This window comes from Mesorhizobium sp. M8A.F.Ca.ET.165.01.1.1 (assembly GCF_004792065.1).
Lineage (GTDB): Bacteria > Pseudomonadota > Alphaproteobacteria > Rhizobiales > Rhizobiaceae > Mesorhizobium.
The window spans coordinates 110,702-164,378 of sequence record NZ_SRTH01000012.1; the positions used below are offsets into that span (position 1 = coordinate 110,702).

Sequence of the window (53,677 nt, forward strand, 5' to 3'; positions counted from 1 at the left end):
CTTCATGGCGCGCGCGACGCCGCGATTCTGAAGATAGGCGGCCCGTATCAGATCCTTGCGGCCGGTGACGATTCCGCTGGTCGGTCCGCTCAGAAATTTGTGGCCGCTGTAGATGACGACGTCGGCGCCGCGCGCCAGAAAACCGCGCAGATCGTATTCGGACGCGGCATCGACAATCACCGGTACGCCCTTGGCGTGGCAGATCTCCGAGAACTCTTCCAGCGACAGCATGCCGTACTGCACCGTGTGGTGGGCGACGACATAGAGGCCCGCCGCCGTGCGTTCGTTGATCGCTTCGCGCACATGATAGTCTTGGGTGACGCTGACCGTGCCGGCGGGCACCACCTTGGCGCCGGCGACGCGGACCGACTGGTCGATCGGCGCGCCGTAATTGACGATATGGCCGAGCTGGATGACGACTTCCGACTTCAGCCCTTCGGTATCATCGGGCAGGCGCTCGATGGCGAGCAGGTTGGTCCCCGTCATCGCACCGGCGATCGCCATGGTGATGCCGCTGGCGCAGCAGGCGGTGATGAAGCCGGCCTCGCCGCCGGTGAGGCGCGCGACAATGGTGCTCGCGGCGCGCTGCAGATCGTCCATCTCCACCCATTGCGAGGCCATTTCGGCCATGGCGCTGATCGCCTCGGGAACGATGATCGAGGCGCCGAGCGCGGTCATGGTGCCGGAGACGTTGATGATCGGCCGCAAGCCCAGCCGTTCGCGAATGGTGGTGTTGGAGCCGGTGTCGGAATAGGTTTTCATGTGAGCAAATCCCGTTGGTGGCAGGTCAGGCGGCGATCTCGACGACCGCTTCGATTTCGACGGTGATATTTCCAGGCAGCGAGCCGACGCCGATCGCCGAACGGGCATGGCCGCCGATTTTGTCGAAGACATCGGCGAACAGGTCCGAACAGCCATTGACCACGCGTGGGTGGTCGCTGAAGGTCGGCGTCGCGTTGACGAAGCCGAGCAGCTTGACGACGCGCACGATGCGGCCGAGATCGCCGGCTGCCGCATGCATGACGGCAAGCAGATTGAGCCCGGTCAGGCGCGCATGCTCATAGGCCTGTTCGACCGTCACATCCTCCCCCACCTTGCCGGTGCAAAGCGTGCCGTCGGCGCGCAGCGGCCCCTGGCCGGAGAGGAAGATCAATCGCCCGCTCTCGGCATGGGTGACGAAGTTGGCGATGGGCGTCGGCGGCTCGGGCAGCGTCAGGCCGAGTTGGGCGAGCCTGGTATAAGGCGTCATTGATGAAGGCTCCTTGGGGCAGCTTTGGCCGCCTGATGTCAGAAATGCGAGGCGCGGAAGCGCGCCAGGAAGGTGCGGAGGCGTTCGTTGGTGGTCTCCGCCGCGAGGATCTCCTTCGGCGGCCCGACGGCGCTGACGCCGCCATCGGCCATGAAGACGATGCGGCTCGAAGCGTCACGGGCAAAGGCCATTTCGTGGGTGACCATCAGCATGGTCATGCCGTCCTCGGCGAGGCTGCGCACGACGGCCAGCACCTCGCCGACCAGTTCGGGATCGAGGGCGGAGGTGATCTCGTCGAGCAGCAGGATCTTCGGCTCCATGGCCACGGCGCGGGCGATGCCGACGCGCTGCTGCTGGCCGCCGGAGAGCTCGGCGGGCAGGCTGTCGGCCTTGTGGGCAAGGCCGACGCGGCCGAGCCAGTGCTCGGCGATCGAGCGTGCCTCGGCCTCGTTCTTACCCCGCACCTTGGTCAAGCCCAGCATGATGTTGCCGGCTGCCGTCAGGTGCGGGAACAGGTTGAAGCTCTGGAACACCATGCCGGTCTCGGCGCGCATGCTGGCCAAATCGCGTTCGCTGCGGCGCTGGCGCGTTCCGGCCTCGCGATAGCCGACCTCCTTGCCGTCGATGCGGATCGAGCCGCTGTCGTAGCTCTCCAGGAAGTTGACGCAGCGCAGCAGCGTGGTCTTGCCGCTGCCGGAAGGGCCGATGACGGTCACCACCTCGCCGCGCTTCACCTGAAGGCTGACGGAGCGCAACACCTCGACGGCGCCGAAGGCCTTGGAGACATCGCGTACGTCGAGCAATGCGGGATTGGCGTTCGAGGCTTCGGACATCGTGCTATTCCCGGATGAAGGAGAAACGCCGCTCCAGCCGCCGGCTGGCGAGCGAGAGCGCGTAGTTGACCGCGAAATAGATGAGCGCGCCCAGTATATAGAGCGGCATCGCCTCATAGGTGCGGCCGATGACCTGGTTGATGGCCTGCATCAAATCGGTGATGCCAAGCAGCGACACCAGCGCGCTGCCCTTGACCGCGTCGGTGACGCCATTGATCCAGGGCGGCAGGAAGCGCCTGAAGGCCTGCGGAAAGATGACGTAGGTGAGCCGTTGGCGAAAGGTCAGCCCGATCGCCATCGCGGCTTCGGACTGTCCCTTCGGGATGGAGCCGACCGCGCCCCTGAGATACTCGATGACCTGTGCCGTCTTGAACAGGGTCAGCGCCGACACCGCGGCCCAGAACGACGGCAGATGCAGCCCGATCGCCGGCAGGCCGTAATAGACGAAGAACATCAGCACCAGGATCGGAATGCCGCGAATGGTGTCCGAGAAGATGCGCACCGCCCAGCGCAGCGGCGCCGGTCCATAGACCAGGCCGACGCCCAGCAGGACGCCGGCGATGAGCGACAGCACCACGACCAGCAGCGATACCCACAAGGTCACGGCGAAGCCTTGGGCGAGGAACGGCAGCGCGTAGAGGATCTGGCCAAGCATGTCAGCGTGCCGCCCTGAACCGGCGCTCGATGAGCCGCAGCCCAAAAAGCATGATGTAGCCCGTCACCAGATACATCGCGGTGGTGACCAGGTAGACCTCGACGATGCGGAAGGTGTTGAAGTTGATCCACTGGGCGCCGAAGGTGAGTTCGGGCACCGAGATGACGGAGGCGATCGAGGTGTCCTTGAACAGCGAGATGAAGGTGTTGGACAGCGCCGGCAGTGTGATGCGCAGCATGGTCGGCAGGCGCACGTGGAGCAGCCTTTGCCAGGGCGTGAGGCCGATCGCCTTGCCGGCGTCGAGCTGGCCGCGCGGGACAGCCTCGAGGCCTGAGCGAAACACTTCGACCAGATAGGCGCCGCTATAGACCGACAGGGTCAGGACAAACGAGGTCGGTGCGCTGTAGGCCAGGTCGACCACGGTCGGCAGGCCGTAGAAGACGAGATAGACGAGCAGGATCAGCGGCACGTTGCGGATGAACTCGACATAGGCGGCGATCAGCGCCCGCACCACGCGTCCTGCGGAGACGTACCAGACCGCGAGCACCAGCCCGATGACGACGCCGATGGCGATCGAGATCACGGCAAGCTCGAGGCTGAGCAGCAGGCCGCCCCACAGCTTGTCGAAATGCCGCCAGATCAGATTGAAATTGAGGGCATAGCCCATGCGTCCGCCTCGGTGTGAAGGGCGTCGAGTCGATTACGGAAGGGCTGGAATGCCGCCCTTCCGTAATCCGGGATCAGATGACCGGGAAGCCGGGATGACGCGCCGGCGGTTCCTGGCCGAAATAGTCCTTGAAGGCAGCGTCGTAGAGCGCCGATTCATGGCCGAACATGGCGATGGTGAAGGTCTGGTCGACGAAGGTCAGCCAGTCGAGATCGCCCTGCCGAAGTGCCGCGCCATAAAGCATCGAATACCAGCTCTTGCCGGCATCGAAATATTTGTCGGGATTGCGCGAGGCGAGCCAGCGCACGGTGGACAGATCGACCGCGGCGGCGTCGGCGCGTTTCGATTCCAGCGCCTGCAGCACGTTGGCCTGGGTATCGATCTGCAGCACCTGGGCCTGCGGCAAAGCGTAGTGGACCGAGCTTTCGGCGTCGACATTCTGCAGGATCGAAATGCGGGTTGCCGAACCACCGGCGAGCAGTTTGTCGAAGGTCTTGTTCTCGGCGGTCGGCAGCGTCAGCAAGGCAACGCCTTCGACATAGTAAGGCCGGGAGAAATTGATCAGCTGCGAGCGTTGCGCCGTCATCGTCATGAACTGGATCGTGATGTCGACCTTGTTGGTGGTCACGTTGGGAATGCGCTGCGCAGGGTCCTGCATGACGAACTCGACCTTGGTCGGGTCGTCGAAAAGGCCCTTGGCGAGGATGCGGCCCATGGTGATGTCCATGCCCACCAGTTCGCCGGCATCGTTCTCGAAGTGCCAGGGCGCGTTGGTGCTGCCGGTGCCGACAATCAGCTTGCCTCTGTCGAGCACGGTGCGCAGAAGACTGTCGGATGCGGCTTGCGCGGCGGCCTTCTGGGCATCGACGGTTGCCAGCACCCCGGCGGTGGCCAGTCCCGCCATTCCCAATTTCAGAAAATCACGTCTTCCGGATGTGTCGTTCACGGCGACCTCCTTTCGTGTTGTGTTCCCCTATGCACAGGTCATACACGCGATGGCGATTATCAAAATTGTCTCTTACAAGAGACGCATGTATCCTGTACAAGACAGATACTAACACCGGGAATCGACAATGCAAGATGGCAATGCCCCAGCAATTTCGGCGGACGAGAAGACGACCGCCTCCCGCGAGAAAGGCCTCAACCGGGTCTTGGAGATCCTGGAGTTTCTTCACACCACGCAGCGGGCGATCGGCATTGGCGATCTTGCCAAGGGGGTGAACGCGCCGCGTTCGACCACCTACACGCTGGTGCGGTCGCTGGTCGATGCCGGCCTGCTGGAAATGGCCGGCGACGGCAACCGCGTCTATTTCGGCAAGAAACTCTATCTCTACGGAATGGACTATGTGCGGGGCAACGATTTGTTGCGGCGCGGGCGCCAGGAGGTCGATCATCTGTCGCGCGAGACCGGCGAGACCTCGGAACTGTGCATGCTGCAGAGCGGCCGCTACACGATCGTCCATTCCAGCCCTGGCACCAGGCCGTTCCGCATCAGCTCCGCCACAGGCCTGCAGATACCGCTGCCCTGGACTGCCTCGGGACGGCTGCTTCTTGCGGGGCTGGATAGAGCCGCGATCGAGGCCATGGTGTCCGACGACGACCTCGTGCTGCCCGATGGCCGCAAGCTGCGGCTCGACGATTTCATCGCCGACATCGCAAAGGCCGGGGTGACCGGTTACTGCGTCACTTCGGGCCTGGTCGACGCCTATACGAAATGCCTCGCCGTGCCGGTCTTTTCAGCGCCAGGCAAGGTCGAGGCGACGATGTGCCTGGTGGTTCCGATCGACACGTCGGAGGAGCGGACCGCGGATCTCATCGGCCTGCTGCGCGGCCGCGCCGCCGGGCTCTCGATTGGCGGATAGGCGGAAAAGCGTTCGCGTCTCAGGCGATGATGTCTGGAATGATCTTGTCTTCCAGCTTCATCAGCCGGTCCTTGAGGACAAGCTTCTTCTTCTTCATGCGCTGGATCTGCAGCGGGTCGCAATTCATGGCGATCATCGCGTTGATCGCGGCATCGAAATCGGCGTGTTCCTGCTTCAGCCGGGAAAATTCGAGGCGAGTATCGGCCTGTTCCTGATCGGACATTCTCTACCGTCTGCACGTCTGCGGCGCCCAAAACTGGGCCTGGTTGGGCGGGGGCGGCAATTTCTGCCACCGGCGCGCAGCCCATATCACATTTCATGTTGTCGTGGAATGCTACCACGCAGCATTCGACATCGCCGTCTGATGGTGGCACACTGTCATTGTGCCGTCACAGATACGACCTGCGGTGGACGTGCCTTGGCGGCTGCAATCGAGGAAACCATGAAAGGGAGAACCAATCATGTCTCTTGCATCCCATCTTGATGAGTTGCAGCGGAAACACGGCGACATTGAACGCGAAATCGATGACGCGATGAACCACCCGTCGGTGGACGACCTCGAAATCGTGAATCTCAAGCGACGCAAGCTGGCACTCAAGGATGCGATTGAGAAATTGAGGGCGCAACCAACCACGCATTGATCCTCACGTGATATAGCCGCTCACCACTGGCGGTTTTCCTTGCCGGCGGCGCCAGCCGCCGGTGCAGTGGTTTTAATTTCAGCGATTCCACAAGCCGAAGCTAATATTCGTCAGGGCCGTTTATGCCGGGCCGCCGTAAGGTCGTGCGCTGTTTCAGGGTCCTGGCCGGCACCAATTGCTGCCAGTGGCGACCTGTCGCCATTGACAAGCCATCTTTGCTCCTCCACCTCATGCCCGGACTTCAGCGCATCGGACCCGGCTTGTGCGTCCAAGCGGACGCACGGGCTTCAGAGAGACGCATAGCGCTCCAGAGAGACGCATGGCGCTCCAGAGACAAAAGGCTGCCGGCATGACCGGGTATTTTTCCTTTCCCTTCCCCCGCCGCACCTCGGTCGGCGTCGATGTCGGCGGCGTGGTCGTCGGCGGCGGCGCGCCCGTGGTCGTGCAATCGATGACCAATACCGATACCGCCGATGTCGATCAGACGGTCGCGCAAGTCGCGGCGCTGCACCGCGCCGGCTCCGAGATCGTGCGCATCACCGTTGACCGCGACGAGAGTGCCGCCGCCGTGCCGCGCATCCACGAGCGACTGTTGCGGCTCGGCATCAACGTGCCGCTGGTCGGCGATTTCCACTATATCGGCCACAAGCTGCTGGCCGATCACCCGGACTGCGCCGAGGCGCTTGCCAAGTACCGCATCAATCCCGGCAATGTCGGCTTCAAGGACAAGAAGGACCGGCAGTTCACCGACATCGTCGAGATGGCGATCAAGCACGACAAGCCGGTGCGCATCGGCGTCAACTGGGGCTCGCTCGACCAGGAGCTGTTGACGCGGCTGATGGACGACAACCAGGACAAGGGTTTTCCCCTGACCGCGCAGGAAGTCACGCGCGAAGCGATCGTGCAGTCGGCGATCCTGTCGGCCGAGATGGCCGAAGAGATCGGTCTTGGCCGCGAAAAAATCATCCTATCGGCCAAGGTCAGCGGCGTGCAGGATCTGATCGCCGTCTACACCGAACTCGCCACCCGTTCCAACCACGCGCTGCATCTCGGCCTCACTGAAGCCGGCATGGGGTCGAAAGGCATCGTTGCTTCTTCCGCCGCCATGGGCATCCTCTTGCAGCAAGGCATCGGCGACACCATCCGAATCTCGCTGACGCCGGAGCCGAATGGCGACCGCACCCGCGAGGTGCAGGTGTCGCAGGAACTGCTGCAGACCATGGGTTTCCGGCAGTTCGTGCCGATCGTCGCGGCCTGCCCCGGCTGCGGCCGCACCACCTCCACCGTGTTTCAGGAACTGGCGCAGAACATCCAGGCGGACCTGCGCAAGAACATGCCGGTGTGGCGTGAGAAATACCCAGGCGTCGAGAACCTCAAGGTCGCGGTGATGGGTTGCATCGTCAACGGTCCGGGGGAGTCCAAGCACGCCGATATCGGCATTTCGCTGCCCGGCACTGGCGAGACGCCAACAGCGCCCGTCTTCGTCGACGGCAAGAAAGCAGCGACCCTGCGCGGGCCGTCGATCGCGGCGGATTTCGAGAAGATGGTCGCCGACTATATCGAACAGAGGTTCGGTCAGGGCGGCAAGGCCGCGGCAGAGTAGGTCAAATGCGGCGTTTCCTGTGGGCGACGCTGATTTTCCTGTGCGGCATGGCCTGGTCGACGCTTGCCCAGGCCGATCCGCCGCAATCGGCCAAGCAGCGGCTGATCGACAAGGTCTGCAACCTGATCCAGGCGCATGCCGACCAGAACGCTCTGCCCCGGGACTTCTTCGCCCGCCTTATCTGGAAGGAAAGCCGTTTCGATCCTAATGCCGTGAGCCCCGTCGGCGCCGAGGGCATTGCCCAGTTCATGCCGGGCACCGCCAAGATGCGGGGGCTTGCCGATTCCTTCGACATCAACCAGGCGATCCCGGCGTCGGCTAGATATCTCGCCGAAATGAAGACCAGTTATGGCAATCTTGGCCTAGCGGCGGCCGCCTACAATGCCGGCGAGAGCCGGGTGTCGCGCTGGCTGAATTCCGGCGGCTTCCTGCCGATGGAGACGGAAAGCTATGTGTTCGACGTCATGGGCGAGCCGGTCGACAAGTTCACGGACCCGGCCTATGCCGGCAAAGTCGAGCCGCTCGATGCCAAGCTGGATTTCGCCGTCGCCTGCCGCAAGCTGCCGGTGATCATGTCGCGGACGGTCGCAATGGCCTCGATCAACATCAAGCCATGGGGCATCCAGGTGGCGGGCAATTTTCGCCGCAGCGCGGCGATCGGCCAGTGGCTCAGGGTGCGGGGCCGCTTTCCGGCCCTGCTTGCCGGGCATGATCCTGTGGTGAGCCGGGTGCGCACGCCGATCGGCCGGCGCGGCATCTACGCCGTCAGGATCGGGATCGACGACCGCGCCGCCGCGAATGTCATCTGCCAGAAGCTGCAAAGCGTCGGCGGCGCCTGCGTGGTGGTGCGCAACCGGTAAGGGCCGAGGGCGCGAAGCGCTGCGCCGACAGGTTGGCGGGGCTGGCGCGCTGGCAATATGAGCGTCCACAACCGGATACGCTACGATCTCGAAGTCGAGACGAACGCCCAAACGCCGCTGCAATGTGCCCGTCGCATCCAGCAACGGTTTCAGCTATAGCGCGGCCACCATCTCTCCTTGGGCAGCAGCCCTGTCATGCGAGCGCCCATGTTCGACGGATACATCATCTGCGGCACGCCCAGAACCGGCAGCACCTTGCTGTGCAAGCTGTTGGCGGCCACCGGAACGACCGGTGATCCCCACTCATTCTACCGGCGGCAGGATGTGTCGGAGTGGGCGCAGGATTGGGGATTGCCCGATCGCGACACGATGGGCGAGCGTGAATTCCAGCTTGCCTATCTCAATGCGGCGATCGGTGCCGGCAAGGGCGATACTGAAATTTTCGGCTTGCGCCTGATGCGGGAGAACCTGGATGAGCTGTCGGCGATCCTCGATCAGGTCTATCCCGGGCTTGCGTCAGACACAGCGCGTTTCGAAAGAGCCTTTGGCCGAGTCCTCTACATACACCTGTCGCGCGAAAACAAGCTCGCGCAGGCTGTGTCCCTGATCAAAGCCCGGCAAACCGGCCTTTGGCATATCGCCCCCGACGGAACCGAAATCGAAAGGGTGGGACCTGCCAGGGAACCTCACTATGATTTCGAGCGCATCAAGGGCGAGGTCGAAGAACTGGAAGCCTATGATACGGCCTGGAACATCTGGTTCGCACAACAGGGCATAGCACCATTGCGGATCGGCTATGAGCACCTTGCCGCCGAGCCGGCCGTGGCATTGCTGCGCATCTGCGAAGCCCTCGGCGTCCCGGCGCCGGATGCCGGGCATGTCAGGCCCGGCGTCGCGAAGCTCGCCGACGAGACAAGCCTGGACTGGATGCGCCGGTTTCATCTGGACGCGGCCGTCTGAGGCGTTGGTGGTGGTCAGGCGGTCTTGGCCACCACCGTCTCGCTGAGCCAGGTGCCGATCTTGGCGCCCAGGCGATCGGGCGAAACGGGCTTGGGCAGATAGTCGTCCATGCCGGCCTCGATGCATTTGTCGCGGTCGCCCTTCAGCGCATGCGCGGTGACGCCGATGATCGGGATGTGGCCGCCCGACGACGCTTCGATCGCCCGGATGGCGCGTGTCGCCTCGTAGCCGTTCATTTCCGGCATCGAGACGTCCATCAGAACCAGCCTGGGATGCAGCGACCGGTACATCTCGACCGCGGTGCGGCCATTGCCGGCGATGCGGTAGCTCAGGCCGAGTCCATTGAGGATCTGGCCGAACACCATCTGGTTCACGTCATTGTCCTCGGCGATGAGGATGTCGATCGGGCTGTTCGGCGCGGCATTCAATTCCGGCACTGTCGCGACCGGTACCGCGGGGCCACGGATAACCGTGAAGGCCGGAGGTGCCTGCATCGGTTGGACCGGTTCGCGAATGAACTGCGCCTTGCCGACCTGCGAGCGCGCCTTCTGGATGACCGAGATGACGGTGCCGAGCAGGACCGCCGACCGCGCCGGCTTGGTCAGGTGCGCCGATATCCCGAAGTCGATGATCATCTTGCCGAAATCGACCTGGTCGACGGAGGTCAGGATCACGACCGGGATGGCGGACAGCCGGCTGTCGGCGGCGATAGCCCGGGCGACATCGGCGCCGTTCATGCCGGGCATCTGATAGTCGAGGATGATGCAGTCGACGCTGGCACCGAGTTGGCAGGCGCGATCGAGGAAGGCGAGGCCCATTGCGCCGCTTTCGGCGGCGGCGCAGTCGAAGCTCCAGCTTCTGAGCTGTTCGAGCAGGATCTCGCGGTTGACCGGATTGTCGTCGATGACCAGCACGCGCGCGCCGGTGACGTCCACCGGGACGACAGCGTCGCGCGCCTCGGCACGGTGGACCGGCAGCGGCACGGCGAACCAGAAGACGGAACCGCGGCCGATCTCGCTCTCGACGCCGATCTTGCCGGCCATCAGGTCGACGAGACGGGCGGCGATGGCAAGCCCGAGGCCGGTGCCTTCATGACGGCGGGTCGAAGACCCGTCGACCTGGGCGAACTTCTCGAACACGTTTTGCAATTTCTCGGCCGGGATGCCGATGCCGGTGTCCTCGACGCGCAGCTTCAGCTGGACGACGTCGTTGATGGTTTCGCCGCCGACATCGATCAGCACATGGCCCTTCTCGGTGAATTTCACCGCATTGCCGACCAGGTTGGTGACGATCTGCCGAAAGCGACCGGCGTCGCCGACGACATAGGCCGGCAGCCGAGGATCGACACGCACGATGAGTTCCAGGTTCTTCTCGGCAACGCGTGCCGAGACCAGTGTCGCCACATCCTCCACCGCTTCCGAGAGACGGAAGGGGGCAGGATCGAGCGTCAGCTGCCCGGCATTGATCTTCGAGAAATCGAGGATGTCGTTGATGATGGTGAGAAGCGCGTTGCCCGATTTGACGATGACGTCGGTGAAGGTCTTCTGACGCGGGTTCAGTTCGGTCTTGGCCAGCAATTCGGCCATGCCGAGCACGCCGTTCATCGGGGTGCGGATCTCGTGGCTCATATTGGCGAGGAATTCCGACTTGGCACGGTCGGCCGCCTCGGCCTTGAACAAGGATTCGGCCGACTGGGCAAAGGCGCGGCGGATCGCCTGTTCCATCGGCCGGAAGATCCAGAAGGCAACGATGGCGAGCACGGCAAACAACAGGCCGCTCGCCCACAAAAGCAGCCGGTCGCCGGAGGCGTCCGCGAGATGGCGTTCGTCGTCCATCGCGGTGCGGACACGCACCAGCATGGGCTGAACGAACAGGTCGTTCTGGTTGCGGATTTCGCGAGAACTCCATTCATCGGTCTTTTGCGCCACCGACATCAGGTTGAAGTTGCGAACCATGTCACGCGGCGACCAGAACAGATCGCCATTGACGGAAGCGGCCGCCAGCTCGTTGACGGTCTTGACCGACAGGCGCGGGCGGATCGCGGCGAGCTGGGCGCTCAGCGTCTCGATCTCGCCGGTCAGGCGCTCGGAATGGTCGCGCGCCGAAGCCGTTAGCGCATCGCGCGTCTCGATCCGCCAGGCGGAACTGGTTGTCTCGGCGAAGCTGGTGGCGTTGCGCAGGTCGCGGGTGAAAACGACGAGATTGCTGCTCAGCGCATCGATTTCATGGCGCAAGGAATTGACGCGATTGAGCGCAACCATGATGGCGGCCGAAGCCAGCGCGAAAACCAACAGTCCCGAAAGATAACGTATCCGGACGGACCGGATGAAGGAAGAATATTCCGGCATGCGCAACCCCAACACATACGCATTATTTTAATGGTCGGGATTACGCTTCATTTACATTAAGATTTCGTTGGCGCACCGCAGGTCAATGCATGCGCTGCGGGGACGCGGCGGATCGGATCGATGCGGTGACGCCGAGCCGTCGACCATGCGCAACCCGATATGGGGCCTGCCGTCAGCTGTTGCGGGTTGCCACGAAAGTCGCGGCGGCCTTGAGCAGGGCCGCCTTTTCGCCATAGGGTTCGAGCAACGCGTGCGCCTGGCCGACGAGACCGTCGAGCTGCTTGCGAGCCCAATCCGCGCCGTGCAAGGCCACCAGCGTACCCTTGCCCGCGGCGGCATCCTTGCCGGTCGCCTTGCCCATCTGCCTGGCGTCGGCCGTCAAATCCAGCAGGTCGTCGGCGAGCTGGAAGGCAAGGCCGATCGCCGAACCGAACTCGGCCAGCCTTTCCATGTCATCCGATCGTGCACCGGCCAAGATTGCACCCGCCTCGCAGGCGAAACGGATCAGCGCACCGGTCTTCATCGCCTGCAGCCGGATGATGCCGGCCTCGTCCGGTCGCACCTGCTCGGCTTCGAGATCGAGCTTCTGGCCGCCGACCATCCCGCCGGCCCCGGCGGCGCGGGCGAGCGCCAGCACAAGGGCTGCGCGCCGCTCGGCCGGCAGCGCGGTCGCCTCGCCGGCGAGGATGTCGAAGGCGAGCGTCAGCAGTGCGTCGCCGGCAAGTATCGCGGTTGCCTCGTCGAAGGCCTTGTGCACGGTCGGCTGGCCGCGGCGCAGGTCGTCGTCGTCCATCGCCGGCAAGTCATCATGGATCAGCGAATAGCAATGCACGCATTCAAGTGCGGCCGCGACGCGCAGCGCCGCTTCGCCATCGGCGGAAAACAAGGCAGCACTTTCCATGACCAGGAAGGGGCGCAGGCGTTTGCCGCCGTTCAGCACGCCATGGCGCATCGCCGCCATCAGGCGATCGGGCCTCGCGATCTCGCCCGAAAGCGGGCGGTCGTCGAGCAACCGACGCAGCATCACCTCGACGGCGGCCGCGCGTCTGATGATCGCCATTTCGAACGCTATTTCGTCGTCATTCGTCATGGCCGGGACCGGTAGCCGACACTCAGACGTTGCGCAAGAAGGCAAGCGCCATTATGCCGGAGCGGTAAGAGCCCGTTTGGAAACTCACCTCCTGCGGTCATCTGAAGGCATTTTCCGCGCTTCCGGTGCTCACGTACTCGAATGTACGCTCCGCTCCGGTGCTCGAAAACACCGTCTTATGACCCTCGGGAGCGCGTTTCGAGACGAGCTTCGTGGCACGGGTTGGGCGGCTTGGCGGAACCGATCGTCGATCATGAGACCGAAAAGCTGGACATGGCGACGAGATCGCGAGGCGTGAACCGCCGCAATCTCAGGCGCTGGGTCCGGCGCGGCATCGTCGTGGCCGCGGTGCTGGCGCTTGTCCCGGTGGTGCTGACCTTTCTCTACCTGCCGTCCTTCGTGCATCCGGTGTCGACACTGATGCTGAAGGACCTGGCGACCTTCTCCGGCTACGACCGGCGCTGGGTGTCCATCGATGACGTGGCGCCCGTGCTCGCCCATTCGGTCATCATGTCGGAAGATGGGCAGTTCTGTTTCCACCGCGGCGTCGATCTCGGCGAGCTCAGGGGCGTCGTCGACGATGCGCTGGCCGGCGAGGCGACGCGCGGTGCATCGACCATCACCATGCAGACGGTGAAGAACCTCTTCCTCTGGTCGCGGCCGCTGGGCTCGGTGCGCAAGGTCGTAGAGCTGCCGCTGGCCGTCTATTTCGACGCGGTGATGTCGAAACGACGCATCATGGAAATCTATCTCAACATTGCCGAATGGGGGCCGGGCATCTATGGCATCGAGGCGGCGGCGCAGCACCATTTCGGCATTCCGGCAAAACAATTGTCCAGACGGCAGGCGGCCCTTCTCGCCGTCACGCTGCCCAATCCGATCGCCCGCAATCCCGCAAAGCCCGGGCCGGGCCTCAGGCGGCTGGCCAACCTGATCGAGCGGCGCGCCGGCCGCTCGGGCGCCTATGTCGGCTGCCTGGACTAGCCGGCACAAAAAAGATTCACCGCAGCGCTGGCCAAAACGGTGTCAGGCGTGTATAGGCACCCGACTTTCTCAGATTTAGGCCCCGACATGGCCCTTTCACGAGGGCGGGCGGGGCTTTTGACCATGTAGTGGAGCATATCCATGGCCGTTCCGAAACGCAAAACCTCTCCGTCCAAGCGCGGCATGCGCCGCTCGGCCGACGCCCTCAAGGCCCCGACCTATGTCGAGGACAAGAATTCCGGCGAAATGCGCCGCCCGCACCACATCGACCTGAAGACCGGCATGTATCGCGGTCGCCAGGTGCTGACTCCCAAGGAAAGCTGAGCCCAGCTTTTCCCTGGGTTTGAGTAACAAAGGACCGGCCTCTGGCCGGTCTTTTTGCGTTTGGCGGCCCATGCTCCGACCGCCGAGCCTCGAGCGGCGCAGTTCATCTCGTTGCCTGCTCCCGTTCCACGTGACTTCGGCGTGCATCCTCAGGGGATGGTCGGCCCCTGCGTGAACGCACCGTGACCCAGTACCGGCCACTGCCAAGTTCCCAAAATCGAACAAACGCTCGCCGAGGCAGCCGAGGCAGGTGGCCACCGCCCCCCTGCTGCTCGATGTTTTTCGATCGATATGGGATTGCTCTGTACGGTTTCTTATGCAATTTTCTGAATAATAGTCGGAAATCGACACAAATGGGGAAATGAATGTGGGATTTCGTCAGCACGAGTGACCTCGACGACACCGAACAGGCGGTGCTTTCCCAGCTCAAGGTCGACGGGCGGATGTCGAGTGTCGATATCGCCAAGCGCATCGGCGTCACTGAAGCGACCGTGCGGCGCAAGATGGCCCGCGTGCTCGAGGATCCGGATATCTCGATCCAGGCGGTCGTCCGGCCTTTGCGCAGCGATGTCGGCATCGCGGCCATCGTCGGGCTCGACGTCGACCGCGAGCACATCATCAGCGTTGCCCGCAAACTGTCGGAATACTCGTTCGTCGACAGCGTCTACGCCATGACCGGGCCGTTCGACATCATCATCCAGCTTACATTGCCGTCGACGACCAGCCTGCACGACTTCCTGGTCAGCGAACTGGCGAACGTTCCCGGGATCAAGGATTCCGAGAGCTACATGATCGGCCGCGTGTTCAAGCACTCAGGCCGGGCCTACCAGCGCAGTAAAACAGAAGAAAAAAGAGGGTAACAACAATGGGTGAGTTCTTTTTCGCATCGCGCCGCCGCGTCCTGTCCCTGTTTGCCGCCGCGCCGCTCGTCCTGTCATTCGCGTCCGCCTCCCATGCCGATGGTCTAGTCGACCAGATCAAGCAGCGCGGCACCATCGTCGTCGGCACGGAGGCCGCGTTCGAACCGTTCGAGTTCGTGCGCGACGGCCAGATCGTCGGCTACAACAAGGACATTCTGGACTATGCAGTCAGCCAGCTCGGCGTGAAGCTCGACCAGCTCAACCTGCCGTTCCAGGGGCTGCTGCCGGGACTGCTCGCCAAGAAGTTCGATCTCATGGCCACCTCGACCGGCATCAATCCCGAGCGGGCGGCGAAATATGCCTATACGCGGCCGACGGGCTCGTTCGAGAACGTCATCGTCGTGCGCGCGGACGAGGAACGCATCAAGAAGCCGGAGGACATCAACGGCATGGTCGTGGCGACGCAGCTTGCCTCTTCAGTGCAGCCCATCATCGAGGCCTATGACAAGGAGCTCAAGGACAAGGGCGGCAAGGGGGTCGGCGAGCTGAAGCTCTTCACGTCCTTCCCCGAGACCCACGTCGCGCTCGCCTCGGGCCAGGTCGACGCCATCGTCATCGCCTCACCTTCGGCGGCCGTGCTGATGAAGAACGTCCCAGACACCTACAAGGTCGTCGGCTCGATCGGTGAATTCTCCTATCTCTCCTGGGTGGTGCGGCCTGAGGACAAGGATCTGCGCGAATTCATCAACGCCAAGATCGGCGAGCTGAAAAACAGCGGCAAGCTCAAGGAGCTGCAGTTGAAATGGTTCGGCTTCGAGATGAAGACGCCGGACCAGGGCTATCTGCCGCCCGGCGCACTCTGAGCCCCGAACATGTCTGGCGCGGCGCGGACGATGCGCTGCCGCTGATAGCGCCCGCGCCGACGCCAGACGATGCTTTTCCGTTCGAGCTGAAAAATGTTCCATTTTTCAAAGACGCTGACCTTTCTGCCGCAATTCCTGACCGGTGCCGCCATCACGCTCGGGGTCTCGGCGCTGGGGTTCCTGGTCGGCACGCTGATCGGCTTCGGCCTGCTTGCCTGCGGCCGGTCGCGGTGGCGCGTGGTCCGCTGGATAGGCGCGCTCTACACCAGCTTCATCCGCGGCACGCCGCTGATCGTGCAGATCTTCGTGGTCTATTACGTGCTGCCCGGCCTGGTCGGCATCGACCTGCCGCCGCTTCTGGCGGGTGTGCTGGCGCTCAGCTTCAACAGCGCGGCCTTCGTCGCCGAGATCCTGCGCGCCGGGCTGACGCGCGTTCCCGCAGGCCAGTATGAGGCGGCCAAGGCGCTTGGCCTGAAGCCTGTCGTGACCTGGTTCAAGATCATCCTGCCGCAGCTCTTGCGCGCCGTCATTCCGCCGATGGTCAACGAGTTCACCATGCTGGTGAAGGCGTCGTCCATCCTGTCGGTGATAGCGGTGGTGGAACTCACGCGCACGGCGCAGAACATCATGAACGTCACCTACCGGCCGGTCGAGGCGTTCTGCATGGCGGCGGTGCTGTACTTCATCGTGTTGTTCTCCTGCAGCCTGCTGACCAGGCACCTGGAGCGCAAGGCGGACGGGGCGCGGGCATGAGCTTCGACGTCTCCGTCATCGCCGACAATTGGCAGATTCTCGCCAAGGGCTTCGGCAACACCGTGCTGATGTGCGCCGTCTCCCTGCCGCTGGGCTTCGCTCTCGGCATCTTGCTGGCGCTGGTCAGGCTGCGCGGCGGGCGGCTGCCGGCGGCGATCGTCTCGGCCTATGTCGAGCTGTTCCGCAACATCCCGTTCCTGATCCAGATATTCCTGTTGTTCTACGCCTTGCCGATGTTCGGCATCAGGCTTTCGCCGGTCGTGGTCTCGGTCGGCGCGCTGTCGGCCTATGCCAGCGCCTATTCCGCCGAAATCATCAGGGGCGCGATCCAGTGCATATCGCGGGGCCAGGTCGAGGCCGGCTACGCGCTGGGGCTGCGCTACCTCACCATCTTCCGCAAGATCCTGGTGCCGCAAGTGCTCGGCTATATCTTGCCGGCCGCCACCAACCTCACCATCACGCTGATCAAGGAATCGGCGATCCTGTCGGCGATCACCGTCCCCGAACTCACCTACATGGCTCAGAACGTCATCGGCCGAACCTTCTCGCCGGTGGAGATCTTCACCGCCATCGCATTGCTGTACTGGGGCCTGACCGCCCTTGTCGCGGCGATCTCGCGCAGCCTGGAGCACAGGCTGCAGCCCCATCTCGCGGCCCGCCGTGGCGCCTGATCCCAAAAAGCCTTCAACACAGAGGAGACCCCATGTCCAAGCTCACCACCGCGCCGCGCGATGTCTTCCAGACATTCATGAACTTCCCGCTGGTCGAGGATCTCGATACGCTCAAAGCCGATGTGGCCATCATCGGCATGCCCTATGGCGATCCCTATACGATCGACGAGCTGATCAACGACCAGACCAATGCGCCGACGGCGGTGCGGCGGGCATCCAAGCGCATCAGCCAGGCGCTCGACCGTTATGATTTCGACATTGGCGGGCCGGTCTTCGCCGGCCAGGATATCAAGGTGGTCGATGTCGGTGACGTGCCCGGCAATGCCGCCGACCATGTCGGGCATTACGGCAGGGCCGAAGCGGCGATCCGCAAGATCCGCGCCGCCGGCGCCCTGCCGATCACAATCGGCGGCGACCATGGCATTCCGATCCCGATCTTCAGGGCGCTTGATGGTGAAGGCCCGATCACTCTGGTGCAGCTCGACGCGCATCTCGACTGGCGCGACAATGTCAACGGCGTCAAGGAAGGCTATTCAAGCACCATCCGCCGGGCCTCGGAGATGGCGCATATCAAGGATATCTTCCAGGTCGGCGTCCGTGGCCAGGGCAGCGCGCGCACCGAGGAGGTGGAGGCGGCGCGCGCCTATGGCGCCAACATCATCACCACCAACGAGTGGCAGGATATGGGCACCGCCGCCTTGCTCAAGCGCATTCCGGATGGCGGCCGCTACTACCTCACGATCGACGCCGACGGGCTGGATCCAGCCGTCATGCCGGCGGTGGAAGGGCCGCAGCCGGGCGGTGTCAGCTACCGCCAGACGATCGAGCTGATCCAGGGGCTGGTCGGCAAGGGGCGCCTCATCGGCATGGACATCGTCGAGATCGCGCCGGCGCGCGACGTCAACGAGATCACCTCGATGACGGCGGGCCACATCATCCTCAACGTCATCGGCGCCGCCGTGCGCGCGGGCTACTTCAAGCGCTGAGCTTGCAGTTCCCGTTTGTTCCATGTCGGCCGGGCAATCGGCTGACATGGTTGTTGCATCCGGTCTTCGACCGTGTTTGCGGCCGCGCACGAAAAATCTTGACGCCGTGCCTGTGGAGCATTCTACAGAAGGTGCCCCCATATGGAGACGCCAGATGTTCGGTGCCGTCCCGCTTTTGATCGTGCCTTTCGTGCTCTACAATCTCGGCCTGCTCGGAATATTCGGCGGCGGCGACGATCCGTGGGCGAGTGAGATCTTCTCGTTCCGCATGATGTCGGGCGGGGTGTTCTCGATGACGCTCGGCGACCTGATTGTGCTGATCGGGCTGATCTTCCTGTTCCTCGAAATGGTGAAGTCGGCGCGCACGACCACGGCCTCGATCATGGACCATCTTCTGTCGATGCTGGTCTTCGTCGCTTTCCTGGTCGAGTTCCTGCTGGTGAAGGGTGCCGCGCACTCCATCTTCTTCACGCTGATGATCATCGCGCTGTTCGACGTGCTGGCCGGGTTCGCGGTGTCGATGCGGTCGGCCAGCCGCGACATCAATTTGAATTGAGGCTCAGCCCGGATCGGCGGTGAAGCCGGCGGCTTCGATGCCGGCAATCGCGGCTGCCTCGTCATTGTCGGATGTATCGCCGGAAATACCGACGGCACCGATGATGCTCCCTGCCTTGTCGCGGATCAGCACGCCGCCGGCGACCGGCAGCACGCGTCCTCCCGACACGTCGGAAATGCCGGCAACCAGATGCGGACGTTCCTTGGCGAAGGCCTCGACCTTGCGCGAGCCCATGCCGATGGCCAGCGCGCCATAGGCCTTGCCGGCCGACATTTGCGGGCGCAGGAACGAAGCGCCGTCCTGGCGCTGGAAGGCGACGAGATGCCCGCCGGCGTCGAGCACCGAGACGCCGAGCGGCTTGAGCTTGAGATCGGTGCCCCTGGCGAAGGCGGCATCAATGATCTCGACGGCTTTTTCGAGCGGCAGCGCGGTCATGGCAATCTCCTGTTGAACAGCCCGATCATCGGCGGTCAGCCGGGCGAGGCAATCCCGGTTTCGGTTGAAATTGCTTCCTGTGAAGCAGCGGGATGAAGGCGCCTGACCGGTGGCGTCACCACAGCTCGATTCAGGGCGAGGAATTGGCGGAGGGGGAGACGTTACTTTTTCTTGGCGCGGGCCGGCTTCTTGGCAGGTGCGGCAGGCGTGTTGGCCAGATCTTCGGCTTCCTTGGCGAGCCGCAGCGCCCGCAGCTTGTCGGTCTTGGCCTTGCGGGCATCGCTCTCGGCGACATACTCGGCCATGGCTTTCTGCCGGACCGTCGCCGCCTCTTCCTGCTTCTTGAAGCGCAGATCGGCACGCGCGCGGGCAGTGTCCCTAGAGTTCTCAACCAAGAGTCTATCCAATCCCATCACGTGTGATTTTCGTCCCTTGTAGCAGAGCCGGCCTTTCAACGGGGAAAATAGTTGGTCAGCCGGCCGGGCTGGCGTTGAGGGCCTTTTCGGCAACCACCGCTTCATAGGCGGCCCGCAGCGTTGCACGGACAGAGGGGCCGGGCGCTGTATCGAGAGGGGTGCCGAGATGCTCATGGCGCAACTCGGCCATGAATTTCTCCCACATTGGCGGCCCGCCCTTTTCAAGGAGTTCGGCGCGGATCGAAAGCTCCTCGCTGGTCGGCAGCCAGACGCGGCCCCAGGCGCCGAGATGGGCAAGGATGGGCACCAGTGTGATGGCCATCTCGGTCAGGCTGTAGATCGCCTTCTGCTTGTGACTGGGGTCGTCCGCCTTGGTCAGCATGCCGAGTTCCATCAGCCGCTTCAGCCGGTCGGCGAGGATGTTGGAAGCAATGCCTTCCATCGACCCGTTGAGCAACTCACGAAAATGCCGCCTGCCGCCAAAAATCATGTCGCGCAGGATGATCAGGCTCCAGCGGTCGCCGAACACCTCGAGCGAGAGGTTGATCGGGCAGCCTGACCGGCGATCGAGGGTCATTCGATGTTCTCCACGCAAAACCAGTTGCATTATCGTATCGGTTTTATTATCGTGCAACCGATTGCAAAATGCAAGCAGGTGAGGAGGCCAGCAAATGACAACCAAGGACTGTCCCGAGATCATATCCGAAACCTTTGGCGATCCGGCGGACCCCGCGCTGCTGTTGATCATGGGCGCTATGGCCTCGATGCTTTGGTGGCCCGAGGCGTTTTGCCGGAAACTCGCGGATGCCGGCCTCTACGTGATCCGCTACGACAATCGCGACACCGGCCGGTCGACCAAATACCCGGTGGGACAGCCGCCCTACACTTTCGACGACATGGCCGACGACGCGATTGCCGCTCTCGACAGCCGCGGCATCGGCAAGGCGCATGTCGTGGGAATGTCGATGGGCGGCATGATTGCCCAGTTCGTGGCGCTCAGGCACCCCTTGCGCGTCGCTTCGCTGACCGTGATCAGCAGTTCGCCCGTGGGGACCGACACTTCGCATCTGCCGAAAACGACCGACGCCTATCTGGAGCATTCGGCCGATGGAGCCAAAGTCGACTGGACGGATCGCCGCCAGGTCATCGACTTCATGGTCAGGGATGCGCGGGCGATCGCCAGCACCGCCCATCCGTTCGACGAGGCGGGGATGAGAGCGTTCATCGAACGGGATTACAGCAGGTCCGGCGGCTTCCTGAGCGCCACCAATCATTTCATGCTCAAGGGCGGTAACCAGTGGAAGGGCCGCCTGCCCGAAATAGCGGCGCCGCTTCTGGTCATCCACGGCACGTCGGATCCGATCTTTCCGGTCGAGCATGGCGAGGCCCTGGCCCAAGCTGTTGCCGGCGCGAAACTGCTTCGCATCGAAGGCGGCGGTCACGAACTGCATCCGGATGACTGGCCTGACATAGAGGCCGCCATCGTCGCGCACGTCCGATCCAGCTGAGACTTCGCGGGTGGGCCTTGACGAGCGAGGTTCACCGCAATAGTTAAGCAAATGCTTCAGTGTTACCACAGAAGCAGACGAGCACAAGAATGTCCCTGACGCTGCATTTCCATCCGCTGGCTTCCTTCTGCTGGAAGCCGCTGATCGCGCTTTACGAGAACGCCACGCCTTTTGCGCCGGTCATTGTCGATCTCGGCGACGAGCAATCACGCGCGGCCTTCCTGAAGATTTCGCCGACCGGCAAGATGCCGGCGCTGCGCGACGACGCGCGAGACCGCACTGTGCTGGAATCGACCATTGTCGTGGAATATCTGGCCGCGCACTATCCGGGACCGGTCGAACTCGTTCCCGCCGACATCGACCTGGCGCTGGCGGTCCGTCAGGCCGACCGCTTCTATGATTTCTATGTGCAGGAGCCCATGCAGAAGATCGTCGGCGACAGGTTGCGGCCGCTCGACAAGACCGATCCATTCGGTGTCGAACAGGCGCGCGGCCAGTTGCGCAATTCCTATGCCATCATCGAACAGGAAATGCAGTCCAGGGAATGGGCTGTAGGCGATGCCTTCACCATGGCCGATTGCGCGGCGTCTCCGGCGCTCTTCTACGCCAACAAGGTCGAGCCGTTCGGCGACAAATATCCCGCCGTGAAGCGCTATCACGACCGCTTGCTGCAACGCGCCGCCTTCATCAGGGTGATCGAGGAGGCGCAGCCCTACTTCAAGTTCTTCCCCTACAACAACGGCTGATCGCGATGCTGCACGATCCCGCCCAACTCGACCTGATGTTCCAGGCGCTCGCCGATCCGGCGCGGCGGCAGATGGTCGACCGGCTGTCACGCGGCCCCGCCTCGGTGAGCCAGCTGGCCGAGCCGTTGGCGATGTCGCTGTCGGCGGTCGTCCAGCACCTCAATCTGCTGGAAGCGAGCGGCCTCGTGCGCACGCAGAAGGTCGGGCGGGTGCGCACTTGCCAGATCGATCCAAGGGCGTTGCGAGCGGCCGAGCACTGGATCAATGAGCGGCGCCTCTCGTGGGAGCGCCGGCTGGATCGGCTCGGCGATTTCCTGGCCGAAAGCTAGAGAGGAAAATGTCATGTCGAAGACCAAATCCGAACTGGTGCGCGGCTATTTCGCCGCCTTTCAGGCCGGAGACCGCGCCGTGATGGGTTCAAGCATGCTCCCGAAGACCGGCCTCCGGTTTTCAGGGTCACGTTCCGGGCAATTCAATCCACCAAGGAAGGTTTCATGACTGAGCGATCCGTTGTCCATTCCACCTTTGTCGTCGAGCGGAGCTATCCGGTGGCACCGGCGAAAGTCTTCTCCGCATTCAGCAGCCCGGATGCCAAGCGGCGCTGGTTCGTCGATCCCCATGACCCGGTGCCCACCCGGCACGAAATGGACTTCCGCGTCGGCGGCAAGGAGGTCAATGCCGGCTGCCCGAGCGACGGGCAAATGCATTTCTTCAACGCGGTCTATCAGGACATCGTGCCGGACGAGCGCATCGTTTACAGCTATGAGCTGCTGTTCGGCGAAACCCGCGTTTCGGTGTCGCTGGCGACGATCGAGTTTGTGGCGGAAAGCGGCGGCACGCGGCTTGTGATGACGGAGCAGGGCGCCTTCTTCGACGGCCACGACACCTCAGCCACGCGCGAGCATGGAACGAGCGAACTGCTCGACGCGCTCGGCGCCTTCGTGAATTCGCAATGCTGACCGGGTTGCTCAAGTGCCGGAGGCAGAAACGATCAGGCTTCCCAAAATTGATCGAGCCAGATGTTGAGTCTCAGGAAGCCGGCATTGCTCACCGTATAGACACGCCGCGTGCCTTCAGCCTTGGCGTTGACCAGCCCGGCGTCGAGCAACACTTTCAGATGCTGTGATACGGCCGGGCGGGAGACTGGCAGTCCGGACGCCAATTCGTTGACGGTCTTCGGACCGCGTCGAAGTTCTTCCAGAAGATGGCGCCGATTGGGGTCGGCGATCGCCATGAAGGCGTCGGAAAACATCATGCCTCATTTGTGAGGCAAAGTTTTTCAAATCTCAACTGTTTGCTTCTGCTTTTCTTCTCGGATCGAGCCGCAATGCTTCGGGGGTCACCGAACGGTCGGCCGGCTGCGTCTTGAAGGCGTCGCGATCCTCGATCGGCACCGGAGCGCGGCGGCTGATGCGCAGCAGCGTGTAACCCGCCAGGGACAGATGCGCCAATGCGGTCGCCAAGAACAGGCCCTCCGGGCGCATCCAGCCCATCAGGGCGGCGGCCAGCAACGGCCCGATCATGGTGCCGAAGCCGTAAAGCAGCAGCAGGCCACCCGATACCTTGACGAAATCCTCGGAGCGGGCGTGGTCGTTGGCATGCGCCACGGCAATCGAATAGAGCGTGTAGGCGAAAGCGCCGTAGGCGGCGGTGAAGACGAGGACGAAGACTGCTGAGCGCGGCTCGAACAGGAAGATGAGAAGCGCAAACAGCGCCGCGCCGAAGGCAGCACCGGCCAGCACGAAACGGCGGTCGGTCTTGTCGGAGAGACGCCCGGCCGGAAGCTGCATGGCGGCACCGGCGACGACCACCAGGCTCATCATCAAGGCGATCTCGGCGGTGGAGATGCCGATGCGGGCACCGTAGACCGCGCCGAGCGTGCCCCAGGCGCCGTTGGCGATGCCGATCAAGAGGCAGGCGATCGCCGACACCGGCGAGTTGGCGTAGAGCCCCCTGACGTCGAGCTTGACGTCCTGCAGCGGCTTCGGGAGGGAAGCGCTCGAAACCGCTGTCGGCAGAAGCGACAAGCAGAACAGGATGCCGGTGATCATGAACAGCGACGCCGATTTCACGTCGCCGCCGGCGACGATCATCTGTCCGCCCATGATCGAGGCATAGGTGACCATCATATAGAGGCCGAAGACGGTGCCACGGTTCTCGTTGGTCGCCTTCTCGTTCAGCCAGCTCTCGATGACCATGAAGGCGCCGGCCATGGTGAAACCGGTGAAGGCACGCAGCAGGATCCAGACATATTCGTCGATGACCAGGCCCGTCAGCAGCGCCACGATGGCGCCGGACGCGGCAAAGGCGCCGAAGGCGCGCACATGCCCGGCACGGCGCACGATGCGCGGCGCAAAGAAACAGCCGGTGACGAAGCCGCCGGCCCAGGCCGTGCCCATCAGGCCGAGCGAAGCGGTCGAGAACCCTTCCAACTGGCCGCGCAGGGGCAACAGCAGCCCGTGCAGTCCCGATGCCGCCAGAAGGAAGGCGGTGCCGCGGAGCAGGGAAAGGATCGGTCTGTAGGCTGCGAGCATTTTTTGATCCGGCTGAGGGCTGGGAGGGGCGCAGGTTTGAAGACAGTCGCATTCGGGCTTTTCGGCGGCGAACGGTTACCTCAGCGAATTATCCGCGGCGGAACAGCGCCTCGGCCGCCGACTTGGTGTTGTCCTTGGTCTTGAGTTCGGCCTCCAGCCGGGCGATCTCGTCGCGCAGGATGCCGATGCGCTCGGACAGTTCACCGACGGAAAGCAGCGACAGGTCTTGCCCGATCTCGTGCGGGCGTGCCTTCTTCTTGGGTTCGTCGTCGAAGATCGCCATCGTCGCTCCTCCTACGCCAGACCAGATTGGCCATTTGCCTGATTTGGCAATCAGCATACATAGGGCAGGGGCATCGATGCAAACAGCCGGTAAAAGCCGGCTAGGAAAGACGGGAAACTTCATGGCGAGCGGACAGAAAATTCCGGCACGGATGACGGCGATCGCGATTTCGGAACCGGGCGGGCCCCGGGTGCTGAAGCCGGAAACGCGCGACGTGCCGCTGCCCGGCCCCGGAGAAATCCTGATCAAGGTGCATGCCGCCGGCGTCAACCGGCCCGACGTCCAGCAACGCAAGGGCGCCTATCCGCCACCCCCCGGCGCATCGGACCTGCCCGGCCTCGAAGCGTCGGGCGAGGTGGCGGCGCTTGGCGACGAGATATCGCGCTGGCGCATCGGCGACCGGGTCTGCGCGCTCACGCCCGGCGGCGCCTACGCCGAATATGTAAGGGTTCACGCAGGCAGCGTTTTGCCGCTGCCGGCGGGCTTCACCCATACCGAAGCGGCGGCGGTGCCGGAGAACTACTTCACCGTCTGGCACAATGTCTTCGAGCGCGGCGGCCTGAAGAAGGGTGAGACGCTGCTGGTGCATGGCGGCTCGTCCGGCATCGGCACCACGGCGATCCAGCTCGCCTCGGCCTTCGGCGCCTATGTCATCACCACTGCTGGCAGCAAAGAGAAATGCGACGCCTGCCTGAAAATCGGCGCCGACCGCGCGATCAATTACCACGAGCAGGATTTCGTCGCCGCGGTCAAGGAGGCGACCGAAGGCCGGGGCGCCAACGTCATCCTCGACATGGTCGGCGGCGACTATGTCCAGCGCAACTACGAGGCCGCCGCGATCGAAGGCCGCGTCGTGCAGATCGCCGTCCAGGCAGGTGCCGTGGCGAGCGCCGACTTTTCCAAGATCATGGTCAAGCGGCTGACCCATACGGGTTCGACGCTGAGGCCGCGCACCGTGGAATTCAAGGCAGCGATCGCGGCCGCGTTGGAGGCGCAGGTGTGGCCGCTGCTGGGCACGCGAAAGGTGGCGCCGGTCATGGACATGATCTACCCGCTCACCGATGCCTGGCGCGCGCATGAGCGAATGGAGGAGGGGGATCATATCGGCAAGATCGTGCTCGACGTCGGCTAGGCCCATATCACCTAAAATCTCGACACCGTCCCCCGGTGCGCGCCCTGCCTGCAAGATGAACAGAAGCTTAATGGTGCAATGCAGCATTTGCATCATTGCTATGCAAAATCAGCCGTTCAAGTCCTCATCGATGATCACTATTTGAGCATCATCGAAACGAACCCAATTCAGGAGGACTACCATGAACCCGATCCGCGCTTTCCGTAACTGGCGCATGTACAACGAGACCGTTCGCGAATTGAACCGCCTCAACGCACGTCAGCTCAGCGACCTCGGCATCAACCGCGCCGACATCGAAAGGATCGCCCGTCAGGCGATCTGATTGCAAGCGCGACCCCGCCGCAAGGCAGGGTCGCAATGCAGAGCCGACGCAGACGCCTTGTTCGTCGCCGGTTCCGAACCCGCTGGACCCTGTCCGGCGGGTTTTGTCTTTTGGGGGGCCAGTCGGCGTGAGCCACCGTCACCCGTGTCAAGCACCAGGCGGCTTGACCTCTGTTTTCAGCATGGCATCTTGACGAATGGGGACCGGTTGCCGCGTGAGCGCGTGGCTGGCAGGGCAGGCATCGACGAAGGCTTCCACGCTCATGTTGGATGATCTTACCGACAAGATCTACGAGGCTGCTTTCGTTCCGGACCTATGGCCGGAGGTACTGGAAGGCATAAATAGCGCCTCGGACTCGGTGGGCGGCGCCGTGTTCCTGTTTGCCGACGAGCAGCCGGTGCGCGGAAGGACGGTGCCGTTGCTGCAGGACTTGCTGAGCGAATTCCTTCTGGGCGATACGCTGCAGTTCTCCACGGCGGTCTCACGCATGTGCGCGGTGCAGCCGGCGAGTTTCGTCGATGTCGAGAGTTTCCTGACAGCCGAGGAAATCGAGAACGATCCCATCCGGGTCCGCCTGCGCGCGCTCGGGATTGGCGCGCATACCTGTACCGCCATCCCGATGCCGAGCGGCGAACTGGCCATCTTCGTCTTCCAGCGAAGGCTTGGCGAGGGCCGCTACGACGCCGGGAGCTTCGACATTCTCGACGGTTTGCGGCCGGCCATGGCGCGCGCCAGCCTGATCGCCGGACGGCTTGGCCTGGAGCGGGCCAAGGGAACCGTTGCCGCCATGACGGCCATGGGGCTGCCGGCGGCCATTCTCTCATCGAGGGGGCATGTGCTCGCCGCCAATCAGCTGTTCGAGAGCATGGGCTCTATCTTCCTGCCGGTCGCCTTTGGCGGCATGGCAATCGTCGATGCGGATGCCAATCGCCTGTTTCAGCAGGCCGTCGTCGCTGCGCGGGGGGACGCCGAACCCTCGGTCCGGTCCATCCCTGTTCCGGCCGCCGCCGACAGGTCGCCACTGATCCTTCATGTCCTGCCGCTGCGCCGCTCCGCCCACGAGATATTCTCGGGCGCCGACATCCTGGTCGCGGCGACGGCGGTGAACGCCAGTTCCATGGTGCCATCGCCAACACTGCTTGCCGGACTGTTCGACCTGACGCCGGCCGAGGCGCGCCTGGCCTCGGCACTTTCGCAAGGGCGAACCCTGACGGAGGCGGCGGCGAGCGCCAACATCACCGTTAAGACCGGGCGAACCTATCTCGAACGGATATTCGCCAAGACCGGAACGCGCCAACAGAGCCAGCTTGTCGCGCTGCTCAAGGGCACGGAGCCGTTCCGGTAACCGCCGGTTCGCGGTTTTCGGCGGGCTTTTCCAAAAACATTGCGAAGCGGCCAGGGAACGGTTATACAGGCCCCGAATTTCCCATTTTGGTGGCTCTAAACCACCGCCCGCGCGGGAACGCGGGCGAACGAGAAGGATTTTTGCAATGGCCAATACGCTGCTGATGCCCAAGGCGACCGCCGTCTGGCTGGTCGACAACACCGCGCTTTCCTTCGAGCAGATCGCGCAGTTCTGCGGGCTGCATCCGCTCGAGGTCAAGGCGATCGCCGACGGCGAATCGGCGCAAGGCATCAAGGGCATGGATCCGATCATGACCGGCCAGCTGACCCGCGACGAGATCGCGCGCGCCGAGAAAGACCCGAACCAGCGCCTCAAGCTTTCCGACCCCAAGGTGCGGGTGCCGGAATCCAAGCGCAAGGGTCCGCGCTACACGCCGCTGTCGAAGCGCCAGGATCGGCCGAACGCCATTCTGTGGCTGGTGCGCAACCATCCCGAACTCAAGGACGCGCAGATTTCGCGCCTTGTCGGCACCACCAAGTCGACGATCGAGCAGATCCGCGAACGCAAGCACTGGAACTCGGCCAATCTGCAGCCGATGGACCCGGTGACGCTGGGTCTCGCCTCGCAGATCGACCTCGACATGGAGGTCAACCGCGCCTCGCGTGGCCGCGAACAGGCGCAGCCGGTCGGCGATACGCTGCTGCCGGCGGCATTGACCGAGCGGCTGGTGCCGGCGCCGGAGAAGCCGAAGGACGAGGACGCCGAGCTCGACGCCAACGCCGTCTTCGCCAAGCTGTCAGCGCTGAAGTCGAAGGACACCGATACGGACGACGAAGAATAGGCTTTTCGCCAATTCGACAAAAAAGCCCGCTTCGAGCGGGCTTTTTTGTGCGGTCGGGCAAATCTCAGCTTCGCGCCGCGCGGTCGGGCGCCATGCCGTAGTCCTCGCTGCGCTCCACCGCCCGGTAGAAATCGGCGAGCTGCTTGCCGCGTTCCGGCTTGAAGATGCGGCCGGCGATGACCACCGAGGCGATGCGGTCGATGCGGAAAGCGCGAAAATCATCACGCATCTCGCACCAGGCGACCAGCGTCCAAACCTTGCCCCAGAACCATAGGCCGAGCGGCCTGATATCGCGCGCGGTACCGCGACCGGCTTCGTCCGAGTAGTCGATGGTCAGCACCTGGCGTTTTTCGACCGCGCGCTCGATCAGGTCGATCGCCTCGCGGGCGGCGTCGCTGACCACCCACATCGGCGTGTGGATCTCGGTGCGGGCGATGCGATCCTTTTCGGCATCGGGCAGTACGGCACCGATCTTGACCAGCGCCTCGTCGGCGGCGCGCGCCATGGCAGCGCCGCCAAAGGCGCGCACCATGCGGGCGCCGGCAACCAGCGCCACGATCTCGTCACGCGTGAACATCAGCGGCGGAAGGTCGAAACCCTCCCTCATCATGTAGCCAACGCCAGCCTCGCCGTCGATCGGCACCCCGGTCGACTGCAGGTCGGCTATGTCGCGATAGATGGTTCGCTCGGAAACCTCGAGCCATGTGCCGAGCTTCTGGGCGGTGACCAGGCGGCCACCACGCAGATGCTGCACGATCTGAAAGAGCCTGTCGGCGCGGCGCATCGTTTGCTTCCCCAGTGTCTTTCCCATGCATGCCGTGGCTCCCGGACCGGATCCACTTCCACGTGACATGCATTACGGTTTCAGCCCTTCGCGCTTACGCTGCGCGGCAACGAATTCCGCGCCGAAGGACAGTTTCCTCGTTGTCGGCGTCTTCGCATCAAGCACGCGCCAGAAGGGAGCGACGTCGCTGAGCGTCATGCCGCGCTCGAGATCCTCCTTGGCCGCCTCGGCGACCGTGCGCAGATGATAGCCTATGGTGACCGGGCATGTCACTTCGGCGCCGTGCTCGATGGCGAGCGCGGTGCGCAACGCGCGAACGTCCATCTCGACACCTTCAGCAATCGAGCGGATGAAATCATCGACCTGGCGCGCGGTTGGCACCAGCATGGGCTGGCCCTCGACGACGTCTCCCATCGTGCGCGGCGTTGGTTTCACGCCGTTGATGCCAGGCGTGTTCAGCCTGTCGTTCCAGCTTTTCATCGATCGTCCTCTCGGCCGGCCATGCGCATCAGTCACCATCGCACGCGCCTCCTGACAGCATACTGTCAGGAGGCTTCAGCATACTCTTTGGCGAACAGCGTCCGCATCTGCGCGAGATCGCTGCCTTTTTCGGGATAGAGCGTTTGTAGAAAGGCAAGGGCGAAGGTGCCGGGCGCAGAGCCCGGCGCGGAAACGATCCTGCCGTCGGCCACGGCATGCGGCACGTCCTGATAATTGCCATCGCCGGCATAGCCGGCTTCGTGGCGGTTGATCCAGTCTCGGCCATTGCTGGTATGCCTGGCCTTCTCGAACATGCCGGCTCGGGCCAGCGCCAGCGTCCCGGCACAAATGCCGCCAACGACACCGCCGCGCGCCGCGACGGCCGTCAGCAGTTCGGAAGCATCCGGCGGCGCCTTGCCCGCCCACTGGTCGGAACCGATGACGGCCACGGCATCGAGATCGATATTGTCATCGGCGTCCGCCGAACCGTCCGGTGTCAGGCGAAAACCGCTGATTCCGGTCACCGGCTTGCCTCCCGGCGTCAGCGACACGGCGCGAGCGCCGCACCACTCGACCGCCGAGGCCGCCAGCAACCCATATTCCCAGTCGGCAAAGCCCTCGATGAAAAGGAAGCCGATTGTCTTGTTCTCGGGCATGAGCTCGCTCCATCCCTCGCGCCGGACCTGATATCTGGGTGCTGACGTGTCAGCCTCCAACCGCTGGCTTGAAAATTCTGCTCAATTGCCGTGATGGCGACGCTCGGCATACATGTCGGGCCAGCCGATATCCTTGCGAATGTCGGCGGGCAGCGCGTTCATGAACCGCTGCGTGCGGATCTCGTTGCGCATCGTGCGGATCTTGCCGACATAGTGCTGCATGCCACGCAGAATGGTAAAACCGTTCATGACCAATCTCCTCTCTCTAACTGGAGGCAGTATCGCATACCCCTCCTGACAGCAGTCTGTCAGGAGGATGGCAGGTCGTATCGCGACAGTTCCGTTCTCGTCATGGCAGGTCCTGCGGGTGCGGGTCGTTCACCAAGATCAGCCAATCTGGCCGTATTGTTCATCGCCTGGCGACAAACCGTCGGGACAGGCGGCCTTAAGCGGGACGACCGGAGTTCTGATATGAAAGGAGAAAATTCTTCCCCAAAAACAGGGAGACGACCATGAGCATGCAACTGACAGGAATTCACCATCTGACCGCCATCACCGCCAATGCGCCCGGCAATCTGCACTTTTACACGAAGGTGCTGGGCCTGCGGCTCGTCAAGAAAACGGTGAACCAGGACGATACCTCGGCCTACCATCTCTTTTATGCCGACGGCGAGGCAACACCGGGTACGGACCTGACCTTCTTCGACTGGCCGGTCGGCCGCGAACGGCGTGGCACGCACAGCATCGCGCGAACCAGCCTCAGGGTCGGCAGCCAGGAGAGCCTTGCCTGGTGGAAGCAGCACCTTGCCAGCGAAGGCATCGTGACAGGAGAGATTGTCGATATCGGCGGCTACAAGTCGCTGGATTTCGAGGACCCCGAAGGCCAGCGCCTGCGGCTCGTCAGCGATGACGGAAAGGGCGGCAGCCATCCCTGGGCGCAAAGCCCGGTGCCGGCCGAACATCAGATCCGCGGGCTCGGGCCGATCGTCATCAGTGTTCCCGACATCACCAACACCGAGGCGGTGCTGACCAGGGTGATGAACATGCGCAAGGTACGCGACTATGCCTCGCCGGACGGCGAGGGCCAGGTCCACGTGTTCGAAATGGGCGCGGGCGGGCCGGCGGCGGAGCTTCATGTCGCCGTGCAGCCGGGGCTGGCACCCGCAAGGCAAGGCGCCGGTGCGGTTCACCACGTTGCCTTCAGGGCGCCGGACCAGGAGACGTTGCATCATTGGACGGCGCGCCTTGCCGAATTCCGGCTGCCGTCGAGCGGCGAGGTCGAGCGTTACTACTTCCGCTCGCTCTATTTCCGTGAGCCGAACGGCATCCTGTTCGAGATCGCCACCGACGGGCCGGGGTTCACCGCCGACGAGCCGCTGGAAACGCTCGGCGAAAGCCTTGCCCTGCCGCCGTTCCTGGAGGCAAAACGCGCTTCGATCGAGGCTGGCCTCAAGCCGCTGAAGTAGATCGTTGCGCGGTTAGGTGCGGGCGCCGCGTTCCGGTTCTGGATCGCGTCGTCTTTCTTTCCCGGAGACCGAGCGAAACCGCTTTGACAGGTGACGGCGTTGCTGGTCAAAGGCGGCATGACGAAACTCCTCGCCCTTGTCATCGTCGGGTTCATGGTGATCCAGCTCATCAAGCCGCTCGGTTGGCCCGGGCTCAGGCGACGCGGCGATTTCTGGAAATTGGCGCTTCTCGCGATGGCGGCGATTTCGCTGGCGGCCGTGCTCGGGCATTTGACCTAAGCTGTCACGCCGCCTGGCCATAGATATTCAGTCGCCAAGCACAGGGTCGACGAGATGTCCCGCCCAGGCCCGGTAGCCGGCCTCCGAGGCATGGAACCCGTCGGAGGCAAAACCGGCTTCAGGGTTGGTGATCGGCAGGCGCGGCGCTGGCACCGCGCCGCGTTCCAGGCAGAGGCGTTCGCCCATCCGGTTCATCGCGGTGGCGCGGACCTCGAGGATCTTGCCGAGCAGCGACGGCATGGCCGGCGCGCGCGTGAACTCCAGCACCGGCGACCATACCACGCGCGCCTCCGGCCATTTGGCGCGCAGCGCGTAGAGCAGGCCGCCGAACTCCTTCTTGAAGCGCGGCACGGAATGAAAATTCTTGGTGTCGTTGGTGCCGATGGCGAGCACGATATGCGTCCACGGATCGGCCGACAGGTTGGGCAGGACATGGTCGCGGATCTGGCCAGATGTCGCCGAATTGAAGCCGGCGGCACGCCAGCGCACAGCGCTGCCCGTGCGCTGCGCAATCATCACGGCGAGCTGCGCGGCAAGGCCGTTTTCGGAATTGCCGATGCCGACCGACGCGGCGGAGGAATCGCCCAGGACCAGCAGCGAGATCACCGGGGCCTTGCCCGAGATCTCGTGCATGACCGGGCCTTGCGCCGGCAGCATGCGCGAGGTGCGGCGGCGCACGCCCAACCCCTGCCAGACATAGACCGGGAAGGCGAGCCAGGTGAGGATGGTCGGGAAACGCATGGCAATACCGTGAAAAGACGAGGCAGCCTTAGCGCATGTTTTGATCGGCGTGAACGGATCCCCGCCTCATCGGCCGATGCCCTTTGTTTTGGCGCAATTCCGGACGGGAAACCGTTTCACGCTTTTTCTGAAATTGCCCTAGGGGCAAGCGTCGTCCTGCCGCGACCTGTTTCCATAGTCGTCGTGCAACCGCACCCAGTCCATCGAAGTGCCATAGGGGCCGGTCTCGCCGCGGCCTTTCGGCGCCATGTCGAGATATTGATAGGCGCCGATGAACTGCTCGCTGCCACGGGCGCGCGACATGAAGGTCAGGAAGATGTCACCGGCTTCCTCCCTGTAGAAGACAGTGGTGCCAGGCAGGTCCTTCGATGTCGACACGGGCGTTTCGAAATTATAGACGGCTTCGCCGGAGGCGATCTGCCTGTCGGTGAAGGAGACCTGCATGTCGAAGTTGAAATCCGAGGCGTAGGAGGACACCCAGTCGAATTTCCATCCCATGCGCTGCTTGTAAGGCAGCAACTCGGCGAGCGGCGCGCGCGCGATCACGACAAGCGACACGTCATGATGCCTGAGATGCTGGTTGGCGCCGTCGATGTGATCGGCGACGAAGGCACAGCTTTCGCAGTGATGCGTCGAGCCCGGCGCGAACACGAAGTGGTAGACGATCAGCTGGCTGCGGCCGGCGAAGAGATCGGCCAGTTTCTTCGGTCCGTGTTCCGCCTCGAAGACATAATCCTTCCGCACCTTCAGCCAGGGTAGCTTCCGCCGCTCGGCCGCAACGCGTTCGCGTAACCGCGTCAGTTCCTTCTCGCGGTTTAGATGTGCCTTATGGGCCTCGAACCAGTCTTCGCGCGAAACGACCCTGTTGCGATGCATGAACTTCTCCCTGTCTGCACCCCAAGGACGTACGGGATGGGCGCGAGCCGACATCGCCGCTGCCAGGAATGCCCAGAGGAAATAAGAATGCGAATGCCTTGCCCCAAGGCCGGCGCGCCAAAACAAAAACCCGGGCACGTCGGCCTGGGTTTGAAGGGAAGGGATAGCAGGGGGTCTTCAGGCAGCCTGTTCCAGGCTCGCCTTCCATTTGCCGAGTGCGGCCAGATGGTTCATGTGGGCGCGGTGGGTGAAGGCGGCCTGACCGGCGGCGATGTTGGACGCCTTGCCGCTCCAGGCCTTCTGCGGCGCCGCCTGCAGCGCGCGGCCGTAGGAGAAGGTCAGCTTCCACGGGTGCGGGCCGATGGCGTTGATGGCGTTGAGGTTGGCGGTCGCCTCCTCGTCCTCCTGGCCGCCGGAGAGGAAGGCTATGCCCGGTACCGCCGCCGGCACCGTCTCGCGGAACAGCTTTATGGTCTTTTCGGCGACTTGCTCGGGACTGTCCACGGTGCCCGACTTCTTGCCCGACAGGACCATGTTCGGCTTCAGGATCGTGCCTTCAAGCACGACGCGGGCCGCGTAGAGCTCGTCGTAGAGCCTTGTCAGCGTCGTCTTGGAAACTTCGTAACAGGTGCCGATGTCGTGGGCGCCGTCCATCAGCACTTCAGGCTCGACGATCGGCACGATGCCGGCTTCCTGGCAAAGGGCGGCATAGCGGGCGAGCGCATGGGTGTTCGCGCCGATCGAGGTGGCCGAGGGGACGCCCCTGGCGGTGTCGATGTCGATCACCGCGCGCCATTTGGCGAAGCGGGCGCCGAGCTTGTAATAGTCGGCAAGCCGTTCGCGCAGGCCGTCGAGGCCTTCGGTGACGGTGTCGCCGGGAAAGCCGGCCAGCGGCTTGGCGCCAGCATCCACCTTGATGCCGGGAATGGCGCCTGATGCCTTGATGATGTCGACCAGAGGCGTGCCGTCGGCGGCCTTCTGGCGGATGGTCTCGTCATAGAGGATGACGCCGGAAATGTACCTGGTCATCGCGTCCTTGGCGCGGAACATCATCTCGCGATAGTCGCGGCGACTGTCGGCGGTCGATTCGACGCCGATGACGTCGAAGCGCTTCTTGATGGTGCCGGAGCTTTCGTCGGCGGCCAAAAGGCCCTTGCCGTTGGCCACGATCGCGGCGGCAATGTCTTCGAGACGTTCGCTCATTCTGCTTCTCCTGAACCGGTTGATCTGCGCCTAGCAGAACACTACCGCCAAAGGAATGACGCCGGAAAGCTCGAATCGATTGAAAGTCGCCGGCGCCGCCGCCGGCTCCCTTCGAGTTGATCGGATTGCCGGGGAGCCGCCGAACGCTTCAGCGCTTCAGCACGTCGACGCCGGGCAACGGCTTGCCTTCCATCCACTCCAGGAAGGCGCCGCCGGCGGTCGAGACATAGGTGAAGTCGTCGGCGACACCGGCATGGTTGAGCGCCGCCACCGTATCGCCGCCACCGGCGACCGAAACCAGCTTGCCGGCCTTTGTGCGCGCGGCCGCATGCTTGGCCGCCGCCACCGTGGCGTAATCGAACGGCTCGATCTCGAAGGCGCCGAGCGGACCGTTCCAGACCAGCGTCGCCGCGCGGTCGATCCATTCGCCGATTGTCGTCACGGTCTTGGCGCCGACGTCGAGGATCATTCCATCGGCTGGCACGTCGGAGATGGCGACGGTCTCGCAGGCGGCGCCCGCCTTGAACTGCTTGGCGACGACACCGTCGACCGGCAGGATGATGGCGCAGCCGGCTTCGGCGGCCTCGATCATGATCTGCTTGGCGGTCGGGGCCAGGTCATGCTCGCAAAGCGACTTGCCGACATCGGTGCCGCGCGCGGCGAGGAAGGTGTTGGCCATGCCGCCCCCGATAACCAGCGCGTCGACCTTCTTCACCAGGTTCATCAACAGGTCGATCTTGGTCGAGACCTTGGCGCCACCGACGATGGCGACGACCGGACGCACCGGATTGCCCAAGCCCTTCTCCAGCGCCTCAAGTTCGGCCTGCATGGTGCGGCCGGCAAAGGATGGCAGCAGGCGCGCCAGCCCTTCCGTCGAGGCGTGCGCCCGGTGGGCCGCCGAAAAGGCGTCGTTGACGAAGATGTCGCCATTGGCGGCGAGCCGTTCGGCAAAGGCGGGATCGTTCTTCTCCTCGGCCTTGTAGAAGCGGGTGTTTTCGAGCAGCAGCACGTCGCCCTTGTCCATGGCGGCGACAGCGCTGCCCGCCGTGTCGCCGACGCAATCGGAGGCGAAGCCGACGGGGCGGCCGAGCACCTGCGCGGTGGCCCTGGCGATCGGCTCCAGCGAGAATTCGGCCGAGGGGCCATCCTTGGGCCGGCCGAAATGGGCGAGCAGGATGACCTTGGCACCCTTGCCGGACAATTCGGCGATGGTCGGCGCGATGCGCTCGATGCGGGTGGCGTCGGTGACCTTGCCGTCGGCGACGGGAACGTTGAGGTCGACGCGCACCAGCACGCGCTTGCCGCTTATGTTGCCGATGTCGTCCAGTGTCTTGAAGGCAGCCATGCCGGTCCCTTTCGTCTGAAAATCGCCGGGACCATACCCCGCATCGGCGGCGATGCAAGGCTTAGGCCGAGGTCGGATGCGAAATTTTGAGACCGGCGCGGACATAGTCCGTGAATACCACTCCGGCGTATGTGGGGGCGGTGCAAACGGTCGCCCGAGTCAGCGTTCGACCGATGCCTTCTCGACCGGCGGCTCAGGGGTGTCATCCGCTTGTGCCGCCACCTGCGCCTCGGCCGGCTTGCGCCAGTTGCGGATAAAGGCGCTCAGACGGTCGCCCATCTCGCCGGCGCTGAGGAAGACCGGCACGCGCGCAACCGGCGCGGTCGGCTCGAAGGAGAGGCCCAGACCCGTGATCCTGCCCTTGTCGTCGACATCCCTGACGATCAGTTCGATCGGGCCGAGCAGCACGCGGTCGGCATATTCGGCATGGCCGCCGAGCCGCGCTGTGACCAGCGCGCCGACGGTCTGTTTCTGCTCGGCCTCGGTGAGACCGGGCGCATAGGCGGCTTCCAGTTCGGCTGCGGAACGCGCCGGATCGACGGCGAAGGCACCGAAGAAATCGGCATCCTCCGGGTCGACCACGGCGCGGCTGGCAAACAGCTTGTCGAGCAGGCGCGGATAGCGGTCGGGCACGAAGATGTAGACCTGATCGCCGGCGGCGAGCCGGCCCATGTCCTGGAAACGCATCGAACGGCCGTCACGCAGCACCAGCGAGGGCCGGGCCCAGCGCGGGATGCGCTCGCCGCGCGCCACCGGGCTGCCCGGCGCCACGCGATAGGCAAGGAGCTCGTGATGCGCGGAGCCAGGCAGTTCCAGTTCGACCTTGTCCAGCGGTCCGAGCCGCGCCGGCACGATCAGGCCGAGGCGCCGCGCCAGCGGGCCGACCGTCCAGCCCTGGATGACCAGCGACACCAGAACGATGATGAAGGCGGCGTTGAAGATGGTGCGGCCGTTCTCCAGCCCGCCGAGCAGCGGTGTGATGGCGAGCAGGATCGAGACGGCGCCGCGCAGGCCGACCCAGGAGACGAAGGCGACTTCGGGACGCGGCAGGCGGAATGGGATCAGGCAGAGCCACACGGCGACAGGTCTGGCAATGAACATCAGGAACAGGCCAAGCGCTATCGCAGGCACCATGATCGCCGGAAATTGCGAGGGCGTGGCGAACAGGCCGAGGATGAGAAACATGATGATCTGCGCCAGCCACGACATGCCGTCCTGGAAGCGCTTCAGGATGGTGACGGCGCGGATATCGGAATTGCCGGCGATGAGCCCGGCGATATAGACCGCCAGGAAGCCGGAGCCGCCAATTGCGCCGGCGGCAGCGAAGACCATCAGCGAGAGGGTCAGCACGAAGATCGGCAGCAGGCCATGGTCGAGGTTGAGCCGATCGACCAGGCGTACGATGGCGAGGCCGCCAAGCACGCCGACAATGGCGCCGAGGCCCATGTTGACGAGGAAGCCGAGGATCAGATTGGTAACCAGGACATTGGCTTCGGGATTGGCGTGGGCGGCGATGATCTCGACCAGCGTGATGGTCAGGAAGATGGCGATCGGATCGTTGGTGCCCGATTCCACCTCGAGCGTGGAGCGCACGCGCTCGCGCAGATTGATCTCGCCGGCGCGCAGCAGGAAGAACACCGCCGCCGCGTCGGTCGAGGCGACGGCGGCACCGAGCAGGAAGGATTCCAGCCAGCTGAGGTCGAGCAGATAATAGGCGGCGGCGCCGAACAGGCCGGTGGTAAGAAGCACGCCGAAGGTCGCCAGCGACAGGGCCGGTCCTGCCGCCTGCCGCAAGGCGTTGAGCGGCGTGCCGAAACCGGAATCGAACAGAATGACGGCGAGCGCCAGTGAGCCGGCAAAATAGGCGATACGGGCGTTGTCGAACTGGATGCCGAGGCCGTCGGTTCCGGTGGCGAGCCCGATGCACAGAAACAGGAGCAGGAGGGGGGCGCCGAAGCGGAAGGCGATCAGGCTCGAAAACGCGGCGGCGACAACAAGCGCCGTGCCGACCAGCGTAACGAGATAGATCGCATGCTCCATCCGTGATTTGCCCCTCGAATTCCTCTGCCTGCTGGCTTTACGGGAGAGTGGGGCGAAGGCGTGACCAGTGCAAGGCGGGAGGGTGGTTTTTTGCCCAGCGCCGCCGATTTTCGCGTTGCTGCTCCGGCAAACGAAAACGCCCGGACGAAGCCGGGCGTTTCGAGTGTCGGAAAGCGGATCTCGATCAGGCGATGGTCTTGCCGAAAGCCACGGCGGTGTCGCCCATGCGGTTGGAGAAGCCCCATTCATTGTCGTACCACGACAGCACCGAAACGAAGTTGCCGTCCATCACCTTGGTCTGGTCGAGCGCCATGATCGAGGAGCGCGGATCGTGGTTGAAGTCGATCGACACGTTCGGGTGATGGGTAACGCCGAGGATGCCCTTCAGCTTGCCGTTGGAGGCGGCGATGACCGCTTCGTTGATTTCCTGGACCGTGGTCGCGCGCTTGGCGATGAACTTGAAGTCGACGACCGAGACATTCGGCGTCGGCACGCGGATCGAGATCCCGTCGAGCTTGCCCTTGAGATCGGGCAGCACGAGGCCGATCGCCTTGGCGGCACCGGTCGAGGTCGGGATCTGCGACAGGGCGGCGGCGCGGGCGCGGTAGAGATCCTTGTGCATGGTGTCCAGCGTCGGCTGGTCGCCCGTATAGGAATGGATCGTCGTCATCATGCCCTTTTCGATGCCGACCGTTTCATGCAGGACGGCCGCAAGCGGCGCCAGGCAGTTGGTGGTGCAGGACGCATTCGAGATGACGATGTGGTCCTTGGTCAGCTTGTCGTGATTGATGCCGTAGACGACGGTGAGGTCGGCGCCGTCGGCGGGAGCCGAGACCAGCACGCGCTTGGCGCCGGCGGTCAGGTGCGCGGCGGCCTTGTCGCGGGCGGTGAAGATGCCGGTGCATTCGAGCGCGATGTCGACGCCGAGTTCCTTCCACGGCAACTGTGTCGGGTCCTTGATCGCCGTGACCTTGAACTTCTCCTTGCCGACGGTGATCTGGTCGCCGTCGACCGACACTTCATGGGGGAAGCGGCCGTGCACGCTGTCAAAGCGCAGCAGGTGGGCATTGGTCTCGACCGGGCCGAGATCATTGACGGCGACGACCTCGATGTCCTTGCGGCCGGACTCATGGATGGCGCGCAGGATGTTGCGGCCGATGCGGCCAAATCCGTTGATGGCAACTCTGACGGTCATTGTTCTCTCCCTGGGAGCTGGAAGGCGATTGGTCCGCAGCTTCATAGCGGCGGACGGGCGAAGAATCCAGCCGCAGCGGGCCGGATTTAAATCGATTAGGTTAGGCCAGTTCGGCGAAACCGCTTTTCACGCGATCTCGCCGGATTTTGTTTGGTGCATGTCGTTCCCAACGCCGCGATGCAATTTTGGGCGACCTGCCCGGGCCTCACTTGCCGTGAAGGCGGGCTTCAGCGGCCTTGGCAGCCGCATCGGCGGTGATGCCGAAATGCGGATAGAGCTGCTCGATGGTGCCGGAGGCGCCGAAGCCGGTCATGCCGATGAAGATGCCGTCGGAGCCGATGAGATGGTCCCAGCCCTGGCGGATGCCGGCCTCGATCGCCATCTTGATCGGCGCGTCGCCGATCGTCTTCTTGCGATAGGCGTCGCTCTGCTTGTCGAACAGTTCGAAGCAGGGCACCGAGACGACACGGGTCGGGTGGCCATGCTTTTCCAGAAGGTCGCGGGCGCCGAGCGCGATCTCAACCTCGGAGCCGGAGGCGAAGATCGTCACCGCGGCTTCACCGCTGGCGGCGGCGAGTTCATAGGCGCCCTGGCTGCTCAGGTTCCTTTCGGTGAACTCGGTGCGCACGGTCGGCAGGTTCTGCCGGGTCAGCGCCAGGGTCGACGGCGTCTTTTCGGATTCGAGCGCGATCTGCCAGCATTCGGCGGTTTCCACGGCGTCGGCCGGACGGAACACATTGTGGTTCGGGATGGCGCGCAGGGCCGCCAGGTGCTCGACCGGCTGGTGGGTCGGGCCGTCTTCGCCCAGACCAATGGAATCATGGGTCATGACGAAGATCGAGCGAATGCCCATAAGCGAGGCAAGCCGCATCGAGGGGCGGGCATAGTCGGAGAAGCACATGAAGGTGCCGCCATAGGCGATGAGACCGCCATGCAGCGTCAAGCCGTTGATCGCGGCAGCCATGCCATGCTCGCGGATGCCGTAGTGGACATAGCGCTGGCCGTAGTCGTCCGGCGTGATGTTCTTGGTCTGGCTGGTCTTGGTGTTGTTGGAGCCGGTCAGATCCGCCGAGCCGCCAATGGTCTCCGGCACCGCGCCATTGATCACTTCGAGCGCCATTTCCGACGATTTGCGGGTGGCGACCTTCGGCTTGTCGACCGAGAGCTTCTTCTTGTAGTCGGCGATGACGGCGTCGAAATTGCCTGGCAGCTTGCCGGCGAGGCGGCGCTCGAACTCGGCCTTCAGCTTCGGATCGGCCTTGGCGAGGCGGCCTTCCCAGTCGGTGCGCGGCTTGGCGCCGGCCTTGCCGGCGGTACGCCAGGCGTCGAGGATGTCGGCCGGAATCTCGAAAGGCGGCGAGTCCCAGTTGAAGAACTTGCGCGCGCCCGCGATCTCGTCGGCGCCGAGCGGCGAACCGTGCGCCTTGTTGGTGCCGGCCTTGGTCGGGGCGCCGAAGCCGATGGTCGTCTTGCAGGCGATCATCGTCGGCTTGTCGGAATGGCGGGCGGCTTCGATGGCATAGGCGATCGCTTCCGGATCGGTGCCGTCGATATGGCTGGCGTTCCAGCCGGAGGCCTGGAAGCGGGCGACCTGGTCGGTGTTGTCGGCGAGCGACACCGGGCCATCGATCGAGATGTTGTTGTTGTCCCAGAAGACGATCAGCTTGTTGAGCTTGAGGTGACCGGCAAGCGCGATGGCTTCCTGGGACACACCTTCCATCAGGCAGCCGTCGCCGGCCAGCACATAGGTGTAGTGGTCGACGAGGTCATTGCCGAAGGCGGCGTTCATGATGCGCTCGCCGAGCGCGAAGCCGACCGAATTGGCGAGGCCCTGGCCGAGCGGGCCGGTCGTGGTCTCGATGCCGGTGGCATGGCCGTATTCGGGATGGCCCGCCGTTTTCGAACCCAACTGGCGGAAGTGCTTGATCTGGTCGATGGTCATGTCTTCGTAGCCTGTCAGATGCAGCAACGAGTAGAGCAGCATCGAGCCATGGCCGGCCGACAGGATGAAGCGGTCACGGTCGGCCCAGTGCGGGGCCTTGGGGTCGTATTTCAGGAAGCGGGTGAACAGCACCGTGGCGATGTCGGCGCAGCCCATGGGCAGGCCGGGATGGCCGGAATTCGCCTTCTCGACGGCGTCCATGGAGAGAAAACGGATCGCATTGGCCATCCGGTCATGTTGTTCACGCGACGTCATGGTTCCTCCGAGGTGGGGGTTTGAGGGCTTGGGAGAGCCCTTGAAAAGGGTGCGCGACACATAGCAGGCGCGGGCTTTTAGTCAACAAATCGGGTGCAGATTTGCCGGTCTTGTGATGCCGTCGGCGGGCCTACATTAGCGTTAGCGGGGGACAGTCGCGAGAGCTTTGTTGACGTTGCCTTCACCCGGTGCCTAATGTTTCTGACATAACGCGTTCTGAACGCGAACGATTCGGTGATGGGCAGGGCACAGGACGAAGGCCATGACCGGGGAAACCACGCTCAAGGAAGTAATCGCCAGGCTGAGCAAGGCCATCGAGGGGCTGGAAAATGCCGTCGCGGCCAAGCTCGAGCATGAACGAGACTATTCGGAAGCCGAGGCCGAAGTGCAGCGGATGAATGCCGATCGCTCCCGGCTGGCGCAGGAGCTCGACAATTCCGAAGCGCGCGCCGAACGGCTGGAAGACGCCAACAAGGAAGTCTCGCGACGGCTGGTGACCGCGATGGAAACCATCCGCGCCGTGTTGGACAGATAGGAGCTGGCCCGATGGCACAGGTCACGGTTTCAATCGACGGCAAGCAGTACCGCATGGCCTGCGACGAGGGCCAGGAAGAGCATCTGATCGATCTCGCCGAACGCTTCGACCGCTATGTCTCGCATCTGAAGGATTCCTTTGGCGAGATCGGCGACCAGCGGCTGACCGTCATGGCCGGCATCATGGTGATGGACGAGCTTTCCGAACTGCAGAAGCGCGTCAAGGGCATGGAAAGCGAAGTGCTGACCTTGCGCAAGACGCGCGACGAGGCGCTGACCAAGGCCGACAAGAGTGACAGCGTGCTGACCAGCGCGCTTGGCGCCCTGGCGCAGCGGATGGAAGATCTGGCGACGTCGCTGGCGATCACCAAGGCCTGAGGCGCGCCTCGCCGATCCCTGGCGTTTGTCTCATGCCCGATGTCGCGCCTTATTTTTCGCGCCCGATCCGCGGACACGGAAAAATTTTTGCCCGCCGGCTGAATAGCCGTCATCTCCAGCGTTTAATCAGTCACGCTGCGGTGCTACGATCGGGCGCCGGCACCGGCCGGCGAAAAGAATACCGGCTACATTTCACAAGGGGTAGGGATAGGTCATGAGTCTTCGTATCAACGACATCGCGCCGGACTTCACCGCAGAAACCACGCAGGGAGCCCTCAAATTCCATGATTGGATCGGCGACGGCTGGGCGATCCTGTTCAGCCATCCGAAGAATTTCACGCCGGTCTGCACGACCGAGCTTGGTACGATGGCGGGTCTCGAGGGCGAGTTCAAGAAGCGCAACGTCAAGATCATCGGCATTTCGGTCGACCCGGTCGAAAGCCACGGCAAATGGCAGGACGACATCAAGACGGCCACCGGCCATTCGGTGCACTATCCGCTGATCGGCGACAAGGACCTCAAGGTCGCCAAGCTCTATGACATGCTACCAGGCGGCGCCGGCGAGACCTCGGAAGGCCGCACGCCCGCCGACAACGCCACCGTGCGCTCGGTCTACGTCATTGGACCGGACAAGAAGATCAAGCTGGTGCTGACCTATCCGATGACGACAGGGCGCAACTTCGACGAGATCCTGCGCGCGGTCGATTCCATGCAGCTCACAGCCAAGCACCAGGTGGCGACGCCGGCGAACTGGAAGCAGGGCGAGGACGTCATCATCACCGCCGCCGTTTCCAACGAGGATGCGATCAAGCGCTTCGGCGCCTACGAGACCATCCTGCCTTATCTCAGGAAGACCAAACAGCCTTCCGCCTGAAGCCAACGCGTCGCAACCGTTTTTGGTTTTTCCGCTTCTGCGAGCCAAGTCATGCTTGACTGGCCCGCGGGAGCGGACAACCATGCCCGCAATGGGTTCCGGTGGAGAAAATCGTTCCTGCCGGCCGTGGGGTGAGGGAGCCGGACGTGGATGTAGCTTTGGCCAGGCCTTTGGTCAGCGGCTTCTATGACAAGCCGACCGGGGCCATTCAGTATGTCGTCACGGACCCGGCGACGAAGCGATGTGCCATCATCGATCCGATCCTGGATTTCGACGAGAGATCCGGCGCCACCGGTACGAGGAGCGCGGATGCCCTGCTCGGTTTCGTCGGGGAGAACGGGCTGGAGCTCGAATGGATCCTCGACACCCACCCGCACGCCGACCATATCTCGGCGGCGCATTACCTCAAACAGAAGACCGGAGCGCCGGTGGCGATCGGGGACAGGATCGTCGACGTCCAGGCCCTGTGGAAGGTCATCTACAACTGGCCCGATTTTCGCGCCGACGGCACGCAGTGGGACAGGTTGTTCGCCGAGGGCGAGACGTTCCGGATCGGAACCCTTCCGGTCAAGGTGCTGTTCTCGCCAGGACATACGCTGGCGTCGATCACCTATGTGGTGGGGGATGCGGTCTTCGTGCATGACACGATGTTCATGCCCGACAGCGGCACGGCGAGGGCGGATTTCCCTGGCGGCAGCGCCGCACGGCTCTGGCGCTCGATCCAGGACATCCTGGCGTTGCCCGACGAGACGCGTGTCTTCGTCGGCCATGACTATCAGCCCGGTGGCCGCGAGCCCTTGTGGGAAAGCACCGTGGCGATACAGAAATCCACCAACACCCATCTTGTCGCCGCGCGCACCGAGGCCGAGTTCGTGGCGCTACGCGAGGCGCGCGACCGCACATTGCCGATGCCGCGGCTGATCCTGCATGCGCTGCAGGTCAACATGAACGGCGGACGGCTGCCGGAACCGGAAGCCAATGGCCGGCGGTACCTCAAATTTCCACTGGATTCGCTTTGAGGTAACCGTGGCTCGCTGGGCGTACAAAAAAGCGGCGCCAGTTTCCTGACGCCGCCTTGATATTCCTGGCCGATCCCGGCTTTAAGCCGCCGGCTGTGCCTCAATGGTGCGCAGCGCCTGCATCTGGCGCTTGGCGGCGGCCTTGACGGCATCCTGCACCTTCTCGAAGGCGCGCACCTCGATCTGGCGAACACGCTCGCGGCTGATATCGAACTCGGCCGACAGTTCTTCCAGGGTGAGCGGCTCCTCGGCGAGGCGACGGGCCTCGAAGATGCGCCGCTCGCGATCGTTGAGCACGGCCAGAGCGCCCGACAGCATGCCGCGCCGGTTTTCCAGCTCGTCCTGCTCGATCAGCATCTCTTCCTGGCTTTCGTGGTCGTCGACCAGCCAGTCCTGCCATTCGCCGGACTCGCCTTCCGTCGCCCGGATCGGCGCGTTGAGCGACGCGTCGCCGGACAGGCGGCGGTTCATCGACACCACTTCGGCCTCGGAAACGTTCAGCCGCGTGGCGATCTCGGCGATCTGGTCGGGCTTCAAGTCGCCGTCGTCCAGCGCCTGGATCTTGCCCTTCACCTTGCGGAGATTGAAGAACAGACGCTTCTGGTTGGCGGTCGTGCCCATCTTGACCAGGCTCCACGAGCGCAGGATGTACTCCTGGATCGAGGCCTTGATCCACCACATGGCGTAGGTGGCGAGGCGGAAACCACGCTCGGGTTCGAATTTCTTGACGGCCTGCATCAGGCCGACATTGCCTTCCGAGATCACCTCGCCGATCGGCAGACCGTAGCCGCGATAGCCCATGGCGATCTTGGCGACGAGCCGCAAATGGCTGGTGACGAGCTTGTGCGCGGCCGTGGTGTCTTCATGCTCGGCGTAACGCTTGGCGAGCATGTACTCTTCCTGCGGCTGAAGCATGGGAAAGCGGCGGATTTCTTCCAGATAGCGGCTGAGGCCGCCTTCGCCGGAAACGATACTGGGTAATGACTGGGCCATGATAGCGCCCCCTCTCTATTGGAGTGATGCCCCCGAAACGCGGCGGGCATGTGACGCGAGCACCAAAAGGCTCGCCCGCGACATCAGAACTTATACAGGAACAAAACCAGAAAAGACAGGCATTTGTTCAACACGAAACAGTGTGTCACGTTGAAGTGAACAATGCCACTCAGGTTTTTTGATGGCAGGTTCAGAGTTTGCGAAAGCTGCCGACAAGTTCCTCCATGTCCCCCGGTATCGGCGCCTCGAACCTCATCGTTAGATGGGTAGTGGGATGCCGAAATGCAAGGAGCCAGGCATGCAAAGCTTGCCGGGAAAATGCCTTGACCTGACTTTTCAGGGGCTCCGGCAGTCGGTTGGCCTTGGTACGGAACGCCAGGCCGTAATCGGGGTCGCCGATAACGGGGTGGCCGATATGGGCCATGTGAACGCGGATCTGGTGGGTGCGGCCGGTTTCCAACCGACATTCGACGAGGCTTGCGGTGGCGAATTCCCGCTGGTCATCGCCGAAACGCTCCTGCACGGCAAAGCGGGTGACGGCGTGGCGCGCGTCGTCGCGGCCCTCCGGCACGACAGCGCGGCGCACCCGGTCGGCGGCGCGGCCAAGCGGCGCGTCGATCGTTCCAGTAGGCCTCTGCGGTATGCCCCAGACCAGCGCAAGGTAGGCTCGTTCGAGGTCGCCCGTCAGGCCGTGGTCGGCGAAGGCCTCCGACAGCGCCTTGTGGGCGCGGTCGGTCTTGGCGACCACCATGACGCCGCTTGTCTCCTTGTCGAGTCGATGGACGATGCCCGGCCGGCGTACCCCGCCGATGCCAGACAGGCTGTCGCCGCAATGGTGGATCAGCGCATTGACCAGCGTGCCGGTCCAGTTGCCGGCGCCGGGGTGCACGACCAGCCCGGCAGGCTTGTTGATGACGATCAGTTCGTCGTCTTCATAGAGCACGTCGAGTGCGATGTTCTCGCCCCGTGGCTGCGCCGGTTCCGGCTCCGGCATGGCCACCGAAACATTTTCGCCTGCGCTCATCTTGCGCTTGGTTTCGTCGACCGGCTTGCCGTCGATGACGACGGCGCCTTGCCTGATCAGCATCTGCACGCGACTGCGTGACATGTCCGGGCCGAGGGCCGCCGCCAGCCACTGGTCCAGGCGTTGGCCGGCCGCATCCGCGCCGGCGACCAGCAAGGTGGGCGCAGCCCCCATCAACAGGTCCTCTATCAATTCGGGGGCCTCTTCGCTATGAGCGCTCATCGAAAAACCATTCTGGAATATTTGCCATGGCCCGGCCCGATGCCGATGAAGAACAGGAAAAGCCGCTTGACCCCGAGGTCGACAAGCTGCGCGGCAAGCTCATCCGCTTCATGGCCATTAATCTCAGCCTGCTCTTTCTGGCTCTTATGGTGGTGATCGCGGCGATTGTCTACAAATCACGCAAGGCGCCGCCGGCCAACCCGGCGCTGTCCGGCGACGTCCAGAAGCCGGCGGGCGAGCCGGCCAGCGCCGATATCGTCCTGCCGGTGGGCGCCAAGGTGGTCAGTCAGTCGCTGTCGGGCGATCGTCTTTCGATCGATGCAGAACTCGCGGACGGGAGCCGTGCGATCTTCGTCTATGATATAGCAGAGCGCCGCCTGATCGGCCGTTTTGCAATCCGCAACAAATAGGCAGGCAAAGACGGTGGCCGGATACTCCGAACATCGCCGTGTCGCGACCGTGGCGCTGGTTGTCGCAGACTATGACGAAGCGATCGCCTGGTATGTCGGCCGGCTGGGCTTTCTGCTGGTCGAGGACGTCGATCTCGGCGGCGGCAAACGCTGGGTGATCGTCGCGCCGGCAAACGGGCAGGGCGCCAGGCTGCTGCTTGCCGAAGCATCCGACGAGGCGCAGAGGAAAAGCATCGGCAACCAGACCGGCGGCCGGGTCTTCTTGTTCCTCGAAACCGACGACTTTGCCCGCGACCACGCAATGATGCTGGACAAGGGCATCGAGTTCCGCGAGGCGCCGCGTTGCGAAGCCTATGGCACCGTGGCCGTTTTCGCCGATCTCCATGGCAATCTCTGGGACCTGATCGAGCCGAAACGGCAGGGCTGATCAGAGCCGTTCGGCAAAGTCCACGAAGTCTGGAAAGCCCAGTTGCTTTTTGCCAGCCGCCAGCCTATATCGCCCCTTCTTGAGCGCGCCCATCGTCTAGCGGTCAGGACACCGCCCTCTCACGGCGGGAACAGGGGTTCGATTCCCCTTGGGCGTACCAAGCAACGGCGCGGTCGTTGATCTCAGGACAATCGAACAATTTCTCACCAGTACCGGCATGGGCTCTGCATGCCTCGAAAGAGCGCGCAAATGCCGCGAGAGCCCGGGACGTCGTGTGCCCGGATCCACCCAATTTAAGTCAGGCCGCGGCGCTTGAAAGCGCTGCGATCTCTGATACTTGCGGGGCGGGGTAGCTTTCGCGGCAACGCGGATTTCGGGTCGGGTAGAGTTTGGAATGACTTCCGTGACGATGATATGCACGCACTGCCATGGCGGCGGCAAGGTTTTCGATTGCTCCAGATGGCGTGCGTCAAAAGGGCATTGCTGCCCGCAAGGGACGCATCAAAGTGGTTGTCCCGGAAAGACCATGGTGTGCGCGCAGTGCGCGGGTCTCGGGACGGTGCCAGAAGCCGAATTCAGGGCGGTCGCATAGGCCGTCCTGCCGCAAGAGGATGGCTTCGCGGCTCAGCGATTCCCGACTGGGCGCGTGGGACGACAGGCGCGTTAAGGTTTGGTTTACCAATAGCCTGTCTATTGGGGTCAATTCGCTTTCGGCCCGCGACCACGGATGTACTGGCGCAACTGCCGAGGTGAAAAGGAAAGGTCGGCTCAGTGCCGGCCTTTTTGTTTTCGGCTATTGGCTCACATTGGCCATGCTCTGTCCGAACAACTTTTTGGCAAGGGATATTGCCATTGCCGGTGTTGGCTCTACCATCGATCCCGGCGGTCCCGTGCGGATTGCCGGCTGGTCGTGACGATGAGGGCTTGCGATGAAGGGTGTTGCCGAACTGGTCATTGCGGGTGTGATGTCGATAGGGATCGTCTGTCCGTCGAATGCCGCAACACTCAACAACATGGACGATGTCGGAGCCGCGATCCAGTCATGCTGGACGCCGCCCGCCGATGCCGGGAATTCGACTGTAACCCTGAGCTTCAGTTTCAAGCGCGACGGCACTCTGATCGGTCCGCCGCGGCCAACCGCGGCCAACGTGGCCGGGGACGAGAAGGCGCGCAAGTCGTTCATTGATGCGGCCGTCGCCGCGGTCAAGAATTGCACGCCGCTGAATTTTTCACCTGATCTGGCGCAAGGCATTGGCGGCAACGTCTTCACGTTGCAATTCGTTTCACCCAAGAAATAGCTCTCAAGACAATTGCTGCCGAGCCTTTTTCCCCAGCCGGCAGATCAATGGCTCAGGCGCCGCAGTTCGGCATGCCGTGCCAGGTCCGGTGTCTCGAAGACATAGTCGCTCCAGGCCGATTCCGGAATCTGCCCTGCGAGATAGCACTCCAGCAACAGGTTTTGCTCGGCATTAAGCGGCCGTGGGGCACGCTCGTGATCCAGCCCGAGAGAGTGAAAAAGGTTTCTTGTCAGTTCCGATACCGTGAAGTGGATCGACATCTGCGTTCTCCTTCGCCCTTCAACGCAGCAGCACGGGCAAAGGTTTCAAGGCCAGCCACCGGTAACGCCTGATTGATCGCATCGGCTAGAGGGATCGCTCAATGCCCCCGGTTGGAGGCCGAGAAGTCCAGCTTGCTGGTCTTGATGTTGCTGGGGATCACTTCCCCGGCGTCCTGATCCGTGAGTGTGCGGGCCGTCAGCCCGACGACGCGGTCAGCCTTTAGGCGGATATCGATCCGGACGACAGGTCCGATTTCAAATCACCGGTTACCGCAACGTGCTTTCATTCCAGATGACATGCCCGTCGTCGTCCCAAAGCTGGTGGGCGCGCGGGAACAGGGTTCGATTTACTTTGGGTGGACCAACTGCTCGGTCGTTGCTCCGCAAATCATCGAACCGTCGACGCACGCGATCATTTCGTTGCGAATGGTCGCAAGCGCAGTCTGCTTTGGTGCCCCTCCGGACAGGGGGCCCCCGATGGGTATACACCGCGGAAATATGATTTCTGCCATTTGTCCTGGGCAGGTCTTGATGCCGGATCGGCCAGCGCGGCGTTGAAGTTGTCCCGGCTTTCCGACCAATGCTTGAACTCGCCTTGGAGCTCCGGATTTTCAGCAAGGTTGCGTAGCTCCGGCGTCACGCTGTCGAGACCGCCACGCGCGAGCGGGAACAAATGGCAAAAAGGTTCGCCGGTTTCAAAATGTACCCTCTGGTTCGGGCGCGTGAACTTCCAGTTCATGGTGAAAGTGTAGGGCGACCAATCAGTCTCGATGATCCCCGACAGTGCCGCGATGCCGTCTTTCGGACGATTGAGGGGGCCGGTCACGAACAGATTGGTTCCAGGGTCCGTCCGGAAAAGACAAGGGACGTGGAATGTGAGCGTTCCGTTGCCAAAATGGGTGACCGCTGGTGGAACAGTTCCAGGTTTTGGCTTTATTCGGATAGCGTCGACGCTGCCGCGGCCGTCCCAGATGGCCGAAAAGGCAGTCGCGCACAAAATTTCCCAGCCATGAGCATTGGCTATGTTCAGCGGCAGGCATCGGTAGGCAAACCGCTCGTCGGTATTGTCCATCCAGTCCCGTTCGGGCGGTGCAGGCCGGATGCGCAACTCATGTCCCTCGGCGACGTAGGCGATAAGCTGATTCATGAGATGGAGGCTCTGTTGTTGCCTGAACGAGTTTCGCTCTTGACCGCCCTCGATGGCAACAGGATTCGCCATCGCCTGGGACGCACCAGCCTGGTGCAAGGTCGCGCTCGCCACGAGGCGCGGCCCAGGTACTCACATCGGCACGTTACCATCTCACCTTCAGTCCGATCTGGCCGCCGAACGTCTGCTGATGGGTGCTGTCGATATCGAACGAATAGCTGACGTCGCCGAATGCTGAAACGTTATTACTGACGTCGAAGGCCGCGCCGCCATTCAGCTCGAGCCAGGTTCCGCTGGTGTCAAGCACAAGCGGGGTGGTGTTGAAGGTAACGACCGACTCCGCCGAAAAGCCGTGCCAAAGGTTGATGCCGGCATGTGCCAGCACCTTTCCCATGCTGTGTTCCAGGCGTGCCCCGATTCGCCCGGTCATTGCGTCGAACGGGTCGTGGCCGATGGCGGAGAATGGATCCCGGCTGTCATCGAAGTGGATGCGCTGCCATATCAGCTGCGCTTGCGGCTCAATCGCCCAGTCTTGGGCAAACATGTAGGGCAGGCCCGTCTCGGCCGAGGCGGCGAAGCTGTTGCCCTGAACATCGCTGCCGATTCCGCGATTCGATTCGGAGGTGCCGTCAAGCCAGGCGTACTTGGCCACGACATCGACATACCAGCCGCTAGGTGCTGTGTGGGTCCAGTAACCGGCGATGCTGTTTTCGGTCAGATCGAGACTTCCGGCGGGCAACTCCAGGCCGCCCAGCACGTTGCCGCTGATGTCGCCGGACGCTTCGGCATGCGTGTAGAACAACCCGAAACGGTCGACATGGCCGTTGTCGTGTTCGACGCCTGCGATATCGCTGCCAATCTGCAGGCCCCAATAATTGCCGTTGAATTCCGGTCCAATTTTGAAGTCGGCGATGCTGAGCGTTGCGTCGGCGCCAAGATCGCTTTGAGCACCGAACACGCGGCCCCAAACGGCGGGCGGCGGGCTGCCATCCGCCGGCATGTCCGAGCCCTGCGAGTCGGGGGCTGAATATATCAAGGCGCCATCACCGATCAGAAGCGACTGGTCGCCGCGTCTTTGATGGAAAGTGCCGAGCGTCATCAGCCCCATTCGCTGTGCAACGAGCGGCGCGATCACATGCCCCGGAACCTCCGGACGAACGTTCGGGATCGGCGGTGGTGGTGGTGGCGGCGGCGGTGGTGGCGGCGGCGGTGGCGGCGGCGGTGGCGGCGGCGGCGGTGGCGGCGGTGGCGGTGGTGGCGGTGGTGGCGGCGGTGGCGGCGACACTGTGTTGCGCAGGAACCAGTCGTTATCCGTGGCCGCTGATGGCGTCACGCCGCCGCGAAACAGATTGTATTCGAATACACCGGCGGCGACGGGGCCGCCGAGCGCAAACGCGCCGGCAGTGGTGGTGGCGCCGTTGGTCGCATCGACAACCTGGATGCCGTTGCCGGTCGTCAGGGCGCCAGGCCCGTCAACATTCGTCACAAGAATGCTGGTCGAGCCACGCCCCGCGCCATTCTCGATAACAAGCCGATCGGAGGGAGAATTGTCGGTGCCAAGGAAGGTGTTGAGCAAAAGACGACCATCCTGGCCGACGTAGTTGCCGTGGATCGTGAACGTGTCATGCAGGGAGGTTCCGGTGCCGGGCGCCGGCGAATCATTCGTTAGGTCGATGGCCCCGGCATTGTTCACCGTGACCAGCTGCGACGAATCGAACGGCACGACCCCATAACCGAACGAATTGCCCGCCAGGACCGAACTGGTGGAATCGATAGAGAGCGTCCCAGTTCCTGTTTGCGTGTCGCCGAGCGTCAGAACGCCCGTCGTAAAGATGAACCTCAGCTGCGACCGGTTGGTGAGCCTGAAGTCTTCCCAGTTGACAATATTCGTGGGTTGGTCGCCCTGCTGAGCACCCTGGTCGTTGGTGGTATGGTCCCAGGTAAACGTGTCGGTCCCCAAGCCGCCGTCGATGATCTTGCCGGCGGTCAGGTTGTTTTGCGTGAGACGGACAAAAAGGGCAGTGTCATCGCCATCGCCCATCTGCACGGTCGCTGCGACATTGCCGACGATCCACCTGAAGTTGTCGTTACCCGAGCCCATGTCGACGGAAGTCTGAACATCTCCCGCGGCCAGATCCAGTACATCATCTCCGGCGCCGAGGCTGATCGAGCCGGCGAAGAACCCGAGGTTGATCACGGCATCGTTAGAATTGCCCGTGCTGGTGACGCCGTTCTGAACCTGACCGTCGGCAAAGTTGATGATGTTGTTGACACCCGACCCCGCAAGAAAGACGCCCCCGTCGATCAGGCCATGGTTGTTTAGCTGGAAGGTGCCGTTGTCGGTCGCGCGAACTGCATTGTCCAGCACCCCTGCGTTGTTCAAGGTGAAACTGGTGTTGCCTATAGCGATCACATCGGCGTTGGCCGTGCCTAGATTGTTGAACGTGCTTGTGCCCGGTCCCTCAATCGTGACGGGAGCGTTGAAAACCGCCGTGGAATCGGCATTGACCGTGACCGACAACCCCGCGGACGTGAAGCCGCTATTGATTTGCCCCCTGCATTCAATAATCAGGGTACCGGGAGGCGCTTCCACGCAGGCGGCAAAAGCCCGCAGATCGCTCAGGCAAAGAAGCGAGGCGGACGCAACAGACTGAAGAAGCATGTTACGAACCGTCAGAGGGTTTCGGCAACCCCGCTTGGCTGCGCGCTGATCGGGAAATCGGGCCGAGGTCCTCTCGGATCCGTTGGCCGCGTTCATGCGCTCGGCGGGATGAGTTCGAACGGCTTTCAAATAGGCAATTCTGGACGTGCGAAACCGCTCAGCCATAGGTCAATCCATAACAGCCGCGCACCCCGGTACAGACGTTGGTTTGCATCGTCAGGATTGTCAATCTCATGAAATTGTCGAGAATGATTACTGAAATTGACGTGTCATATATGCAACATTGGCCTCTGGTCGTACATGATCTCAGCTCAAGCAAAGATTACAACGAAGCACTGCCGCCCGAGAGACCACGTTAATCTTCCTCGCATTGTATCGCGCCGGAACTGCCTGGTGGCCAGACATCAAGCTTTGCCGACGGGGTTCGCAATGCTCCTGAGTCCATGATTTAGCTCAGGCCGCGAGACTTAAAGCGCAACAATCGCTGTTAGTTGCGGTGCGGGGTGGCTCTCCGGCGACGCGGATTTTGGTCGGGCAGAATTGGGATGGCCTCAAGCGGGACGCGATGTGGCCGCTTTCGCGTTGCGATCGCGCCCGCCATCATTTGAAAGGATCCTACAAATCCAGAAGCCGTGGGCGGTTGCCCTGATTGACCGGGTGCACCGCTTCCGGCGTGGCGTGGCCTATTGGCAGGACGATTTGCGCCAGATCTTGTTTTTATGCATGTCGTCTTCCCAAACGAGGTCACTTTTGGGCGACATGCACTAGTCGCAGACCATGCGAACCCTTTGGCCGGGTGCGCTCACGTTCCTGCATGCCAATTGTTTTTCGGAGTCCGAT

The 53,677-nt window shown here is 63.2% G+C and carries 64 protein-coding genes and 1 tRNA gene (1 of these 65 only partly in view); 34 read left to right on the plus strand and 31 right to left on the minus strand.

Features of this window, described 5'->3' with window-relative positions:
• The 6 genes from EN808_RS26125 to EN808_RS26150 form a co-directional block, all read right to left on the minus strand.
• Positions 1-762 carry the 5' portion of an aminotransferase class V-fold PLP-dependent enzyme gene (locus EN808_RS26125; protein WP_127278468.1) on the minus strand. The gene continues 444 nt to the left of window position 1, outside the view, so 762 of the gene's 1,206 nt are visible here — the first part of the coding sequence; the start codon lies at positions 760-762; its stop codon lies off the left edge, out of view.
• A gap of 25 nt (positions 763-787) precedes the next feature.
• Positions 788-1,249: a RidA family protein gene (locus EN808_RS26130; protein WP_127278467.1), complete on the minus strand. Its 462-nt coding sequence runs from the start codon at positions 1,247-1,249 to the stop codon at positions 788-790.
• A gap of 38 nt (positions 1,250-1,287) precedes the next feature.
• Positions 1,288-2,082, minus strand: a complete 795-nt coding sequence (locus EN808_RS26135; RefSeq protein ID WP_127278466.1) for an amino acid ABC transporter ATP-binding protein — start codon at positions 2,080-2,082, stop codon at positions 1,288-1,290.
• A 4-nt stretch (positions 2,083-2,086) separates the two neighbouring features.
• Positions 2,087-2,737: an amino acid ABC transporter permease gene (locus EN808_RS26140; RefSeq protein ID WP_127278465.1), complete on the minus strand. Its 651-nt coding sequence runs from the start codon at positions 2,735-2,737 to the stop codon at positions 2,087-2,089.
• A gap of 1 nt (position 2,738) precedes the next feature.
• The gene (locus EN808_RS26145; RefSeq protein ID WP_127278464.1) at positions 2,739-3,404 is read right to left on the minus strand and encodes an amino acid ABC transporter permease; all 666 of its coding nucleotides are present in this window, start codon (positions 3,402-3,404) and stop codon (positions 2,739-2,741) included.
• Between the two features lie 73 nt (positions 3,405-3,477).
• Entirely contained in the window at positions 3,478-4,308 is an 831-nt protein-coding gene (locus EN808_RS26150) for a transporter substrate-binding domain-containing protein (protein ID WP_171892286.1), read from the minus strand.
• A gap of 169 nt (positions 4,309-4,477) precedes the next feature.
• Between EN808_RS26150 and EN808_RS26155 the strand changes: the two genes are divergently transcribed.
• Positions 4,478-5,266 carry an IclR family transcriptional regulator gene (locus EN808_RS26155; protein WP_127278463.1) on the plus strand — a complete coding sequence of 263 codons (789 nt, stop codon included), beginning with the start codon at positions 4,478-4,480 and terminating at the stop codon, positions 5,264-5,266.
• 19 nt (positions 5,267-5,285) lie between these two features.
• On the opposite strand, the gene EN808_RS26160 is transcribed toward EN808_RS26155, so the two are convergent.
• Positions 5,286-5,489 carry a YdcH family protein gene (locus EN808_RS26160; protein WP_127278462.1) on the minus strand — a complete coding sequence of 68 codons (204 nt, stop codon included), beginning with the start codon at positions 5,487-5,489 and terminating at the stop codon, positions 5,286-5,288.
• 238 nt (positions 5,490-5,727) lie between these two features.
• On the opposite strand from EN808_RS26160, the gene EN808_RS26165 reads away from it, so the two are divergent.
• From EN808_RS26165 to EN808_RS26185, 5 genes are all read left to right on the plus strand, one after another.
• Positions 5,728-5,907, plus strand: coding sequence for a YdcH family protein (locus tag EN808_RS26165; RefSeq protein WP_127278461.1), 180 nt, complete (start codon positions 5,728-5,730; stop codon positions 5,905-5,907).
• Between the two features lie 349 nt (positions 5,908-6,256).
• Positions 6,257-7,510: a flavodoxin-dependent (E)-4-hydroxy-3-methylbut-2-enyl-diphosphate synthase gene (ispG, locus tag EN808_RS26170; protein WP_127872170.1), complete on the plus strand. Its 1,254-nt coding sequence runs from the start codon at positions 6,257-6,259 to the stop codon at positions 7,508-7,510.
• Between the two features lie 5 nt (positions 7,511-7,515).
• On the plus strand, positions 7,516-8,370 hold the full coding sequence (locus EN808_RS26175; protein WP_127872089.1) for a lytic transglycosylase domain-containing protein: 855 nt from the start codon (positions 7,516-7,518) through the stop codon (positions 8,368-8,370).
• Between the two features lie 57 nt (positions 8,371-8,427).
• The gene (locus tag EN808_RS37180) at positions 8,428-8,529 is read left to right on the plus strand and encodes a hypothetical protein (RefSeq protein ID WP_245525125.1); all 102 of its coding nucleotides are present in this window, start codon (positions 8,428-8,430) and stop codon (positions 8,527-8,529) included.
• Positions 8,530-8,577: 48 nt separating this feature from the next.
• Positions 8,578-9,330, plus strand: a complete 753-nt coding sequence (locus tag EN808_RS26185; protein WP_189524167.1) for a Stf0 family sulfotransferase — start codon at positions 8,578-8,580, stop codon at positions 9,328-9,330.
• Between the two features lie 14 nt (positions 9,331-9,344).
• Here EN808_RS26185 and EN808_RS26190 read toward each other — a convergent pair whose 3' ends face one another.
• Together EN808_RS26190 and EN808_RS26195 are read right to left on the minus strand one after the other, a co-directional pair.
• Positions 9,345-11,678, minus strand: coding sequence for a response regulator (locus EN808_RS26190; RefSeq protein WP_135917160.1), 2,334 nt, complete (start codon positions 11,676-11,678; stop codon positions 9,345-9,347).
• A 172-nt stretch (positions 11,679-11,850) separates the two neighbouring features.
• The gene (locus EN808_RS26195; RefSeq protein WP_135917161.1) at positions 11,851-12,768 is read right to left on the minus strand and encodes a polyprenyl synthetase family protein; all 918 of its coding nucleotides are present in this window, start codon (positions 12,766-12,768) and stop codon (positions 11,851-11,853) included.
• Positions 12,769-12,990: 222 nt separating this feature from the next.
• Here EN808_RS26195 and EN808_RS26200 point away from each other — a divergent pair, with 222 nt between their 5' ends.
• From EN808_RS26200 to EN808_RS26235, 8 genes are all read left to right on the plus strand, one after another.
• Positions 12,991-13,752, plus strand: coding sequence for a transglycosylase domain-containing protein (locus EN808_RS26200; protein ID WP_135863146.1), 762 nt, complete (start codon positions 12,991-12,993; stop codon positions 13,750-13,752).
• A 141-nt stretch (positions 13,753-13,893) separates the two neighbouring features.
• Positions 13,894-14,076, plus strand: coding sequence for a 50S ribosomal protein L32 (rpmF, locus tag EN808_RS26205; RefSeq protein ID WP_008834724.1), 183 nt, complete (start codon positions 13,894-13,896; stop codon positions 14,074-14,076).
• 365 nt (positions 14,077-14,441) lie between these two features.
• A complete protein-coding gene (locus tag EN808_RS26210; RefSeq protein ID WP_135882151.1) occupies positions 14,442-14,936 on the plus strand; it encodes an Lrp/AsnC family transcriptional regulator in 495 nt (164 codons plus the stop codon).
• Between the two features lie 5 nt (positions 14,937-14,941).
• On the plus strand, positions 14,942-15,799 hold the full coding sequence (locus EN808_RS26215; RefSeq protein WP_135917162.1) for a transporter substrate-binding domain-containing protein: 858 nt from the start codon (positions 14,942-14,944) through the stop codon (positions 15,797-15,799).
• 93 nt (positions 15,800-15,892) lie between these two features.
• Positions 15,893-16,552 carry an amino acid ABC transporter permease gene (locus tag EN808_RS26220; protein ID WP_135917163.1) on the plus strand — a complete coding sequence of 220 codons (660 nt, stop codon included), beginning with the start codon at positions 15,893-15,895 and terminating at the stop codon, positions 16,550-16,552.
• Positions 16,549-17,223: an amino acid ABC transporter permease gene (locus EN808_RS26225; protein ID WP_135917164.1), complete on the plus strand. Its 675-nt coding sequence runs from the start codon at positions 16,549-16,551 to the stop codon at positions 17,221-17,223. The genes EN808_RS26220 and EN808_RS26225 overlap by 4 nt, the downstream gene beginning before the upstream one ends.
• A gap of 32 nt (positions 17,224-17,255) precedes the next feature.
• Positions 17,256-18,209: an agmatinase gene (locus tag EN808_RS26230; RefSeq protein ID WP_135863136.1), complete on the plus strand. Its 954-nt coding sequence runs from the start codon at positions 17,256-17,258 to the stop codon at positions 18,207-18,209.
• 154 nt (positions 18,210-18,363) lie between these two features.
• Positions 18,364-18,765 (plus strand): hypothetical protein, encoded by a 402-nt coding sequence (locus tag EN808_RS26235; protein WP_127278211.1) that lies wholly within the window; start codon positions 18,364-18,366, stop codon positions 18,763-18,765.
• Positions 18,766-18,768: 3 nt separating this feature from the next.
• Here the strand turns inward: EN808_RS26235 and EN808_RS26240 are convergent, their stop codons facing one another.
• The 3 genes from EN808_RS26240 to EN808_RS26250 all read right to left on the minus strand — a co-directional run bounded on the left by EN808_RS26240 (position 18,769) and on the right by EN808_RS26250 (position 20,193).
• The gene (locus tag EN808_RS26240) at positions 18,769-19,200 is read right to left on the minus strand and encodes a heme-binding protein (RefSeq protein ID WP_127278212.1); all 432 of its coding nucleotides are present in this window, start codon (positions 19,198-19,200) and stop codon (positions 18,769-18,771) included.
• 161 nt (positions 19,201-19,361) lie between these two features.
• Complete coding sequence (locus tag EN808_RS26245; RefSeq protein ID WP_135863133.1) at positions 19,362-19,595, minus strand: hypothetical protein; 234 nt, start codon at positions 19,593-19,595, stop codon at positions 19,362-19,364.
• 76 nt (positions 19,596-19,671) lie between these two features.
• A complete protein-coding gene (locus EN808_RS26250; RefSeq protein ID WP_027141872.1) occupies positions 19,672-20,193 on the minus strand; it encodes a helix-turn-helix domain-containing protein in 522 nt (173 codons plus the stop codon).
• 94 nt (positions 20,194-20,287) lie between these two features.
• Here EN808_RS26250 and EN808_RS26255 point away from each other — a divergent pair, with 94 nt between their 5' ends.
• From EN808_RS26255 to EN808_RS26275, 5 genes are all read left to right on the plus strand, one after another.
• Complete coding sequence (locus EN808_RS26255; RefSeq protein ID WP_135882150.1) at positions 20,288-21,124, plus strand: alpha/beta hydrolase; 837 nt, start codon at positions 20,288-20,290, stop codon at positions 21,122-21,124.
• Positions 21,125-21,213: 89 nt separating this feature from the next.
• Positions 21,214-21,870 (plus strand): glutathione S-transferase family protein, encoded by a 657-nt coding sequence (locus tag EN808_RS26260; protein WP_135917165.1) that lies wholly within the window; start codon positions 21,214-21,216, stop codon positions 21,868-21,870.
• Positions 21,871-21,875: 5 nt separating this feature from the next.
• Positions 21,876-22,199, plus strand: coding sequence for a metalloregulator ArsR/SmtB family transcription factor (locus tag EN808_RS26265; RefSeq protein WP_127278217.1), 324 nt, complete (start codon positions 21,876-21,878; stop codon positions 22,197-22,199).
• A 13-nt stretch (positions 22,200-22,212) separates the two neighbouring features.
• Positions 22,213-22,368 carry a hypothetical protein gene (locus EN808_RS36450; RefSeq protein ID WP_189521848.1) on the plus strand — a complete coding sequence of 52 codons (156 nt, stop codon included), beginning with the start codon at positions 22,213-22,215 and terminating at the stop codon, positions 22,366-22,368.
• Positions 22,365-22,829, plus strand: coding sequence for an SRPBCC family protein (locus tag EN808_RS26275; RefSeq protein ID WP_135917166.1), 465 nt, complete (start codon positions 22,365-22,367; stop codon positions 22,827-22,829). Before EN808_RS36450 ends, EN808_RS26275 begins: the two co-directional genes overlap by 4 nt.
• Positions 22,830-22,861: 32 nt before the next feature.
• Here EN808_RS26275 and EN808_RS26280 read toward each other — a convergent pair whose 3' ends face one another.
• From EN808_RS26280 to EN808_RS26290, 3 genes are all read right to left on the minus strand, one after another.
• Positions 22,862-23,125, minus strand: a complete 264-nt coding sequence (locus EN808_RS26280) for a metalloregulator ArsR/SmtB family transcription factor (RefSeq protein ID WP_019861642.1) — start codon at positions 23,123-23,125, stop codon at positions 22,862-22,864.
• A gap of 31 nt (positions 23,126-23,156) precedes the next feature.
• The gene (locus EN808_RS26285) at positions 23,157-24,404 is read right to left on the minus strand and encodes an MFS transporter (protein WP_135882146.1); all 1,248 of its coding nucleotides are present in this window, start codon (positions 24,402-24,404) and stop codon (positions 23,157-23,159) included.
• Between the two features lie 88 nt (positions 24,405-24,492).
• The gene (locus tag EN808_RS26290; RefSeq protein WP_027141877.1) at positions 24,493-24,687 is read right to left on the minus strand and encodes a DUF1192 domain-containing protein; all 195 of its coding nucleotides are present in this window, start codon (positions 24,685-24,687) and stop codon (positions 24,493-24,495) included.
• 121 nt (positions 24,688-24,808) lie between these two features.
• Here EN808_RS26290 and EN808_RS26295 point away from each other — a divergent pair, with 121 nt between their 5' ends.
• From EN808_RS26295 to EN808_RS26310, 4 genes are all read left to right on the plus strand, one after another.
• On the plus strand, positions 24,809-25,819 hold the full coding sequence (locus tag EN808_RS26295; RefSeq protein ID WP_135917167.1) for an NAD(P)H-quinone oxidoreductase: 1,011 nt from the start codon (positions 24,809-24,811) through the stop codon (positions 25,817-25,819).
• Between the two features lie 181 nt (positions 25,820-26,000).
• The gene (locus tag EN808_RS26300) at positions 26,001-26,141 is read left to right on the plus strand and encodes a DUF1127 domain-containing protein (RefSeq protein WP_064987068.1); all 141 of its coding nucleotides are present in this window, start codon (positions 26,001-26,003) and stop codon (positions 26,139-26,141) included.
• Between the two features lie 262 nt (positions 26,142-26,403).
• Entirely contained in the window at positions 26,404-27,486 is a 1,083-nt protein-coding gene (locus EN808_RS26305; protein WP_135917168.1) for a helix-turn-helix transcriptional regulator, read from the plus strand.
• Positions 27,487-27,631: 145 nt separating this feature from the next.
• A complete protein-coding gene (locus tag EN808_RS26310) occupies positions 27,632-28,327 on the plus strand; it encodes a DUF1013 domain-containing protein (protein WP_015315358.1) in 696 nt (231 codons plus the stop codon).
• Positions 28,328-28,391: 64 nt separating this feature from the next.
• Here EN808_RS26310 and EN808_RS26315 read toward each other — a convergent pair whose 3' ends face one another.
• From EN808_RS26315 to EN808_RS26330, 4 genes are all read right to left on the minus strand, one after another.
• On the minus strand, positions 28,392-29,111 hold the full coding sequence (locus EN808_RS26315; RefSeq protein ID WP_013529238.1) for a YafY family protein: 720 nt from the start codon (positions 29,109-29,111) through the stop codon (positions 28,392-28,394).
• A 72-nt stretch (positions 29,112-29,183) separates the two neighbouring features.
• Entirely contained in the window at positions 29,184-29,591 is a 408-nt protein-coding gene (locus EN808_RS26320) for a hypothetical protein (protein WP_135917169.1), read from the minus strand.
• Between the two features lie 65 nt (positions 29,592-29,656).
• Complete coding sequence (locus EN808_RS26325) at positions 29,657-30,247, minus strand: DJ-1/PfpI family protein (RefSeq protein WP_135917170.1); 591 nt, start codon at positions 30,245-30,247, stop codon at positions 29,657-29,659.
• An 81-nt stretch (positions 30,248-30,328) separates the two neighbouring features.
• On the minus strand, positions 30,329-30,496 hold the full coding sequence (locus tag EN808_RS26330; RefSeq protein WP_015315361.1) for a hypothetical protein: 168 nt from the start codon (positions 30,494-30,496) through the stop codon (positions 30,329-30,331).
• A gap of 263 nt (positions 30,497-30,759) precedes the next feature.
• Between EN808_RS26330 and EN808_RS26335 the strand changes: the two genes are divergently transcribed.
• Both EN808_RS26335 and EN808_RS26340 read left to right on the plus strand, forming a co-directional pair.
• Positions 30,760-31,713, plus strand: a complete 954-nt coding sequence (locus tag EN808_RS26335; RefSeq protein WP_135917171.1) for a ring-cleaving dioxygenase — start codon at positions 30,760-30,762, stop codon at positions 31,711-31,713.
• Between the two features lie 117 nt (positions 31,714-31,830).
• Positions 31,831-31,992: a hypothetical protein gene (locus EN808_RS26340; RefSeq protein ID WP_015315363.1), complete on the plus strand. Its 162-nt coding sequence runs from the start codon at positions 31,831-31,833 to the stop codon at positions 31,990-31,992.
• A 27-nt stretch (positions 31,993-32,019) separates the two neighbouring features.
• On the opposite strand, the gene EN808_RS26345 is transcribed toward EN808_RS26340, so the two are convergent.
• From EN808_RS26345 to tkt, 7 genes are all read right to left on the minus strand, one after another.
• Positions 32,020-32,733 carry an SGNH/GDSL hydrolase family protein gene (locus EN808_RS26345; RefSeq protein ID WP_135917172.1) on the minus strand — a complete coding sequence of 238 codons (714 nt, stop codon included), beginning with the start codon at positions 32,731-32,733 and terminating at the stop codon, positions 32,020-32,022.
• Between the two features lie 138 nt (positions 32,734-32,871).
• The gene (locus EN808_RS26350; protein ID WP_135917173.1) at positions 32,872-33,609 is read right to left on the minus strand and encodes a thioredoxin family protein; all 738 of its coding nucleotides are present in this window, start codon (positions 33,607-33,609) and stop codon (positions 32,872-32,874) included.
• A gap of 177 nt (positions 33,610-33,786) precedes the next feature.
• Positions 33,787-34,812 (minus strand): class I fructose-bisphosphate aldolase, encoded by a 1,026-nt coding sequence (locus EN808_RS26355; RefSeq protein WP_135917174.1) that lies wholly within the window; start codon positions 34,810-34,812, stop codon positions 33,787-33,789.
• Between the two features lie 148 nt (positions 34,813-34,960).
• Positions 34,961-36,157 (minus strand): phosphoglycerate kinase, encoded by a 1,197-nt coding sequence (locus tag EN808_RS26360; protein ID WP_135917175.1) that lies wholly within the window; start codon positions 36,155-36,157, stop codon positions 34,961-34,963.
• 159 nt (positions 36,158-36,316) lie between these two features.
• Positions 36,317-38,197: a potassium/proton antiporter gene (locus tag EN808_RS26365; protein ID WP_135863123.1), complete on the minus strand. Its 1,881-nt coding sequence runs from the start codon at positions 38,195-38,197 to the stop codon at positions 36,317-36,319.
• A gap of 184 nt (positions 38,198-38,381) precedes the next feature.
• Complete coding sequence (gene gap, locus EN808_RS26370; RefSeq protein ID WP_127277839.1) at positions 38,382-39,392, minus strand: type I glyceraldehyde-3-phosphate dehydrogenase; 1,011 nt, start codon at positions 39,390-39,392, stop codon at positions 38,382-38,384.
• A gap of 205 nt (positions 39,393-39,597) precedes the next feature.
• Positions 39,598-41,589 (minus strand): transketolase, encoded by a 1,992-nt coding sequence (gene tkt, locus EN808_RS26375; protein ID WP_135917176.1) that lies wholly within the window; start codon positions 41,587-41,589, stop codon positions 39,598-39,600.
• A gap of 262 nt (positions 41,590-41,851) precedes the next feature.
• Between tkt and EN808_RS26380 the strand changes: the two genes are divergently transcribed.
• The 4 genes from EN808_RS26380 (at position 41,852) to EN808_RS26395 (ending at position 44,394) form a co-directional block, all read left to right on the plus strand.
• Positions 41,852-42,124: a DUF4164 domain-containing protein gene (locus EN808_RS26380; protein WP_015315371.1), complete on the plus strand. Its 273-nt coding sequence runs from the start codon at positions 41,852-41,854 to the stop codon at positions 42,122-42,124.
• An 11-nt stretch (positions 42,125-42,135) separates the two neighbouring features.
• The gene (locus tag EN808_RS26385) at positions 42,136-42,501 is read left to right on the plus strand and encodes a cell division protein ZapA (protein WP_127277837.1); all 366 of its coding nucleotides are present in this window, start codon (positions 42,136-42,138) and stop codon (positions 42,499-42,501) included.
• A gap of 214 nt (positions 42,502-42,715) precedes the next feature.
• On the plus strand, positions 42,716-43,375 hold the full coding sequence (locus tag EN808_RS26390) for a peroxiredoxin (RefSeq protein ID WP_135917177.1): 660 nt from the start codon (positions 42,716-42,718) through the stop codon (positions 43,373-43,375).
• A 146-nt stretch (positions 43,376-43,521) separates the two neighbouring features.
• A complete protein-coding gene (locus tag EN808_RS26395) occupies positions 43,522-44,394 on the plus strand; it encodes an MBL fold metallo-hydrolase (RefSeq protein ID WP_135917178.1) in 873 nt (290 codons plus the stop codon).
• 81 nt (positions 44,395-44,475) lie between these two features.
• On the opposite strand, the gene rpoH is transcribed toward EN808_RS26395, so the two are convergent.
• Together rpoH and EN808_RS26405 are read right to left on the minus strand one after the other, a co-directional pair.
• Positions 44,476-45,387, minus strand: a complete 912-nt coding sequence (gene rpoH, locus EN808_RS26400) for an RNA polymerase sigma factor RpoH (RefSeq protein WP_015315375.1) — start codon at positions 45,385-45,387, stop codon at positions 44,476-44,478.
• A gap of 190 nt (positions 45,388-45,577) precedes the next feature.
• Positions 45,578-46,633, minus strand: coding sequence for an RluA family pseudouridine synthase (locus tag EN808_RS26405; RefSeq protein ID WP_127872072.1), 1,056 nt, complete (start codon positions 46,631-46,633; stop codon positions 45,578-45,580).
• Positions 46,634-46,659: 26 nt separating this feature from the next.
• Between EN808_RS26405 and EN808_RS26410 the strand changes: the two genes are divergently transcribed.
• From EN808_RS26410 to EN808_RS26430, 5 genes are all read left to right on the plus strand, one after another.
• A complete protein-coding gene (locus EN808_RS26410; protein WP_135917179.1) occupies positions 46,660-47,043 on the plus strand; it encodes a fimbrial protein in 384 nt (127 codons plus the stop codon).
• A gap of 13 nt (positions 47,044-47,056) precedes the next feature.
• Positions 47,057-47,470: a VOC family protein gene (locus EN808_RS26415; protein ID WP_135863113.1), complete on the plus strand. Its 414-nt coding sequence runs from the start codon at positions 47,057-47,059 to the stop codon at positions 47,468-47,470.
• 85 nt (positions 47,471-47,555) lie between these two features.
• Positions 47,556-47,630: transfer RNA gene (locus tag EN808_RS26420), tRNA-Glu, on the plus strand.
• A gap of 451 nt (positions 47,631-48,081) precedes the next feature.
• Positions 48,082-48,384: a hypothetical protein gene (locus tag EN808_RS26425; protein ID WP_135863110.1), complete on the plus strand. Its 303-nt coding sequence runs from the start codon at positions 48,082-48,084 to the stop codon at positions 48,382-48,384.
• A 15-nt stretch (positions 48,385-48,399) separates the two neighbouring features.
• Positions 48,400-48,768: a cell envelope integrity protein TolA gene (locus EN808_RS26430; RefSeq protein ID WP_135863108.1), complete on the plus strand. Its 369-nt coding sequence runs from the start codon at positions 48,400-48,402 to the stop codon at positions 48,766-48,768.
• A gap of 44 nt (positions 48,769-48,812) precedes the next feature.
• On the opposite strand, the gene EN808_RS26435 is transcribed toward EN808_RS26430, so the two are convergent.
• From EN808_RS26435 to EN808_RS26445, 3 genes are all read right to left on the minus strand, one after another.
• Positions 48,813-49,028 (minus strand): hypothetical protein, encoded by a 216-nt coding sequence (locus EN808_RS26435; RefSeq protein WP_127872069.1) that lies wholly within the window; start codon positions 49,026-49,028, stop codon positions 48,813-48,815.
• A gap of 412 nt (positions 49,029-49,440) precedes the next feature.
• A complete protein-coding gene (locus EN808_RS26440) occupies positions 49,441-50,289 on the minus strand; it encodes a DUF6065 family protein (protein ID WP_245464328.1) in 849 nt (282 codons plus the stop codon).
• Positions 50,290-50,320: 31 nt separating this feature from the next.
• Entirely contained in the window at positions 50,321-53,002 is a 2,682-nt protein-coding gene (locus EN808_RS26445; protein ID WP_135917180.1) for an autotransporter outer membrane beta-barrel domain-containing protein, read from the minus strand.
• Between the last annotated feature and the right edge of the window lie 675 nt (positions 53,003-53,677).

Excerpts from the sequence above, each read along its gene's own strand:
- EN808_RS26130 (WP_127278467.1), bottom strand. The coding sequence starts at position 1,249 with ATGACGCCTTATACCAGGCTCGCCCAACTCGGCCTGACGCTGCCCGAG.
- EN808_RS26135 (WP_127278466.1), bottom strand. The coding sequence starts at position 2,082 with ATGTCCGAAGCCTCGAACGCCAATCCCGCATTGCTCGACGTACGCGAT.
- EN808_RS26140 (WP_127278465.1), bottom strand. The coding sequence starts at position 2,737 with ATGCTTGGCCAGATCCTCTACGCGCTGCCGTTCCTCGCCCAAGGCTTC.
- EN808_RS26145 (WP_127278464.1), bottom strand. The coding sequence starts at position 3,404 with ATGGGCTATGCCCTCAATTTCAATCTGATCTGGCGGCATTTCGACAAG.
- EN808_RS26150 (WP_171892286.1), bottom strand. The coding sequence starts at position 4,308 with ATGGCGGGACTGGCCACCGCCGGGGTGCTGGCAACCGTCGATGCCCAG.
- EN808_RS26155 (WP_127278463.1), top strand. The coding sequence starts at position 4,478 with ATGCAAGATGGCAATGCCCCAGCAATTTCGGCGGACGAGAAGACGACC.
- EN808_RS26160 (WP_127278462.1), bottom strand. The coding sequence starts at position 5,489 with ATGTCCGATCAGGAACAGGCCGATACTCGCCTCGAATTTTCCCGGCTG.
- EN808_RS26165 (WP_127278461.1), top strand. The coding sequence starts at position 5,728 with ATGTCTCTTGCATCCCATCTTGATGAGTTGCAGCGGAAACACGGCGAC.
- ispG (WP_127872170.1), top strand. The coding sequence starts at position 6,257 with ATGACCGGGTATTTTTCCTTTCCCTTCCCCCGCCGCACCTCGGTCGGC.
- EN808_RS26175 (WP_127872089.1), top strand. The coding sequence starts at position 7,516 with ATGCGGCGTTTCCTGTGGGCGACGCTGATTTTCCTGTGCGGCATGGCC.
- EN808_RS37180 (WP_245525125.1), top strand. The coding sequence starts at position 8,428 with ATGAGCGTCCACAACCGGATACGCTACGATCTCGAAGTCGAGACGAAC.
- EN808_RS26185 (WP_189524167.1), top strand. The coding sequence starts at position 8,578 with ATGTTCGACGGATACATCATCTGCGGCACGCCCAGAACCGGCAGCACC.
- EN808_RS26190 (WP_135917160.1), bottom strand. The coding sequence starts at position 11,678 with ATGCCGGAATATTCTTCCTTCATCCGGTCCGTCCGGATACGTTATCTT.
- EN808_RS26195 (WP_135917161.1), bottom strand. The coding sequence starts at position 12,768 with ATGACGAATGACGACGAAATAGCGTTCGAAATGGCGATCATCAGACGC.
- rpmF (WP_008834724.1), top strand. The coding sequence starts at position 13,894 with ATGGCCGTTCCGAAACGCAAAACCTCTCCGTCCAAGCGCGGCATGCGC.
- EN808_RS26210 (WP_135882151.1), top strand. The coding sequence starts at position 14,442 with ATGTGGGATTTCGTCAGCACGAGTGACCTCGACGACACCGAACAGGCG.
- EN808_RS26215 (WP_135917162.1), top strand. The coding sequence starts at position 14,942 with ATGGGTGAGTTCTTTTTCGCATCGCGCCGCCGCGTCCTGTCCCTGTTT.
- EN808_RS26220 (WP_135917163.1), top strand. The coding sequence starts at position 15,893 with ATGTTCCATTTTTCAAAGACGCTGACCTTTCTGCCGCAATTCCTGACC.
- EN808_RS26225 (WP_135917164.1), top strand. The coding sequence starts at position 16,549 with ATGAGCTTCGACGTCTCCGTCATCGCCGACAATTGGCAGATTCTCGCC.
- EN808_RS26230 (WP_135863136.1), top strand. The coding sequence starts at position 17,256 with ATGTCCAAGCTCACCACCGCGCCGCGCGATGTCTTCCAGACATTCATG.
- EN808_RS26235 (WP_127278211.1), top strand. The coding sequence starts at position 18,364 with ATGTTCGGTGCCGTCCCGCTTTTGATCGTGCCTTTCGTGCTCTACAAT.
- EN808_RS26240 (WP_127278212.1), bottom strand. The coding sequence starts at position 19,200 with ATGACCGCGCTGCCGCTCGAAAAAGCCGTCGAGATCATTGATGCCGCC.
- EN808_RS26250 (WP_027141872.1), bottom strand. The coding sequence starts at position 20,193 with ATGACCCTCGATCGCCGGTCAGGCTGCCCGATCAACCTCTCGCTCGAG.
- EN808_RS26255 (WP_135882150.1), top strand. The coding sequence starts at position 20,288 with ATGACAACCAAGGACTGTCCCGAGATCATATCCGAAACCTTTGGCGAT.
- EN808_RS26260 (WP_135917165.1), top strand. The coding sequence starts at position 21,214 with ATGTCCCTGACGCTGCATTTCCATCCGCTGGCTTCCTTCTGCTGGAAG.
- EN808_RS26265 (WP_127278217.1), top strand. The coding sequence starts at position 21,876 with ATGCTGCACGATCCCGCCCAACTCGACCTGATGTTCCAGGCGCTCGCC.
- EN808_RS36450 (WP_189521848.1), top strand. The coding sequence starts at position 22,213 with ATGTCGAAGACCAAATCCGAACTGGTGCGCGGCTATTTCGCCGCCTTT.
- EN808_RS26275 (WP_135917166.1), top strand. The coding sequence starts at position 22,365 with ATGACTGAGCGATCCGTTGTCCATTCCACCTTTGTCGTCGAGCGGAGC.
- EN808_RS26280 (WP_019861642.1), bottom strand. The coding sequence starts at position 23,125 with ATGATGTTTTCCGACGCCTTCATGGCGATCGCCGACCCCAATCGGCGC.
- EN808_RS26285 (WP_135882146.1), bottom strand. The coding sequence starts at position 24,404 with ATGCTCGCAGCCTACAGACCGATCCTTTCCCTGCTCCGCGGCACCGCC.
- EN808_RS26290 (WP_027141877.1), bottom strand. The coding sequence starts at position 24,687 with ATGGCGATCTTCGACGACGAACCCAAGAAGAAGGCACGCCCGCACGAG.
- EN808_RS26295 (WP_135917167.1), top strand. The coding sequence starts at position 24,809 with ATGGCGAGCGGACAGAAAATTCCGGCACGGATGACGGCGATCGCGATT.
- EN808_RS26300 (WP_064987068.1), top strand. The coding sequence starts at position 26,001 with ATGAACCCGATCCGCGCTTTCCGTAACTGGCGCATGTACAACGAGACC.
- EN808_RS26305 (WP_135917168.1), top strand. The coding sequence starts at position 26,404 with ATGTTGGATGATCTTACCGACAAGATCTACGAGGCTGCTTTCGTTCCG.
- EN808_RS26310 (WP_015315358.1), top strand. The coding sequence starts at position 27,632 with ATGGCCAATACGCTGCTGATGCCCAAGGCGACCGCCGTCTGGCTGGTC.
- EN808_RS26315 (WP_013529238.1), bottom strand. The coding sequence starts at position 29,111 with ATGCGCCGCGCCGACAGGCTCTTTCAGATCGTGCAGCATCTGCGTGGT.
- EN808_RS26320 (WP_135917169.1), bottom strand. The coding sequence starts at position 29,591 with ATGAAAAGCTGGAACGACAGGCTGAACACGCCTGGCATCAACGGCGTG.
- EN808_RS26325 (WP_135917170.1), bottom strand. The coding sequence starts at position 30,247 with ATGCCCGAGAACAAGACAATCGGCTTCCTTTTCATCGAGGGCTTTGCC.
- EN808_RS26330 (WP_015315361.1), bottom strand. The coding sequence starts at position 30,496 with ATGAACGGTTTTACCATTCTGCGTGGCATGCAGCACTATGTCGGCAAG.
- EN808_RS26335 (WP_135917171.1), top strand. The coding sequence starts at position 30,760 with ATGAGCATGCAACTGACAGGAATTCACCATCTGACCGCCATCACCGCC.
- EN808_RS26340 (WP_015315363.1), top strand. The coding sequence starts at position 31,831 with ATGACGAAACTCCTCGCCCTTGTCATCGTCGGGTTCATGGTGATCCAG.
- EN808_RS26345 (WP_135917172.1), bottom strand. The coding sequence starts at position 32,733 with ATGCGTTTCCCGACCATCCTCACCTGGCTCGCCTTCCCGGTCTATGTC.
- EN808_RS26350 (WP_135917173.1), bottom strand. The coding sequence starts at position 33,609 with ATGCATCGCAACAGGGTCGTTTCGCGCGAAGACTGGTTCGAGGCCCAT.
- EN808_RS26355 (WP_135917174.1), bottom strand. The coding sequence starts at position 34,812 with ATGAGCGAACGTCTCGAAGACATTGCCGCCGCGATCGTGGCCAACGGC.
- EN808_RS26360 (WP_135917175.1), bottom strand. The coding sequence starts at position 36,157 with ATGGCTGCCTTCAAGACACTGGACGACATCGGCAACATAAGCGGCAAG.
- EN808_RS26365 (WP_135863123.1), bottom strand. The coding sequence starts at position 38,197 with ATGGAGCATGCGATCTATCTCGTTACGCTGGTCGGCACGGCGCTTGTT.
- gap (WP_127277839.1), bottom strand. The coding sequence starts at position 39,392 with ATGACCGTCAGAGTTGCCATCAACGGATTTGGCCGCATCGGCCGCAAC.
- tkt (WP_135917176.1), bottom strand. The coding sequence starts at position 41,589 with ATGACGTCGCGTGAACAACATGACCGGATGGCCAATGCGATCCGTTTT.
- EN808_RS26380 (WP_015315371.1), top strand. The coding sequence starts at position 41,852 with ATGACCGGGGAAACCACGCTCAAGGAAGTAATCGCCAGGCTGAGCAAG.
- EN808_RS26385 (WP_127277837.1), top strand. The coding sequence starts at position 42,136 with ATGGCACAGGTCACGGTTTCAATCGACGGCAAGCAGTACCGCATGGCC.
- EN808_RS26390 (WP_135917177.1), top strand. The coding sequence starts at position 42,716 with ATGAGTCTTCGTATCAACGACATCGCGCCGGACTTCACCGCAGAAACC.
- rpoH (WP_015315375.1), bottom strand. The coding sequence starts at position 45,387 with ATGGCCCAGTCATTACCCAGTATCGTTTCCGGCGAAGGCGGCCTCAGC.
- EN808_RS26405 (WP_127872072.1), bottom strand. The coding sequence starts at position 46,633 with ATGAGCGCTCATAGCGAAGAGGCCCCCGAATTGATAGAGGACCTGTTG.
- EN808_RS26410 (WP_135917179.1), top strand. The coding sequence starts at position 46,660 with ATGGCCCGGCCCGATGCCGATGAAGAACAGGAAAAGCCGCTTGACCCC.
- EN808_RS26425 (WP_135863110.1), top strand. The coding sequence starts at position 48,082 with ATGGCTTCGCGGCTCAGCGATTCCCGACTGGGCGCGTGGGACGACAGG.
- EN808_RS26430 (WP_135863108.1), top strand. The coding sequence starts at position 48,400 with ATGAAGGGTGTTGCCGAACTGGTCATTGCGGGTGTGATGTCGATAGGG.
- EN808_RS26435 (WP_127872069.1), bottom strand. The coding sequence starts at position 49,028 with ATGTCGATCCACTTCACGGTATCGGAACTGACAAGAAACCTTTTTCAC.
- EN808_RS26445 (WP_135917180.1), bottom strand. The coding sequence starts at position 53,002 with ATGGCTGAGCGGTTTCGCACGTCCAGAATTGCCTATTTGAAAGCCGTT.